Annotated in this window: 56 protein-coding genes and 1 tRNA gene (1 of these 57 running past the window's edge); 28 read left to right on the top strand and 29 right to left on the bottom strand. The window is 33.3% G+C overall.

The window, feature by feature from the left end; genetic code table 11:
* Nucleotides 1-257, top strand: partial view of a PhnA domain-containing protein gene (locus RMO53_RS10755; protein ID WP_310380457.1) — the end only. 304 nt of this gene lie to the left of the window's left edge; the window shows 257 of its 561 coding nt (coding positions 305-561); the start codon falls outside the window, past its left edge; the stop codon is at nucleotides 255-257.
* Between the two features lie 288 nt (nucleotides 258-545).
* Here RMO53_RS10755 and RMO53_RS10750 read toward each other — a convergent pair whose 3' ends face one another.
* Both RMO53_RS10750 and RMO53_RS10745 read right to left on the bottom strand, forming a co-directional pair.
* Nucleotides 546-1,892 (bottom strand): DEAD/DEAH box helicase, encoded by a 1,347-nt coding sequence (locus RMO53_RS10750; RefSeq protein WP_310380454.1) that lies wholly within the window; start codon nucleotides 1,890-1,892, stop codon nucleotides 546-548.
* A 61-nt stretch (nucleotides 1,893-1,953) separates the two neighbouring features.
* Nucleotides 1,954-2,556 (bottom strand): NUDIX domain-containing protein, encoded by a 603-nt coding sequence (locus RMO53_RS10745; RefSeq protein ID WP_310380452.1) that lies wholly within the window; start codon nucleotides 2,554-2,556, stop codon nucleotides 1,954-1,956.
* A gap of 7 nt (nucleotides 2,557-2,563) precedes the next feature.
* Between RMO53_RS10745 and pyrE the strand changes: the two genes are divergently transcribed.
* Entirely contained in the window at nucleotides 2,564-3,211 is a 648-nt protein-coding gene (gene pyrE, locus RMO53_RS10740; RefSeq protein WP_310380450.1) for an orotate phosphoribosyltransferase, read from the top strand.
* Nucleotides 3,212-3,252: 41 nt separating this feature from the next.
* Complete coding sequence (locus RMO53_RS10735) at nucleotides 3,253-3,645, top strand: SRPBCC family protein (protein ID WP_310380448.1); 393 nt, start codon at nucleotides 3,253-3,255, stop codon at nucleotides 3,643-3,645.
* A 46-nt stretch (nucleotides 3,646-3,691) separates the two neighbouring features.
* Here RMO53_RS10735 and RMO53_RS10730 read toward each other — a convergent pair whose 3' ends face one another.
* On the bottom strand, nucleotides 3,692-4,420 hold the full coding sequence (locus RMO53_RS10730; protein ID WP_310380446.1) for a biotin--[acetyl-CoA-carboxylase] ligase: 729 nt from the start codon (nucleotides 4,418-4,420) through the stop codon (nucleotides 3,692-3,694).
* Nucleotides 4,421-4,515: 95 nt separating this feature from the next.
* Between RMO53_RS10730 and rsfS the strand changes: the two genes are divergently transcribed.
* From rsfS to RMO53_RS10695, 7 genes are all read left to right on the top strand, one after another.
* The gene (rsfS, locus tag RMO53_RS10725; RefSeq protein ID WP_310380445.1) at nucleotides 4,516-4,887 is read left to right on the top strand and encodes a ribosome silencing factor; all 372 of its coding nucleotides are present in this window, start codon (nucleotides 4,516-4,518) and stop codon (nucleotides 4,885-4,887) included.
* A gap of 14 nt (nucleotides 4,888-4,901) precedes the next feature.
* Nucleotides 4,902-6,824, top strand: a complete 1,923-nt coding sequence (gene ftsH, locus RMO53_RS10720) for an ATP-dependent zinc metalloprotease FtsH (protein ID WP_310380443.1) — start codon at nucleotides 4,902-4,904, stop codon at nucleotides 6,822-6,824.
* A gap of 111 nt (nucleotides 6,825-6,935) precedes the next feature.
* On the top strand, nucleotides 6,936-7,532 hold the full coding sequence (locus tag RMO53_RS10715) for a lactate utilization protein B/C (protein WP_310380442.1): 597 nt from the start codon (nucleotides 6,936-6,938) through the stop codon (nucleotides 7,530-7,532).
* A 1-nt stretch (nucleotide 7,533) separates the two neighbouring features.
* Nucleotides 7,534-8,388, top strand: coding sequence for a phosphatidate cytidylyltransferase (locus tag RMO53_RS10710; RefSeq protein ID WP_310380440.1), 855 nt, complete (start codon nucleotides 7,534-7,536; stop codon nucleotides 8,386-8,388).
* Nucleotides 8,378-9,028: a phosphatidylserine decarboxylase family protein gene (locus RMO53_RS10705; protein ID WP_310380439.1), complete on the top strand. Its 651-nt coding sequence runs from the start codon at nucleotides 8,378-8,380 to the stop codon at nucleotides 9,026-9,028. Before RMO53_RS10710 ends, RMO53_RS10705 begins: the two co-directional genes overlap by 11 nt.
* Nucleotides 9,029-9,030: 2 nt before the next feature.
* On the top strand, nucleotides 9,031-9,321 hold the full coding sequence (locus tag RMO53_RS10700; protein ID WP_310380437.1) for an acyl-CoA-binding protein: 291 nt from the start codon (nucleotides 9,031-9,033) through the stop codon (nucleotides 9,319-9,321).
* Entirely contained in the window at nucleotides 9,308-10,081 is a 774-nt protein-coding gene (locus RMO53_RS10695; RefSeq protein WP_310380435.1) for a superoxide dismutase, read from the top strand. Before RMO53_RS10700 ends, RMO53_RS10695 begins: the two co-directional genes overlap by 14 nt.
* A 2-nt stretch (nucleotides 10,082-10,083) precedes the next feature.
* Here RMO53_RS10695 and RMO53_RS10690 read toward each other — a convergent pair whose 3' ends face one another.
* Nucleotides 10,084-11,952, bottom strand: a complete 1,869-nt coding sequence (locus RMO53_RS10690; RefSeq protein ID WP_310380433.1) for an alpha-amylase family protein — start codon at nucleotides 11,950-11,952, stop codon at nucleotides 10,084-10,086.
* 336 nt (nucleotides 11,953-12,288) lie between these two features.
* On the opposite strand from RMO53_RS10690, the gene RMO53_RS10685 reads away from it, so the two are divergent.
* The 4 genes from RMO53_RS10685 to aroE all read left to right on the top strand — a co-directional run bounded on the left by RMO53_RS10685 (nucleotide 12,289) and on the right by aroE (nucleotide 17,548).
* Nucleotides 12,289-13,863, top strand: coding sequence for an OstA-like protein (locus tag RMO53_RS10685; protein ID WP_310380431.1), 1,575 nt, complete (start codon nucleotides 12,289-12,291; stop codon nucleotides 13,861-13,863).
* 175 nt (nucleotides 13,864-14,038) lie between these two features.
* Nucleotides 14,039-15,214 (top strand): aspartate aminotransferase family protein, encoded by a 1,176-nt coding sequence (locus tag RMO53_RS10680; RefSeq protein WP_310380429.1) that lies wholly within the window; start codon nucleotides 14,039-14,041, stop codon nucleotides 15,212-15,214.
* Between the two features lie 181 nt (nucleotides 15,215-15,395).
* A complete protein-coding gene (locus RMO53_RS10675) occupies nucleotides 15,396-16,793 on the top strand; it encodes a tetratricopeptide repeat protein (RefSeq protein WP_310380428.1) in 1,398 nt (465 codons plus the stop codon).
* Nucleotides 16,793-17,548 (top strand): shikimate dehydrogenase, encoded by a 756-nt coding sequence (gene aroE, locus RMO53_RS10670; protein WP_310380426.1) that lies wholly within the window; start codon nucleotides 16,793-16,795, stop codon nucleotides 17,546-17,548. Before RMO53_RS10675 ends, aroE begins: the two co-directional genes overlap by 1 nt.
* Before the next feature lie 28 nt (nucleotides 17,549-17,576).
* On the opposite strand, the gene RMO53_RS10665 is transcribed toward aroE, so the two are convergent.
* Nucleotides 17,577-18,488 carry a TIGR01777 family oxidoreductase gene (locus RMO53_RS10665; RefSeq protein ID WP_310380423.1) on the bottom strand — a complete coding sequence of 304 codons (912 nt, stop codon included), beginning with the start codon at nucleotides 18,486-18,488 and terminating at the stop codon, nucleotides 17,577-17,579.
* Between the two features lie 122 nt (nucleotides 18,489-18,610).
* On the opposite strand from RMO53_RS10665, the gene RMO53_RS10660 reads away from it, so the two are divergent.
* The 5 genes from RMO53_RS10660 to RMO53_RS10640 are packed head-to-tail and all read left to right on the top strand — an operon-like array spanning nucleotide 18,611 to nucleotide 23,368.
* On the top strand, nucleotides 18,611-19,273 hold the full coding sequence (locus RMO53_RS10660) for a TetR family transcriptional regulator C-terminal domain-containing protein (RefSeq protein ID WP_310380421.1): 663 nt from the start codon (nucleotides 18,611-18,613) through the stop codon (nucleotides 19,271-19,273).
* Complete coding sequence (locus RMO53_RS10655) at nucleotides 19,270-20,580, top strand: AarF/UbiB family protein (protein ID WP_310380420.1); 1,311 nt, start codon at nucleotides 19,270-19,272, stop codon at nucleotides 20,578-20,580. The genes RMO53_RS10660 and RMO53_RS10655 overlap by 4 nt, the downstream gene beginning before the upstream one ends.
* 19 nt (nucleotides 20,581-20,599) lie before the next feature.
* Nucleotides 20,600-21,283, top strand: a complete 684-nt coding sequence (locus RMO53_RS10650) for an SDR family oxidoreductase (protein WP_310380419.1) — start codon at nucleotides 20,600-20,602, stop codon at nucleotides 21,281-21,283.
* Nucleotides 21,284-21,312: 29 nt separating this feature from the next.
* Nucleotides 21,313-21,924, top strand: a complete 612-nt coding sequence (gene folE / locus RMO53_RS10645; RefSeq protein ID WP_310380418.1) for a GTP cyclohydrolase I FolE — start codon at nucleotides 21,313-21,315, stop codon at nucleotides 21,922-21,924.
* 22 nt (nucleotides 21,925-21,946) lie between these two features.
* Complete coding sequence (locus RMO53_RS10640; protein ID WP_310380416.1) at nucleotides 21,947-23,368, top strand: SDR family oxidoreductase; 1,422 nt, start codon at nucleotides 21,947-21,949, stop codon at nucleotides 23,366-23,368.
* Nucleotides 23,369-23,370: 2 nt separating this feature from the next.
* Here RMO53_RS10640 and RMO53_RS10635 read toward each other — a convergent pair whose 3' ends face one another.
* The 7 genes from RMO53_RS10635 to RMO53_RS10605 are packed head-to-tail and all read right to left on the bottom strand — an operon-like array spanning nucleotide 23,371 to nucleotide 29,551.
* On the bottom strand, nucleotides 23,371-24,666 hold the full coding sequence (locus RMO53_RS10635; RefSeq protein WP_310380414.1) for a deoxyribodipyrimidine photo-lyase: 1,296 nt from the start codon (nucleotides 24,664-24,666) through the stop codon (nucleotides 23,371-23,373).
* Nucleotides 24,666-25,127 carry an SRPBCC family protein gene (locus tag RMO53_RS10630; RefSeq protein ID WP_310380412.1) on the bottom strand — a complete coding sequence of 154 codons (462 nt, stop codon included), beginning with the start codon at nucleotides 25,125-25,127 and terminating at the stop codon, nucleotides 24,666-24,668. The genes RMO53_RS10635 and RMO53_RS10630 overlap by 1 nt, the downstream gene beginning before the upstream one ends.
* A 4-nt stretch (nucleotides 25,128-25,131) precedes the next feature.
* On the bottom strand, nucleotides 25,132-25,806 hold the full coding sequence (locus tag RMO53_RS10625; protein ID WP_310380410.1) for a lycopene cyclase domain-containing protein: 675 nt from the start codon (nucleotides 25,804-25,806) through the stop codon (nucleotides 25,132-25,134).
* Nucleotides 25,807-26,247, bottom strand: a complete 441-nt coding sequence (locus RMO53_RS10620) for a sterol desaturase family protein (protein WP_310380408.1) — start codon at nucleotides 26,245-26,247, stop codon at nucleotides 25,807-25,809. It abuts the gene before it with no gap.
* A gap of 35 nt (nucleotides 26,248-26,282) precedes the next feature.
* A complete protein-coding gene (locus RMO53_RS10615; RefSeq protein WP_310380407.1) occupies nucleotides 26,283-27,122 on the bottom strand; it encodes a phytoene/squalene synthase family protein in 840 nt (279 codons plus the stop codon).
* Between the two features lie 2 nt (nucleotides 27,123-27,124).
* On the bottom strand, nucleotides 27,125-28,588 hold the full coding sequence (locus tag RMO53_RS10610) for a phytoene desaturase family protein (protein ID WP_310380405.1): 1,464 nt from the start codon (nucleotides 28,586-28,588) through the stop codon (nucleotides 27,125-27,127).
* A gap of 54 nt (nucleotides 28,589-28,642) precedes the next feature.
* Nucleotides 28,643-29,551 carry a MerR family transcriptional regulator gene (locus RMO53_RS10605; RefSeq protein WP_310380403.1) on the bottom strand — a complete coding sequence of 303 codons (909 nt, stop codon included), beginning with the start codon at nucleotides 29,549-29,551 and terminating at the stop codon, nucleotides 28,643-28,645.
* A gap of 259 nt (nucleotides 29,552-29,810) precedes the next feature.
* On the opposite strand from RMO53_RS10605, the gene RMO53_RS10600 reads away from it, so the two are divergent.
* Nucleotides 29,811-30,704, top strand: coding sequence for a dienelactone hydrolase family protein (locus RMO53_RS10600; protein WP_310380401.1), 894 nt, complete (start codon nucleotides 29,811-29,813; stop codon nucleotides 30,702-30,704).
* Between the two features lie 49 nt (nucleotides 30,705-30,753).
* On the opposite strand, the gene carB is transcribed toward RMO53_RS10600, so the two are convergent.
* Together carB and rpmH are read right to left on the bottom strand one after the other, a co-directional pair.
* Nucleotides 30,754-33,606: a carbamoyl-phosphate synthase large subunit gene (carB, locus tag RMO53_RS10595; RefSeq protein ID WP_310380400.1), complete on the bottom strand. Its 2,853-nt coding sequence runs from the start codon at nucleotides 33,604-33,606 to the stop codon at nucleotides 30,754-30,756.
* A gap of 103 nt (nucleotides 33,607-33,709) precedes the next feature.
* Nucleotides 33,710-33,871, bottom strand: coding sequence for a 50S ribosomal protein L34 (rpmH, locus tag RMO53_RS10590; protein ID WP_007136275.1), 162 nt, complete (start codon nucleotides 33,869-33,871; stop codon nucleotides 33,710-33,712).
* 162 nt (nucleotides 33,872-34,033) lie between these two features.
* Here rpmH and RMO53_RS10585 point away from each other — a divergent pair, with 162 nt between their 5' ends.
* Nucleotides 34,034-34,549 carry a DUF2892 domain-containing protein gene (locus RMO53_RS10585; protein WP_310380397.1) on the top strand — a complete coding sequence of 172 codons (516 nt, stop codon included), beginning with the start codon at nucleotides 34,034-34,036 and terminating at the stop codon, nucleotides 34,547-34,549.
* A gap of 51 nt (nucleotides 34,550-34,600) precedes the next feature.
* Here RMO53_RS10585 and RMO53_RS10580 read toward each other — a convergent pair whose 3' ends face one another.
* Complete coding sequence (locus RMO53_RS10580; RefSeq protein WP_310380395.1) at nucleotides 34,601-35,257, bottom strand: alpha/beta hydrolase; 657 nt, start codon at nucleotides 35,255-35,257, stop codon at nucleotides 34,601-34,603.
* A gap of 303 nt (nucleotides 35,258-35,560) precedes the next feature.
* Here RMO53_RS10580 and RMO53_RS10575 point away from each other — a divergent pair, with 303 nt between their 5' ends.
* Complete coding sequence (locus RMO53_RS10575; protein WP_409024830.1) at nucleotides 35,561-35,845, top strand: GNAT family N-acetyltransferase; 285 nt, start codon at nucleotides 35,561-35,563, stop codon at nucleotides 35,843-35,845.
* 5 nt (nucleotides 35,846-35,850) lie between these two features.
* On the opposite strand, the gene RMO53_RS10570 is transcribed toward RMO53_RS10575, so the two are convergent.
* From RMO53_RS10570 to RMO53_RS10515, 12 genes are all read right to left on the bottom strand, one after another.
* Entirely contained in the window at nucleotides 35,851-37,485 is a 1,635-nt protein-coding gene (locus RMO53_RS10570; RefSeq protein WP_310380392.1) for an ABC-F family ATP-binding cassette domain-containing protein, read from the bottom strand.
* A 128-nt stretch (nucleotides 37,486-37,613) separates the two neighbouring features.
* Nucleotides 37,614-37,910 carry a type II toxin-antitoxin system RelE/ParE family toxin gene (locus RMO53_RS10565; RefSeq protein WP_310380390.1) on the bottom strand — a complete coding sequence of 99 codons (297 nt, stop codon included), beginning with the start codon at nucleotides 37,908-37,910 and terminating at the stop codon, nucleotides 37,614-37,616.
* Nucleotide 37,911: 1 nt separating this feature from the next.
* A complete protein-coding gene (locus RMO53_RS10560; RefSeq protein WP_310380387.1) occupies nucleotides 37,912-38,157 on the bottom strand; it encodes a hypothetical protein in 246 nt (81 codons plus the stop codon).
* A 34-nt stretch (nucleotides 38,158-38,191) separates the two neighbouring features.
* Nucleotides 38,192-38,410: a putative signal transducing protein gene (locus RMO53_RS10555; protein WP_310380385.1), complete on the bottom strand. Its 219-nt coding sequence runs from the start codon at nucleotides 38,408-38,410 to the stop codon at nucleotides 38,192-38,194.
* Between the two features lie 38 nt (nucleotides 38,411-38,448).
* Nucleotides 38,449-39,093 (bottom strand): DEAD/DEAH box helicase, encoded by a 645-nt coding sequence (locus tag RMO53_RS10550; protein WP_310380383.1) that lies wholly within the window; start codon nucleotides 39,091-39,093, stop codon nucleotides 38,449-38,451.
* Between the two features lie 87 nt (nucleotides 39,094-39,180).
* Complete coding sequence (locus RMO53_RS10545; protein ID WP_310380381.1) at nucleotides 39,181-40,344, bottom strand: sigma-54 dependent transcriptional regulator; 1,164 nt, start codon at nucleotides 40,342-40,344, stop codon at nucleotides 39,181-39,183.
* Between the two features lie 66 nt (nucleotides 40,345-40,410).
* Entirely contained in the window at nucleotides 40,411-40,860 is a 450-nt protein-coding gene (locus RMO53_RS10540; RefSeq protein WP_310380379.1) for a hypothetical protein, read from the bottom strand.
* 29 nt (nucleotides 40,861-40,889) lie between these two features.
* Nucleotides 40,890-42,206 (bottom strand): ABC transporter permease, encoded by a 1,317-nt coding sequence (locus tag RMO53_RS10535; protein WP_310380378.1) that lies wholly within the window; start codon nucleotides 42,204-42,206, stop codon nucleotides 40,890-40,892.
* 85 nt (nucleotides 42,207-42,291) lie between these two features.
* Nucleotides 42,292-43,212 carry an ATP-binding cassette domain-containing protein gene (locus RMO53_RS10530; RefSeq protein ID WP_310380376.1) on the bottom strand — a complete coding sequence of 307 codons (921 nt, stop codon included), beginning with the start codon at nucleotides 43,210-43,212 and terminating at the stop codon, nucleotides 42,292-42,294.
* A 143-nt stretch (nucleotides 43,213-43,355) separates the two neighbouring features.
* Nucleotides 43,356-44,474, bottom strand: coding sequence for a molecular chaperone DnaJ (dnaJ, locus tag RMO53_RS10525; RefSeq protein ID WP_310380374.1), 1,119 nt, complete (start codon nucleotides 44,472-44,474; stop codon nucleotides 43,356-43,358).
* A gap of 48 nt (nucleotides 44,475-44,522) precedes the next feature.
* Nucleotides 44,523-45,101, bottom strand: a complete 579-nt coding sequence (locus tag RMO53_RS10520) for a nucleotide exchange factor GrpE (RefSeq protein WP_310380372.1) — start codon at nucleotides 45,099-45,101, stop codon at nucleotides 44,523-44,525.
* 322 nt (nucleotides 45,102-45,423) lie between these two features.
* Nucleotides 45,424-45,876, bottom strand: coding sequence for a DUF4442 domain-containing protein (locus RMO53_RS10515; RefSeq protein WP_310380370.1), 453 nt, complete (start codon nucleotides 45,874-45,876; stop codon nucleotides 45,424-45,426).
* Between the two features lie 230 nt (nucleotides 45,877-46,106).
* Here RMO53_RS10515 and RMO53_RS10510 point away from each other — a divergent pair, with 230 nt between their 5' ends.
* The 5 genes from RMO53_RS10510 (at nucleotide 46,107) to RMO53_RS10490 (ending at nucleotide 50,523) form a co-directional block, all read left to right on the top strand.
* Nucleotides 46,107-46,562: a DUF4870 domain-containing protein gene (locus tag RMO53_RS10510; protein ID WP_310380368.1), complete on the top strand. Its 456-nt coding sequence runs from the start codon at nucleotides 46,107-46,109 to the stop codon at nucleotides 46,560-46,562.
* 221 nt (nucleotides 46,563-46,783) lie between these two features.
* Complete coding sequence (locus RMO53_RS10505; protein WP_310380367.1) at nucleotides 46,784-47,116, top strand: PadR family transcriptional regulator; 333 nt, start codon at nucleotides 46,784-46,786, stop codon at nucleotides 47,114-47,116.
* Nucleotides 47,117-47,118: 2 nt separating this feature from the next.
* On the top strand, nucleotides 47,119-48,849 hold the full coding sequence (locus RMO53_RS10500) for a PspC domain-containing protein (protein WP_310380365.1): 1,731 nt from the start codon (nucleotides 47,119-47,121) through the stop codon (nucleotides 48,847-48,849).
* 2 nt (nucleotides 48,850-48,851) lie between these two features.
* Complete coding sequence (locus RMO53_RS10495; protein WP_310380363.1) at nucleotides 48,852-49,604, top strand: head GIN domain-containing protein; 753 nt, start codon at nucleotides 48,852-48,854, stop codon at nucleotides 49,602-49,604.
* 82 nt (nucleotides 49,605-49,686) lie between these two features.
* Entirely contained in the window at nucleotides 49,687-50,523 is an 837-nt protein-coding gene (locus RMO53_RS10490) for a GIN domain-containing protein (protein ID WP_310380361.1), read from the top strand.
* A 59-nt stretch (nucleotides 50,524-50,582) separates the two neighbouring features.
* On the opposite strand, the gene trxB is transcribed toward RMO53_RS10490, so the two are convergent.
* Nucleotides 50,583-51,530, bottom strand: a complete 948-nt coding sequence (gene trxB / locus RMO53_RS10485; RefSeq protein WP_310380359.1) for a thioredoxin-disulfide reductase — start codon at nucleotides 51,528-51,530, stop codon at nucleotides 50,583-50,585.
* Nucleotides 51,531-51,689: 159 nt separating this feature from the next.
* On the opposite strand from trxB, the gene RMO53_RS10480 reads away from it, so the two are divergent.
* Nucleotides 51,690-51,764: transfer RNA gene (locus RMO53_RS10480), tRNA-Pro, on the top strand.
* Between the two features lie 252 nt (nucleotides 51,765-52,016).
* On the opposite strand, the gene RMO53_RS10475 is transcribed toward RMO53_RS10480, so the two are convergent.
* Nucleotides 52,017-57,671, bottom strand: a 5,655-nt coding sequence (locus RMO53_RS10475; protein ID WP_310380357.1) for a T9SS sorting signal type C domain-containing protein, incomplete at its 5' end; no start/stop codon positions are given.

Raw genomic sequence — 57,671 nt, 5'->3', positions numbered from 1 at the left:
CTTGGGCGCAAGCTACTGGCGAAGGCGAAGACGATGAAAACAAAGTAATACATCGCGACAGCAATGGAGTGATTCTTGCCATTGGAGATTCAGTAGTCTTGATCAAAGACTTGAAAGTAAAAGGTTCGAGTATGGTGGCCAAACAAGGAACTGCAGTTCGTAACATTAGATTAGACCACGAAAACGCTGAATATATTGAAGGCAGAGTTGATGGTCAAACGATTGTAATTATTACACAATACGTGAAGAAAATATAGTGGGAAGTTAGATGTCAAAAGTTAGAAGTAAAAAATGAAAACGTCTCAGGAAATGAAGACGTTTTCATTTTATATTGAGCTGTTTAACATTCTAAATCTGAAATCTGACCCAAGCGACAGCGAACTAAATATAATTAAGTTAAGGGATTTTGTCGATGATTTTGTCATTCTGACGAAGGAAGAATCTCAACAAACGTGAGCAACTAACAAGAGATTCTTCCTTCGTCAGGATGACAAATAAAACTTAACTTAACGACAGCGATAGCGAACGGGCGAAGCAAATCAGAACTACTCCTCCTCTTTCTTAATCACTTTTCTAGCAACTTCAATTTTAAACTTCTTCCCTTTCATTTTTTCGTCCTTGATATTATGAAGTAAGTCTTTGACTTTATTAAATTTTACGGCAGCGAAGGATATAAAATCCTTCACTTCGATTAATCCCAGATCGCCTTTTTCGAGTTTTCCCTTTTGGGAGAAGAAACCCACGATATCAATTTTGTTCAATTTATTTTTCTTTCCACCACTGATGTAAATGGTTTGAAATTCGGGTGGTTTTGGTAAAGTTGAGCTATTTCCTACTTTGAGAATTTGCATTCCATAATCGACGTAATCGAGTTTTTTCTCGCTGTCGTTTACAATAAGATAAGCCGTTCCTGATGCTAACATCCGAGCCGTTCTCCCGTTTCGATGCGTAAATTCATCTTCTTTTAAAGGTAAATGATAATGAATGACGTGTTTCATTTCGGGAATATCGAGTCCACGTGCTGCTAAATCGGTGGTGATTAAATAGCTCACGCTTCCGTTTCGGAATTGAATTAAAGCGCGTTCTCGCTCGTCCTGATCCATTCCGCCGTGATAATACGTGGCATAAATCCCTTTTTCGTTCAACACATCGCTGATTCTTTCGGCAGCATCACGATGGTTGCAAAACACTAATGCCGATTGTGATTTAAAAGAACAAATCAGATTGAACAAACTCCCAATTTTGTCTTTTTCTTTCGAAACGACCATTTTCATTGAAAGATTAGTTGCTTCTTCCTGATTTGGAATAAAATCCAAAATCGTTGGGTTGATAACTCTGGTGTATTTAGGGATTTCGATATCTGAAGTTGCAGAAACTAAAACACGTTTATTTAGTTTTGACAATTTTCCAATAATAAATGACATTTGTTCGTGAAAACCCAACTGCAAAGACTTGTCAAATTCATCGAGAATCAAGGTTTCAATTTTGTCCAATCGAAAAGTGCCTCTATCGATGTGATCGGCGATTCGTCCGGGAGTTCCAATAAGAACTGCTGGAGGATTACTTAAATTCTTGATTTCGGTTTCAATGGAATGTCCGCCGTAGCAAACATTTACTTTATAATCGGTTCCCATTTTTTTCCAAACTTGCTCAATTTGCAAACCCAATTCACGTGATGGAACCAGAATCAAACATTGAACAGAAAGTATTTCGGGTTTCAACATTTCGAAAATGGGCAACAAGAAAGCGAGTGTTTTTCCAGAACCTGTAGGCGAAAGTAGTAAAATATTGTTGTCGCTCAAAATAGCTTCTTGAGCTGCGACCTGCATTTCGTTTAGTGTTGAAATGCCTAAATTGAGAAGTATATTGTTGGAATGGTGCTTTTTATTCATTTTGCAAAGGTAAAATGAATTATGAGTTATGAGTTATGAATTTTGAAATAAAAAAAAACTCTTATTTTAGAATTCTTTCTTCTTCAAACAATAGTTTAATGTTTTCGTATGAATTTTTCAAAGCGCCTTTCATTTCGCTTGGATTGAGCCAAACCGCTTTTTCAATGCCCTCATCAATTTGTCCTACTGGAATTCCATCAAAATCTGAAGTCATTTCGAACCAATGCGTGATTTTTAGTTTATAAACACCATTTCTTTTGAAAACATGATAGGTTTTTTGAAGTTTTCGTGTAATTTTTAATTTATTAACACCCGTTTCCTCTTCTACTTCGCGCATTGCAGTATCCTCAATATCTTCGCCTTTTTCAGTTCCTCCTTTGGGTAAATCCCATTTTCCACTTCTAAAAATAAATAATACTTCTCCTTTCTTGTTAAAAACTAATCCACCACCAGCTTTAGAAACGGGGATTTTAGATTTCAAAGTTTTCATAATTTCCTTTTCGTCAGGATGATATAAATAAGCTTTTTGAATTTTATTTTGAAAAATTTTAACAATAAGTTGCTCTATATCAACACTTTCTAGTAAAAACAATTGAAAATCGGTCTCCTTCGAGATTTGATTTGTTAAAAAAAGTGGTCTGTCGTTCACAAAAACTTTATACATTTGTACTATGATTTTTAACAAAGATACTGCCGAAAAAACAGCCGAATTGCTTTTACAAATAAATGCAATTAAATTGAATCCAAAAAATCCTTTTACATGGGCTTCTGGATGGAATTCTCCAATTTACTGTGACAACCGATTAATACTCTCATTTCCAGCCATTAGAAATTATGTTCGAGATGAATTTTCTAAAAACATTGAAAAACAGTTTGGAAAACCAGATGTGATTGCTGGTGTTGCTACAGGAGCAATTGGAATAGGAATCCTAGTTGCTGAAAGTTTAGGATTGCCGTTTGTTTATGTGCGTCCTGAAACAAAAAAACACGGTAGAATGAACCAAGTGGAAGGTTTTTTACAACGAGGACAAAATGTAATTGTCGTTGAAGACTTGATAAGCACAGGAAACAGTAGTTTGCTAGCCGTTGAAGCCTTGCGTGAAGCTGGAGCAAATATTAAAGGAATGGCTGCAATATTTACCTACGGTTTTGATGTTGCGCAAGAGAACTTTGCAGCTGCAAATATTGATTTGTACACTTTAAGTAATTATCAAAATTTATTGAATTTGGCTGTAGCCAAAAAATACATTACGGAACCAGAAGAAGAAATTTTGAGAGAATGGAATAGAAATCCTTCGACATGGAATGTTCCGGTTTAAGAATGTTTTATTGAAAATAATTAAACATAATAATTCCAAGAATGAATTTAGAAAGTCCTAAAGTTACAGTCGAAAAATCGGCACAAGAATTATTCGATTTATTAAGCGATGTACGAAATTTTGAAAAATTAATGCCAGAAAACATAGCAAAATTTGAAGTTATTGGCGACGATGCTTTTATTTTTGGATTGAAAGGTATGCCCGAAATAAAGTTAAAAATGAAAGAAAAAATGGCACCAAATAAAATTATTCTGGGTGCTGCAAGTGATAAACTTCCATTTACTTTAATTGCAAATATTGATGCTGTTGCAGACAATTCTTGCGAGGTAAAACTAGACTTTGAAGGCGAATTTAATGCTATGATGGCCATGATGATAAAAGGTCCAATTTCAAAATTCATAGAAACTCTAGTTGGCAATATGGGGAAATTATAAGAAATTGATATCCTGAATTTGTCATTCTGAGGAACGAAGAATCTCTTCAATACAACATTTGAATTTCTTTGATATCAAACTCAGACTCAATATCATCTTCCAATAAAATTTGAAGTTTCCCCACAGGCGAAATACCTTGAATTATTCCCATAAACTTATTATTATTTTGATCTAAAAATGGCATTGGAATCCCTTTTTTGAATAACTTACTGGTATAATTTGTTATGAAAACTGCTGATTTTCTATCCCAATTCTGAATATTACTTTTCAACTCATGCATTATTTCAAAAAGAATTTCTTCTTTATCAAAACTTGAATTACAAATTAGTGCTAACGAGGAAGCTTTGGGCAAACTTTCAAAATTTGTTTGATTGACATTCAAACCTAAACCTACAATCGAAATAATAGTTCCGTCGCTTTTTATTGTATTTTCTATTAAAACACCTCCTATTTTTTTATGGTCTGACATTATGTCGTTTGGCCATTTTATACTTAATTTTGGAATATTAAAGCCTTCTAAAACCTTAATTACACTTAACGAAACTACTATAGTGAGATTATATATTTGCGAAGTATTTAACAAAAAAGTTTTAACTAAAATACTCATAGTTAGATTTTTACCCTGTTCAGAAGCCCAAACTGAACCCATTTGACCTTTGCCATTTGTTTGATTTTCTGCGGTGACTACAGTAAAATTTTCTAATACATCTCTATTTGATAATTCTTTTAGAAAATCATTTGTTGAATCTATGGCATCGAGTTTGATTAAGTTCATTTGAAATTATTTGTGAAACAAAATTTAATATTATGTTAAGGTTCAAAAATAATCACAAAAAAGGGTAACTTTACAAACTTATATAAAAATAATTCATGGCGAAAAAGATTATAAATAATGATGTTTTATTAGCAAACATCATAAAAGGAATTGAAGAAGTAAAAGGAAATGATATTGATATTCTAGATTTAAGAGATATTGACACTGCAGTTTGTGACTATTTCATTATTTGCAACGGAAATTCTAATACCCAAGTTAACGCCATCGTAAACTCAGTACAAAAATCAGTTTCAAAAGAATTAAAAGACAAGCCTTGGCATGTTGAAGGAAGTGATAATGCGGAGTGGGTTCTTATGGATTATGTGCATATTGTAGTTCATGTTTTTCAGAAACACATTCGTGAATATTATAATATTGAGAGCCTTTGGGGAGACGCAAAAATTACAACAATCGCAAACAAATATTAAAGTAACACACTACAATGGCTATAAATAACAATCCAAATCAGAATAAATTTAAAATTAGTCCTTGGCTAATTCCCACTGCAATAATTTTAGTTTTCGTATTCATAAGTTTTATTACCGGTGGTTCAAGTTTATCTGAACCAGCTCAGCTTAAATCATCTGATATAGATGCTCTTTTATCAAAAGGACAAATTGAAAATGTAATTATTTTTAATAAAACAGATGCCGAAATCTATTTGAATTCGGCAGCATTGAAAGATCCTGCAAATAAAAAAGTGGCAAAAGATGTTTTAGACAGACCTAATAAAGGACCACATTATATTACAAAATTTGGTGATCTTAAATCTTTTCAAGAAAAATTAGACCTGGCAAAAGCAAGTAAAAAAATAAAAGATTATGATTTTAAAGATGCTAGTAACTGGACTGATATTTTTATTAGTTTACTTCCCGTAATTATAATTATTGGAGTTTGGATATTTATCATGAAACGAATGTCTGGCGGTGGCGGTGGCGGTGGTCAAATTTTTAATATTGGAAAATCAAAAGCCAAACTTTTTGACGAAAAAACAGATGTTAAAACCACTTTCAAAGATGTTGCTGGACTAGAAGGAGCTAAAGAAGAAATTCAAGAAATTGTAGAATTCCTTAAAAATCCCGAAAAATATACGAATCTAGGTGGAAAAATTCCAAAAGGCGCATTACTTGTTGGACCTCCAGGAACAGGAAAAACATTATTAGCTAAAGCAGTAGCAGGCGAAGCTCAGGTTCCATTTTTCTCTTTATCGGGATCAGATTTTGTTGAAATGTTTGTAGGAGTTGGTGCTTCGAGAGTTCGAGATTTGTTTAAACAAGCCAAAGAAAAATCACCAGCAATCATATTTATTGATGAAATTGATGCAGTTGGTAGAGCCAGAGGAAAAAACAATATGTCTGGTGGAAACGATGAACGTGAAAACACTTTGAACCAGCTACTAACAGAAATGGACGGTTTTGGAACCAATTCAAATGTAATTGTCCTAGCAGCTACAAACAGAGCGGATGTCCTTGACAAAGCTTTGATGCGTGCGGGTCGATTTGATAGACAAATTTTTGTAGACTTACCAGACATAAGAGAAAGAGCAGAAATATTCAAAGTTCACCTTGAACCCTTAAAAAAAATCGAAGGTCTTGATACCGATTTCCTAGCGAAACAAACTCCAGGTTTTTCAGGAGCAGATATTGCTAATGTATGCAACGAAGCCGCTTTGATAGCCGCTCGAAATAATAAAACAGCCGTAGACAAACAGGATTTTCTTGATGCTGTGGATCGAATTGTAGGTGGACTAGAAAAGAAAAATAAAATTGTAACTCCAGACGAAAAAAAGGCAATTGCGATTCACGAAGCCGGACATGCAACAGTAAGTTGGATGTTAGAACATGCAGCACCTTTAATAAAAGTTACTATTGTTCCTCGTGGTCAAAGTTTAGGTGCAGCTTGGTATTTACCAGAAGAAAGACTTATTGTGCGTACAGACCAAATGCTAGACGAAATGTGTGCAACTATGGGCGGTAGAGCTGCAGAAAAAGTAACTTTCGATAGAATTTCAACCGGTGCATTAAGTGATTTAGAAAAAGTTACTAGACAAGCTAGAGCAATGGTAACCATTTATGGATTGAATGAAAAAATAGGAAATGTAACTTATTATGATTCTACAGGTCAAAACGAATACAGCTTTTCGAAACCCTATTCAGAAGAAACTGCCAAAATTATTGATAAGGAAATCTCAACATTAATTGAAAATCAATACCAACGTGCAATTCAAATACTAGAAGAAAATAAAGATAAACTAAATCAACTTGCTGATATACTTATCGAGAAAGAAGTAATTTTTAAAGATGATTTAGAGGCTATATTTGGTAAAAGAACATTTGACAAAAATCTTGAAGAAGTGGTATCTTAATAAACTTTTTCTGTAAATAAATTAAAAATCTTAATTCAAAACAGTTTTTGAATTAAGATTTTTTTATCTTTGGACGTTTTCATATAACATATATAATAGCCCCGCAAAAATATGAGTCTTTTTAGAAAAATTTTTGGTTCAAATAATCCTGATTCTGAAGCAGAAAAAGAATTTAGTAAATTCTCACCGGATATCAACGCTCCTCTCGACGAGCAATTTATTTATAATTTTAAAAAAAACGGTGGAAAATTTTTATATTGTGAAAATACAGCCGAAATAAAAGAACAATTCGAGAATATTCTTGAAGAAAATGATTGGTTCGAAAGTGACGTTTTATGCTACGAATCAGAATTTTTCAGTTTACTTGACGAGAACAAACTGAATTATGTTGCTGCTACAAACCCAAAATTCTTATTAGCAAATTGTGAAAATTTAATCGCTGATGAAGGTTCAATATTATTTTCATCAAAACAAATTAAACAAAACAAACCTAATGAATTGCCTAGTAACATTATTATAAAAGCAAACACAAGTCAATTAATAGCTTCAAAAAGCGATGGTTTAAGCGTCATTAAAAAAAAATACATAAAAGATTATCCTACAAATATCACTACTATAAAATATTTTGAAAAAGCAGAAGAAGAAGATTTTACCCAATACGGAAGTTCCGCTAAAAATCTATACTTATTGCTTTTAGAAGATTTGTAAAATGAATGAAACACTCAAGAGAACAATATCTGGTGCCATTTATGTAATTTTATTACTATCCCTGATTTTATATTCTACCGAAAGTTTTTTTGTTTTATTTGGTGTTTTTCTACTTATAGCTGTCTTTGAATTTTGCAATTTAATCCAACTGAATAAAATTTATGCCCTAATTATTTCAAGCATAATCTATTTTATTTTTTACAAAACAAATTTCAAGCAAAATGAATTATTTACGAATGAAACAGGGCATAATTTAACACTTGCCGCACTTATAATAACCCTAATTGTTTCTATAAAATGCCTCTTATTCTTATTTGAACAAAAGAATACTGCTCCAAATTTGTTTTCAAAATATGTTTATTTAATAGGTTATATCATACTTCCATTCGTTTTTATTACAAAAATTCCATTTGGTGAAAAAGGGTATAATCCAAAAATCATTATCAGTATTTTCATACTTATTTGGACAAACGACACCTTTGCATTTATTGTTGGAAAATCAATTGGAAAAAATAAATTATTCGAAAAGGTTTCACCAAAAAAAACAATAGAAGGATTTATAGGTGGAGTACTATTTGCAGTGATTGCTAGTTATATTATTTCAAGATATTATTTTGAACCCAAAGAATATTATTTTAAAAAATCAGTAGTAATCTGGATGACAATTGCAATAATTGTGGGAGTTTTTGGCACAATTGGAGATTTAGTTGAATCCAAATTTAAACGAATTGCTGGGGTAAAAGATAGTGGAAACATTATGCCTGGCCATGGAGGCATACTAGATCGACTAGATAGTGTTATATTTGTAGCACCAGTTATATTTTTATTTTATCAAATTTTAAACTATGTTTCATAAAGAAGGAGCTCAATCCATTTTAATAGGTACTGTTTTTACAGCTATTGTACTTTTATTATCCGATAAATTTATTGAAACCTATTGGATTCAAAAATCAATTCAAATAGCCACATTTGGATTATTGATTATCATTTTACAATTTTTTAGAAATCCAAAAAGAGACGTCATAGTTAACGAAAACCAAATTCTTGCTCCAGTAGACGGAAAAGTCGTTGTAATAGAAGAGGTTTATGAAGGTGAATTTTTTAAAGACAAACGCATACAAGTTTCTATTTTTATGTCGCCCTTAAATGTTCATGTTACACGTTATGGACTAAGCGGAATTGTGAAATTTAGCAAATACCATCCCGGTAAATTTTTAGTTGCTTGGCATCCAAAAGCAAGTGAAGAAAATGAAAGAACAACCATTGTAGTTGAAAATCAAAACTTTGGAGCTATCTTATACCGACAAATCGCTGGTGCTTTGGCTCGTAGAATTGTAAATTATGCCCAAGAAGGAATGCAAGTTATTCAAGGTGAAGATGCCGGATTTATAAAATTTGGTTCTCGAGTAGATTTATTTTTACCCATTGGAACAAACGTAAATGTTGCGCTCAATCAAAAAGCCATTGGAGGAAAAACAATTATTGCAACTAAATAATAATGTTCGAAAAAGATTTAGATACACAATTTCAGGAAGCTGTAGGAATTGCTTCTAATATGACTCAAGCATCCTTACCTCAAGATGTGCAACTCCGACTTTATGCATTATACAAACAAGCAACTTATGGTTCGTTAAATTACAATCATTCTGAAAGTTTTGATTTGAGAAATGCGTTTAAAACCAATGCTTGGATACAAATAAGTCATTTAACAATTGATGAATCCAAACAGCAATATATAGATATTATTAATTCTATTTTGAATATAAAAAATGACAATGAAAAAACTTAATATCCTACTAATCAATTTATTATTAGTTGTTTTTTTAACTTCTTGCAACAAAAAAAAACTTACCGAATACAACGTAGAAGTTCCACTACCCGAAGTTCAAGAAAAAGCTGTTATGGGAATTCCTGATGATGTTACAGCTAATGATGGTTCCTTCCAGTTAGAAAAGCTAACGTATTCGTATGATGCATTGGCGCCAAATATTTCAGGTTCAACAATGGAAAGTCATTACTCTAAACATTATTTGACTTATACCAATAATCTAAACAAAGCTTTAGTAGGAACTCCGTTAGAGAATCTAACAATAGAAGAAGTTTTGGAAAAATTAGACACCAGTATTCCAGAAATTAGAAATAATGCTGGTGGATATTATAACCACACCTTGTTTTTTAAATGCATTGCTCCAAATTCTGGAGGAGAACCTAAAAATATATTGGCCGAAGAACTAATCAAAAAATTTGGGTCTTTTGACAATTTTACCACAGCATTTAAAGACGAAGCCACAAAACAATTTGGTTCTAGTTGGGTTTGGCTCGTTGTAGATAAATCAGGGAATCTCCAAATTACAAGTACCCAAAATCAAGACAATCCTTTGATGCGAAATGCACTCATTCAAGGAACTCCAATTCTGGCTTTAGACCTCTGGGAACATGCCTATTACTTGGACTACCAATACAAACGAAAAAATTATGTTGATGCTTTTTTTAATGTAATTAATTGGAAAAAAGTAGGCGAAAATTATGAGGAAGCGGTGAAGAAGTGATTCTATAAGCCATAAATAAACGATTCAGATGGAGCAATACTAATTTGTGCTTTTCCTTCACCATTTTCAACTCTTAATTGCACACTATTATTGTGATACAATTGATCCGTAATCGTATAAGTTCCATCTTTTAAATTCCATTTTTGAATAATATCTGCAGGGATTTTCAATTCAAAATTACTTGTGGTTTGCCAAGAAAAATTAGTCACTACAATCAACTTTTGAGAATCAGACCAACGCGTGTAAGCATAAATTCCAGCATCAAAACCTTGCGTTGATTGACGATTTATAGTTTGAATTTCTTGAAATTGTCCCATCAATGCAGAACTATTTATAGAAAAATTAAGCAATCTTTTATAAAAATCGCGCAAATCTTTTTCGACTGGAGAAAGTTGACCACCATCAAATTTTCCGTCGTTCATCCAGCGTTGGTGATTGGGTACGCCAACATAATCAAAAATTGAAGTTCTGGAATGTGTCCCAAAACCACCATTTTCATTACCAGCTTCACCCACTTCTTGTCCAAAATAAACCATTGTTGGCGCAGTGCTTATCGTTGTCGAAACTACCATTAAGGGTTTTCCTTTTTGTGCACTTCCTGTAAATTCGGGGCTTGCCAAACGTTGTTCGTCGTGATTGTCCAAGAAATGTAACATGTGATGCTCAATATCTGCCATTTTATGTTGAATATCCGAAAGTCCGTCAGGAGTTGTTTTTCCTTGAATTACAGCTTTCAAATGGTCATACGTTTCGACTTTATCATACAAATAATCCATTTTTCCGAACCGAATATAATTTCGATATTCATTTGGATTATATACTTCTGCCATTAAAAAAGCATCCGGATTCTTCACTTTTATCGAAGAATTCATGTAACTCCAGAATTCATAAGGCACCATTTCGGCCATATCGTATCTAAATCCATCAACCCCTTTTGCTGTCCAATACAAGGCAATATCACGAAATTTTTTCCAAGAACTCGGAACATTTTTATCTGCCCAAAAATCGAAATGTTCTTGGCAATTTTTTGCCTCAAAACCGGCTGGAAGTTCTGGAAAATCTTTTGAGCCGTCAGGCCTAATTCCGTAATTTACTTTTACGGTTTCGTACCAATCGTTTTTATCTGGTTTCGCTAAACGCGAACCGTTACCTGTCCATTTTGCTGGAAATTCTTCGAATTTTCCGTCTGAAAGTGGATTGTTTTCCCCGTTTAATGGTTTCTCGGTATTGGGGATTTCAAAACGAGTATTCGGAATATAATAAAAGTTATTATCGCGTTTGTATTCCACCGAAACATCATCATCAGCACCAAAATCTCTTACACCATTGGGATTGCTTTTTCCTTCGTATTTTCGAGCAATATGGTTGGGAACTATATCAATAATCACTTTCAAACCCGCTTTGTGCGTTCGAGCAATCAAGTCTTCAAATTCCTGCAAACGGTTCACGGGATTAACCGCTAAATCTGGGTTTACATTATAATAATCTTTCACTGCATAAGGTGATCCTGCGCGTCCTTTTACTACTTCTGGATCGTCATTTGAAATACCAATCGAAGTATAATCTCGAATTAAAGCATGATGTGGAACTCCGGTGTACCATATATAATTTATGCCTAAGTCTTTTATTTCATTAAGCGCTTTGTCCGTAAAATCATTGAACTTCCCTACTCCATTTTCCTCAATCGTTCCCCAAGGTTTGTTTGTGGTATTTTTGTTGCCAAATAATCGTGTAAAAACCTGATATACAACTACTTTTTTTTCTGATCCAATTTCTTTATTCTCTGCGTTCATTTTTATTGCTGAAGTTTTACAGGCTGTTGCCAAAAGCAGTATGCTTATTCCTGCAACAATAGTTATTTTTTTTATCATACAAAATTATTTTAACTGATTTTTATTGGTTTTTTATACAATTCTAGCCTTCAGGATTAATCAATATTTAAATTTAATGTTTTTTTTCTATCAATATGAAACTCATCCGAAAATAAAATCTAACCTACAAACTACAACGAGACACTAACCGGTTTTGTTGATAACTTTAATATGCATTTTAAACTATTTCAAATACTTAATTCGACATTTATAAATAAATCATAATATAGATTTGAATTGTTCCCTTTTTCATAAATTTGGCAAAAATTAAATCAATTGAAAAAATCGCTTTTTTTTATAAGTTGTTGTTTGTTACTTTTAAGTTTCCAAAATTTATTGGCTCAACCAACTAAAAAAATCATTGTAGAACATTCTGATTATTTTGATGTGAACCAAATTGAAGCTCCAGATGCTGCATTGCTCACAGGAAATGTACGTGTCAATCACGATGGAGTGATTATGACTTGTAATAAAGCTTACTATTTCCAAAAAGAAAATTACATTAAAGCCTTTGGAAACGTACAACTGGTTCAAGGCGACACTTTATATCTCAACAGTAAATATGCAGAATACAACGGCAATGTAAGACAAGCATTTGCCACTGGAGATGCAATTATGCGTTCGCCTGAATCGACTTTGGTTACAGATACCATCAACTTTGACCGAAACACGCAGGAAGTATTTTATAATTCTCAAGGAACGATTACCAATAAAGAAAATATCCTCAAAAGCAAATCTGGAAAATATTATGTTGCCGAGAAAAAATTTAGATTTCTTACGGCAGTTACGATTACAAATCCAACTTATGTAATCAAATCTAATCACTTGGATTATTACAGTAATTCTGGACATTCCTATCTCTTTGGACCATCGACAATTACAAGTAAAGCCAATTACATTTATACTGAAAAAGGGTTTTATGACACCAAAAAAAATCTAGCTCATTTTCTTCGAAAATCCTACATTAAATACAACGATCGCTTAATCGAAGGCGATAGTTTATATTATGATCGAAATCGAGAATTTGCATCGGCTACGCGAAACGTAAAAATAACCGATTCGATAAACAGAGGAATTGTCAAAGGACATTATGCAGAGATTTACAAACTTAAAGATTCCATGTTTGTAACCAAAAGAGCTGTAGCAATAAATTTTGTCGAAAATGACTCCGTTTATATTCATGGAAAAAAATTGATGGTAACTGGCAAGGAAGGCAATAGAATAATTCGTGCCTTTAAAAATGTTCGGTTTTATAAAACTGATTTGAGTGGTAAATGTGATTCTATACATTCGAGTTCAAAGTTAGGTTTGACAAAATTGATAGGAAATCCGATACTTTGGAACGCCGAAAACCAGATTACCGGAGACATTATGCATCTAATAGGCAATAATACCACTCGAAAACTAGATTCACTCAAAGTACTCAACAATACGTTTCTGGTCTCGAAAGACACATTGGGAACTGGTTTTAATCAGGTAAAAGGAATGAATCTTTACGGCAAATTTATTGATAGTAAACTTCACGATGTTGATATTGTAAAAAACACTGAAGTGGTTTATTATATGCGAAATGATACTCAAGAACTCATAGGAATTAACAAAAACGTAAGTAGTAAAATCAATATTATTTTTGATAAAAACGCCATAGAAACTATTACCTTTTTCCAGCAAGTTGACGGCGATATTTATCCCGAAGCTGAACTTCCTGAAAATGCCAGAAAACTTCGTGGATTAGTCTGGCGTGGTGAAGAACGAATAAAATCTAAAGACGATATTTTTCCGCCCGAAGAAAATGAAGAAAACGAGAAAATAATCGAAGAAAGTAAAAAGCAAAATGCCAAAGAAAATGTCCCAATGAAAATTAGGAAAGAAACTTTGAATTACGATAAGAAGAAGAAAAAGAAAATTTAAATCCCGAAGCTTCGGGAGCAGATTTCAGGTCGCATTGTCATTCTGACGCAGGAAGAATCGCAACAAAATTGATTACCAAAATGAGATTCTTCCTTCGTCAGACCCGAGAGCAAAGCTCGAACAGGCGAAGCATTGACAAATTTCATGATAAAAATAATAAATCAACAAATAATCCTTGAACCACGATTTTATAAAATACCAAGCACAAACTTCTCCTTATCCATTGGGCATGGAAGTTTCGCATGCCATGGGTTCCTATATTTTTGATACTAACAACAAGAAATATTTAGATTTTGTAGCTGGCGTTTCGGCGTGTACTTTGGGACACCAAAACAAGAGAGTTAACGATGCTATAAAAAATCAATTGGACAAATATTCGCACGTGATGGTTTATGGCGAATATTCGCAAAGTCCAGCTGTGGAATATTGCAAACTACTGGCTTCACTCCTACCCAAACCATTAGAAAAAACCTATCTCGTCAACTCAGGTACCGAAGCCATTGAAGGAGCGTTAAAACTCGCCCGAAGAGCAACTGGTCGCAGCCAATTAATTTCTTGCCACAATGCCTATCATGGAAATACTCTGGGATCGTTGAGCGTGATGGGATTTGAAGAACGCAAACAAATTTTTCGTCCGTTGATTCCCGATGTTGATTTTATAACTTTCAATAACGAAGCCGATATACAAAAAATAACCACCAAAACTGCTGGGATTCTTCTAGAAACCATTCAAGGTGGCGCAGGATTTATTGAACCATATAATAATTTTCTAAAAAAAGTTCGTCAACGTTGTGATGAAGTTGGTGCAATGATGATTCTCGACGAAATTCAACCGGGTTTTGGTAGAACGGGAACACTTTTTGGATTCGAAAACTATGATGTTATTCCAGATATTCTCGTTATGGGTAAAGGAATGGGTGGCGGAATGCCTGTTGGCGCATTCACAGCATCGACAGCACACATGGATTTACTGAGCGACAACCCAAAGTTGGGACACATCACCACATTTGGTGGTCATCCTGTCATTGCGTCAGCCTGTTTGGCAACTTTGCAAGAAATTACTGAAACAAATCTAATGTCTCAAGCCATAGAGAAAGAAAAACTCATCAGATCGCTTTTGGTACATCCTTTGATTAAAGAAATTCGAGGAAAAGGATTAATGCTTGCTGCAATGACCGAAAATGCCGAGATAACGAACCAAGTAATTCTCAAATGTCAAGACAAAGGACTTATTTTATTTTGGTTATTATTCGAAAGTTGTGCCATTAGAATTACGCCGCCATTAACCATTTCTGAAGATGAAATTCGAGAAGGTTGTGCGATACTGATCGAAGTGATGGATGGAATTTAGATTGCAGATTTTGAAAAATTTTTATTACTATTGTCATTGAAATTGAAATTGCCATTGAAATTGCCATCGAAATTGCCATTGTAAACTTGTTAATTAAATTGTTCACAACAATTCCTATTTTTTCTCACAATAACAATAAGGTTGCCTAAATTTATTTTGGGCAAACTCAAAAAAACTACACATGCAATTAAGCGAAGAAGAAGAGGAATACAACTTATCCTTATCTAAATTTGAGTCAATGTTGAAGACCAACAAAGTGCTCTTTTTTGACTCCGAGGAATTTGAAGAAATAATTCTTCATTATCTCGATATAGGTAAAGCGTCATTAGCAAAAAAAGCATTAAAACTCGGATTAGAACAGCACCCAAAATCAACAGGTTTAAAACTAGTTCATGTTGAAATGCTTGTTTACGACGACAAACTAGATGTGGCAGAAAAACTACTAAACGAGTTGTACGCTATAGAACCTACAAATGAAGAAATCTATATTCAAAAAGCCAATATTTACTCCAAAAGAGACAACCACGAGAAGGCAGTTGAATTACTTCAAATTGCACTTCAATATACCGATGATTTTGCAGATGTCTATAATTTAATCGGGATGGAATACTTGTTTATGGACAATCTAGAGATGGCAAAAGAGAGTTTCATAAAATGTTTAGAAGAAGATTATGAAGATCAATCAGCATTATATAATGTAGTTTATTGTTTTGAATTTTTAGACCAAAATCAAGAAGCTATTACCTATCTCAATAAATATATCGATAAAAATCCATACAGCGAAATCGCCTGGCATCAACTAGGAAGGTTACATTATGGAGTGAAGGAATATGAAAGTTCCATTCGCGCTTTTGATTATGCTACTTTAATTGATGATGAATTTCTGGGTGCATTTATGGAAAGAGCCAAAGCATTTGAGCGATTAAAAAAATACGAAGAAGCTATTCAGAGTTACAACAGGACTATTGAATTAGACGATGCCACTTCTTATGCTTTACTTCGAATAGGAAAATGTTATGAAAAATTAGGAAATAAAGTTCAAGCCTTAAAATATTTTAATAAAACGGTTCACGAAGATCCTCTTTTAGACAAAGGTTGGATTGCAATAACGGATTTTTATGTACGTCAAAAAAAGTTTCAAAAAGCATTATTCTTTGTAAACAAAGCATTGGCGATAGACAATCAAAATCGCATGTATTGGAAACGTTTTGCATCAATTAATAAACAAATGAATCTGTTTGAGGAAGCTGAATTTGGCTATAGAAAAGCAGTTGAATTTGGTGATTATCAATTAGATACTTGGCTATTTTGGACTGATATTCTTCAGTTTTTAGGCGAATTTGATAGTGCCATTCAAACTTTACTACAAGCTTCGGAATATTTTCCAGAAGAAAACGAAGTGGAATATCGATTGGCAGGTTTGTACTTCATGTTGCAAGAAAACACAAAAGCAAAATTTCATTTAAGCAATGCCTTGCGTTTGAATTTCGAGAATTATATCATTTTAGAAGATTTGTTTCCAGTAGTTTGGACCCGCAAAATGGTACAGAATTACATTGCGAAACAAACGAAATTATAATGGAAGAATTTATAAAAAAACGTTTTGGATTGTTGGGTCGCAACATTAATTATTCTTTTTCGAAAGGCTATTTTACAGAAAAATTTAGTAACGAAAATTTTATTGGCTGTACCTATGAAAATTTTGACATTCAAGAAATCAATTCTTTTCCAGAGTTAATAATAAACAATCCTGACCTCAAAGGATTGAATGTTACTATTCCATATAAGGAAATCGTAATCCCTTTTTTAGACAAACTATCAAAAAAAGCAGCAATAATAGGTGCCGTAAATACTATAAAAATTACCAGAAAAGGAAAGTTAAAAGGGTACAATACTGATTATTATGGTTTTTTGAAATCTTTAAAACCTTTATTAAAACCTCACCATAAAAAAGCTTTGATACTTGGAACTGGTGGCGCATCGAAAGGTGTTGCTTTTGCACTAGATGAATTAAATATTTTGTATACTTTTGTTTCTCGAGAAGCCAAAGAAGGGATTATAGATTATGACCGAGTTAATGCTACAACTTTTGATAATTATCAAATCATAATTAATGCTACACCTGTTGGAACAAGCCCAAAAATTGAGGCTTTCCCGCTAATTCCTTATGAATATTTCACAACGAAACACATTGCTTATGACTTAATTTACAATCCAGCAGAAACCCTATTTCTAAAAAAAGCAAAGGAACACGGAGCAGTAACAAAAAACGGCTTAGACATGCTTATTTTTCAAGCAGAGAAAGCATGGAAAATTTGGAATAAGGACAGGTGATTTAATAGGAGAAAATAAAAATATAGGTTTATAACAAACAATCCTTTAGTGCTTTTTCTAGTACAACAAATTGAAATTTAAAACCTGTTTTTTCTATTTTATCTGATGAAACTCTTCTGCCTTTTAGCACCATCAAGGACATTTCACCTAATATCGTTTGTATAATAAATTCAGGAATATTGGGCAACCACATTGAATAACCATACACACCAGCCAGTGTTTTAGAAAAAATTGTATTTGTAGTTCCATCATTAATAGCTGCGTTGTAGGAACCTTTCATTTCAATATCTTCAATTGCTTTGAGATAAATCGCACACAAATCAGTTATATGAATCCAAGGCATAAACTGATTTCCTGAACCCAAAGCCGAACCCAATTTGTATTTAAAAATTGGCGATATCACCTTTAAAAAACCTTCGTTTTTGCCTAAAACTAAACCGGTGCGTATTTTTACCGTGCGTATTTTTAAAGATTCAATTTGGTCTGCTGCTGCTTCCCATTTTTGACAAGTTATTCCTAAAAAATCATTAATCAACGGCTCACTTTCGGTACAAATTTCTGAACCGTTTATTGCTCCATAAATCCCAATTCCAGAAGCAGATATAAAAGCATCAAGCTGTTTATTATTTTTTTTTAAAACTTCATAAATTAAACGTGTGGATTGAACTCTGCTTTCAAGAATTTCAGTTTTTCGTTTTGTAGTCCAACGCTTTTCGGCAATATTCTCACCCGCTAAATGTATAATAAAATTCGCATTTAAAACAGCCTCTTCATCAATAATAAAACGAGTAATGTCCCAATGATAATAGGAAATATCTGTAGTATTTTGTTTTTTGGTTCTGCTCAAAATCGAAACGGAATATCCAGCTTCAATTAACAAAGAAGTTAACTGTTTTCCAACAAAACCAGAGCCTCCACTTATTAATACATTTTTTTTCATAGCAGTACAAATATACTATTTATTGATAGTTTAAAAACATTTAAATAATATTTTGTTTAACTTTTTTGTTATTTAGTTAAACATTATGTATCTTTATAGTCTAATTCAATAAAAAATTAAAAATGGCAACTAAAAAATCATTAGTAACAAGAGAGAAAATAGTTTCTATGTACATGGATTCTACTTTAGAACACAATGCAAAACCTGTAAGTGTGTATCATTTTGCAAAAGATAATAATTTTACGGAAGCGGAATTTTATCAATTTTTTGGCAATTTAGAAATAATAGAAAAAGTAATATTTGATATGTTTTTCAATAAAACAATTGAACTATTAGAAAAAAACTCAGACTACAAAAGTTACGATATGAAAAATAAAATCATAAGCTTTTATTTTACATTTTTCGAACTACTCACAGCAAACCGAAGTTATGTTGTAATGACCTTGAAGCAGCACCAAAATCAATTGAAAAATATGATGATTCTTAAAGATTTTAGAAAAAAATTCAAGAATTATGCAGCTGATATTATCACTGACGATTTTAGAACAAAGCAAGAACGATTCCAAGAATTTCAAGAAAAAACAACCACAGAATCTTTCTGGTTTCAGTTTTTGTTGACCCTAAAATTTTGGTTAGATGATGAATCCGCTTCATTTGAAAAAACAGACCTCTATATTGAAAAATCGGTAAAAGCAACTTTCGAGTTGATGAACATTACTCCTATTGATAGTTTAATCGATTTTGGAAAATTCATATTCAAAGAAAAAATATACAGCAAATCATGAAAACTATAGACTATATCCCAACTTCAAAAATTGAAAGAGCCAGCAAATTAGTTCAAACTGGCGCTAAAGTTGGCGTAAACTATTTGAAATACTACGGCAATAAAATGGTGAATCCAACAATGACTCGTGATCAACTTAATGAGGATAACGCCGAAGATATCTATGACGGTTTGAAAAGCCTGAAAGGAAGTGCGCTTAAAGTTGCGCAAATGTTGAGCATGGACAAGAGTTTTTTGCCACAAGCTTATGTAGAAAAATTTTCGTTGTCCCAATTCTCAGTTCCACCTCTTTCTGCTCCATTAGTTTTAAAAACGTTCAAAAATAATTTTGGCAAATTTCCGCTCGAAATTTTTGACGAATTCAACGCTAATTCGGTTAATGCAGCAAGTATTGGTCAAGTACATTTAGCGGTAAAAAACAATAAAAAACTTGCTGTGAAAATTCAATATCCCGGTGTAGCCAATAGTATTTCGTCCGATTTAGCTTTGGTAAAACCCATAGCCATCAGAATGTTTAACCTCCAGGGAAAAGATTCTGACAAATATTTCAAAGAAGTAGAAGACAAACTCATTGAAGAAACCAACTATTTATTAGAATTAAAACAGAGCCAAGAAGTAGTTGAAGCTTGCAAACAGATCGAAAATCTAGTCTTTCCTAATTATTATCCAGAATATTCATCAGAGAAAATCATCACGATGGATTGGATGAACGGAAATCATCTTTCGGAGTTTACCAATAAAAATACAAACCAAGAAACTGCCAACAAAATTGGTCAATCACTTTGGGATTTTTATATGTACCAAATTCATGTTTTGAGAAAAGTTCACGCGGATCCACATCCAGGAAATTTTTTGGTGAATCCCGAAAATCAATTAGTAGCTCTCGATTTTGGATGTATGAAACAAATCCCAAACGAATTTTATTTCCCTTATTTTGAGTTAGTCAACAAGGATGTCATAGACAATACTTTTCTTTTTCAAGAAATACTATTTGAATTAGAAATTCTTAGAGCGGATGATTCTGTAGAAGAAATAGAATATTTTAGTACAATGTTTTATGATTTATTGTCACTTTTTACAAAACCATTTCAATCAGAAACATTCGATTTTTCTGATGAAATCTTCTTTGAAAATATTGCCAAACTAGGAGAACGTTTTGCGAACGACACCAACCTTCGAAAAATGAATGGCAATCGTGGTTCAAAACATTTTATTTATATGAATAGAACATTTTTTGGACTTTATAATTTAATGTTCGATTTAAAAGCCAAAATTGAAGTAAACAACTATTTAGATATTAAAAAATAATTCAATAGTCATAAAAAGCATGAAAAATATAGTAATCATAGGCGGTAGTAAAGGTATAGGAAGTGCCATTTTATTGCAACAATTAGAATTCAACTCTGTTCATAACATCAGTCGAAACGCCCCAGATATTTCACATCCTAACCTAATTCATTATACTGCGGATGTCTTACAAGATCCGCTTCCAGAAATTGAAAACATTGACACTTTGATCTATTGTCCTGGTTCTATAAATCTCAAACCTATTGGGAGTTTGAGTATTGAAGATTTTAGGAACGATTTTGAGATAAATGTGATTGGAGCAGTAAAAACTATACAGAAATATTTACCTGTGTTAAAAAAAGGAAATAATCCATCAATCGTTTTATTTAGTACCGTTGCAGCAAAACTTGGAATGCCTTTTCACGCTAGTATCGCCACTGCAAAGGCTGGTATTGAAGGATTGGTAAAATCACTTGGAGCGGAATTGGCTTCGGTGGTGCGAATAAATGCAATTGCTCCAACCATTACCGAAACTTCGCTTGCTGCAGGAATTTTGCGAAACGACAGAATGAAAGAGAATATGGCAGAACGACATCCGATGAAAAATTATTTAAAACCTGAAGAAGTAGCAAGTATGGCAAATTACCTGATTTCCGACCAAGCCAAATCTATCTCGGGGCAAATTTTTGAGATGGATTATGGTATTGTAACATTTAAAATATAATTAAAAGCAAAGATTTTAAAATAAAAAAGATGATAAAAGAAATGAGAAGTTACGAAAGAATCGAACAATATGATGATGAAGTAACAGATATATTAGCAGATAATTACAAGGTAATAATAGAAAATTTAGGCGAAGATATTTATAGAGAAGGTCTAGAGAAAACACCTGAAAGAGTTGCTAAAGCCATGCAATTCTTGACGCATGGTTATGGATTAAATCCATTAGAAATAATGAAATCGGCATTGTTCACAGAAGATCACAAACAAATGATTGTGGTAAAAGACATTGAAGTTTATTCAATGTGTGAACATCACATGTTACCCTTTTTTGGCAAAGCACATGTGGCTTATATACCAAACGGAAAAATTGTAGGATTGAGTAAAATACCCAGAATTGTGGATGCTTTTGCACGAAGAATGCAAGTACAAGAAAGACTCACTGATCAAATTAAAGATTGCATTCAAGCAGCATTAAATCCACTTGGAGTAGCAGTTGTTATCGAAGCGCAACACATGTGCATGCAAATGCGTGGAATTCAAAAACAAAACTCAGTCACTACAACTTCATCGTTTACAGGCGCATTCGAAAAAGACAAAACTAGAAAAGAATTTATTAGCCTAGTTTCAAATAAATTGAGTTAATTTTTTTTAATAAAGTAAGACCATGAAAATTCTCTTAACAGGCGCAACAGGATATATAGGAAAACGGCTTTTACCAATTTTGGTTGCTCAAGGTCACCATGTAGTTTGTTGCGTAAGAGACAAAAACAGGTTTTATTGCCCTACAGAATTGAAAAAAAACGTAACCGTTATTGAGGTTGATTTTCTGAATATAGAAACGTTTTCGGTAATACCAAATGATATAAATGCTGCCTATTATTTAATGCATTCGATGTCTAGTTCGTCCAATAATTTTGATGAGTTAGAGCAAACTTCAGCAGAGAATTTTGTCGAAAGAATAAATCAAACTGCCACTAAACAAGTGATTTATTTAAGCGGAATAGTAAATGATAGATCTCTATCAAAACATTTATCATCTCGAAAAAATGTAGAAGAAATACTAAAAAACACGGGAGTTTTTACTCTAACAACATTAAGAGCAGGAATAATTGTAGGTTCGGGAAGTGCCTCTTTTGAAATTATCAGGGATTTAGTACATAAACTTCCCGTTATGATAACTCCAAAATGGCTGAATACAAAATGTCAACCTATAGCAATATCTGATGTGTTAGAATATTTATCAAAATCATTGCTAAACCCGTTGACTTATAATCAAAGTTTTGACATTGGTGGTATTGATGTACTGACTTACAAGGAAATGCTTTTGGGTTATGCAAAAGCTACAAATGTGAAAAGATGGATTATTACAATTCCAATTATGACACCAAAACTATCTTCCTATTGGTTGTATTTTGTGACTTCAACTTCGTATAAATTAGCAACTGCACTAGTCAGCAGCATGAAAGTAGAAGTTGTTTGTAAAGATACTAAAATCAATGAGCTGTTAAAGTTAAATCCCATGTCTTATGAACAAGCAATATCTAGAGCATTGATAAAAATAGATGAAGATGCAATTGCTTCGAGCTGGAAAGACTCTATGATTAGCGGACAATTTACAGGCTTAATCGCTGAATATATTAAAGTGCCTAAAAAAGATTGTTACATTGATAGACGTAAAAAAATAGTACAAAACAAGGAGTTTACTATAAACAAAATCTGGTCAATTGGCGGTGAAACTGGTTGGTATTACGGAGATTGGTTATGGCGTTTGCGTGGATTCATCGACAAATTATTTGGCGGTGTAGGTTCCAGACGAGGAAGAACAAACAAACATGATATACATTCAGGAGATGTTTTGGATTTTTGGCGGGTTTTGTATGCAGATAAGGAAGAAGGAAAATTAGTATTATTTGCAGAAATGAAATTGCCTGGAAAAGCTTGGCTCGAGTTTAAAATTATTAATGGTACTTTATATCAATCCGCTACATTTAAACCAAAAGGAATTTTGGGAAATCTATATTGGTATTCCGTTTTACCCTTTCACGGTTTTATTTTCAAAGGCATGCTCAATAAACTCATTGGGTAAAATTATTTTGCAATTCCGGCTTTGTAAGTTGCAATAGCTCTGTCACGAGCAAAAGCGTGTTCTACCATTGGCAAGCCATATCCTAAATCGAATTCTGGAATCCATTTTCGGATGTAAATTCCTTTTTCGTCGAATTTTTTGAGTTGTATCTCGGGATTAAAAACTCTAAAATAAGGTGCTGCATCGCAACCAGTTCCAGCTGCCCATTGCCAGTTTCCTACATTGGCAGATAATTCATAATCTAGTAATTTCTCGGCAAAATAAGCTTCTCCCCATTGCCATTGTATTAATAAATGTTTGCACAAAAAACTCGCCACAACCATTCGAACTCGATTGTGCATATAACCCGTTTCGTTAAGTTGACGCATTCCAGCATCGACCATTGGATATCCTGTAGTTCCGGAACACCAGCGCTGAAAATCGTCTACATTATTGTGCCATTGAATTCCGTCATAAGCAGACTTGAAATTATGGGTAACCACGTTTGGAAAACTAAAAAGAATTTGCATAAAAAATTCTCTCCAAATTAATTCACTCAAAAAAACATCATTTTTATGAGCTGCCCAATTGACTAATTTTCGAATACTAACCGTTCCAAAACGCAAATGTGGCGAAAGATATGAAGTACTATCAACGGCTGGAAAATCTCGAGTTTCATGGTAATTAGATACTTTGGTCAAATTATGCGGTTGTACTTTGATTGAATTTTCTTTAAATCCTATTTCGAGCAAAGTAGGGAAAGCGAAAGTATTTTTATAAAAATTAGAAAATAAACTTGTCGAATCATACTCTAAAACTGGTGCTAATGATTTGTATTTTTCTAACCATTTATTTTTAAAGGGTGTGTAAACGGTGTAAGGCAAACCATCGGCTTTTGTGATTTCAGTTTCTTCAAAGATTACTTGGTCTTTGTGTAAAAATGTTTTTGTTTTATTTATTTCCAATAATTCGCAAATCGCCAAATCTCTTTTGATAGCATAAGGTTCGTAATCTTTGTTGAAAAACACTTCCTTGACATCAAACTCATCGATAAGTCCTCGCCAAACCTCTTGAGTTCTCCCTTTTTTTATCAATAGCGAACTCGTGATTCTTTGAAGTTTAGCATTTATATCCGAAAGTGAATCGTGAATAAACCCAACTCTGGCATCATTTGAGGGTAAACTATCCAAAATATCCGTGTCGAAAATAAACAATGGAATCACTGGAAATTCTGATTTTAAAGCAAAGAATAAACCTACATTATCCTCTAACCGCAAATCTCTTCTGAACCAAAATAGGCTTACTTCTTGCTTTTTCATTATTTGGAATTAAACATTTCTTCTATTTTTACATGTCGGTAATCAAAAATTTCTTTTAACTTATTATCGACCACGAGCACATTTAATAATTGACCAAGAAAACCTAATGGCAAAGCATAATGAACGATATCAGTCATTTTTGTACCACTTTCTGTAGCTTCGAAAAAATGTTTATGGTGCCATAACGCGTAAGGTCCAAAACGCTGTTCGTCCACAAAATAACTATGGTCTTTTACAAAAGAAATTTCGGTCATCCAACTTAATTTTAAACCCAAAAGTGGCGAAACTTTATATTGAATAATTTGTCCAGCATACATAGGTTTATTGTCGAAATCCGTAATTTGAAACCCCATATCATCGGGAGTTATTTTTTGTAAATTCCGAGGATTCGAAAAAAAAGCCCAACATTCCTCGATTGGAGCATTAACAAATTGAACGGTTTCTTTTTTATATATTTTCATTACTTTATTTTTCTATTTTTTTTATTAAAACTAAACTCATCAATATCATTGAAAAAGCATAACCTATATCCTCGATTGGTATTGTTCCAAGTCTTATTCCTAAATTTTCATTGTTGTTGTAGGACACGACGGGTTCGTCTATAAAACTACCTGTTAAAATGCCGTTGACTAGGGCAAATGGAATTAAAATAATAAGAAACGAGATGAAATAGGTATTCAAAATAGAACGAGCTTTAAAAAAAGTATAGCTTAATACTAGCACTAAAAAACTATAATTTACAGCCGTATACCATTTATCATAATGAAACACAATTGTGGGTACAACCACTGCCATAATTATTCCATAAATAATTCGAACCGTCTTTTCTGATAGTGAAACCTTAGGACAAAAATAGTGAAAAGCAAAATGTATAAAAATACTGGAGTAAGGAATGCATATAAAAAACAACCATTCCTCGACGGGCAAATCAAAAAATTCTATACCCGAATGATATCTTGGATTAAAGCTCCAAACACCAATTTTGGTAAAAACTATATCCCAAATTATAAAGACTACTGCTGTTATTGCTATTGCAGAAAAAACCGCTTTCCAGCGATTTATATACCTCATTCTACTCTCAAAACTATACAGAAAAGGAATTAGGAGCGATCCAATATTCAGGATTAAATAGAGTGACATTTATATTTTGTAATATTTAAAAGGCACGAACAACATTCCAAAACATTCACCATCTTCCTTTCCTAAATGCTTGTGATGTACTTTATGGGCTTTTCGCAAACCTATTAAATACTTATTTTTTGTGTTTTTGAAAAGTTTAAATCTTTGATGAATTAACACATCATGAACTAGAAAATAACTCAAACCGTACGCAAAAATTCCTAAACCGATAAAGAATTTATAATCAAAACCTGCCTCAGCACCAAAATAAAATAATAGGATACTAGGAATGGCAAAAATCACAAAAAAAACATCATTACGTTCAAACACATTTGCATATTTAGGCTGATGATGATCCGCATGAAAATACCACATTAAACCGTGCATCAAGTACTTGTGAGTAAGCCAAGTGATGCATTCCATTATAAAAAAAGTGACAATAAAAATAAATAAAAAAGTCATTTCAGTTGAATTTTATAGTTAATTTTAGATACTATCTAAACTAATTTTAATTTGTAAGACACGAAAGATTTTGCTAATAATCGTGCTTTTGTATAATTTGAAACTCTAATTCTTTCGTTGCCTATTTTATGACAAGGTGTATTTTCAAGTTTTAATAATAATTTTTTGTAATAAATAAAAGCGGTATAAACACCAAATTTTGCTTCCAGAGGAAGATTTAAAATCCCTTGGTATGCAACTTCAAAGTCTTTTTCTATTTCTTTGATTATCAATTTTTTAGAGTTATCGTCAAATGAATTTAAGTCTACACCTGGAAAATAATTTCGATTCAAAACTAAATTATCATCCTTAAGATCACGCAAGAAATTCACTTTCTGAAAAGCCGACCCCAATCGCATAGCTTCATCTTTTAACTCATTATATTTTGTTTCATCCCCTTTTACAAAAACTTTCAAACACATCAGACCAACTACATCAGCAGAACCATAAATATACTCCTCATATTCTTGTTTATTGTTGTAGTCGAATTTTACCAAGTCTAGTTTCATGCTTTTTAAAAAAGCTTGTACTAAGTCGTCTTGAATATTATATTTAGTAACTGTATGTTGAAATGAGTTTAAAATTGGATTAAGACTAATTCCTGATTTTAAAGCTTTATAATATTCTATTTCAAAATCATTAATCAAATTTTCTTTGTCAAAATCATGAAAGGAATCTACAATTTCATCAGCAAATCTTACAAATCCATAAATACTATAAATTGCATCACGAATGCTTGGTGATAGCATTTTTACAGCTAGAGAAAACGAAGTACTGTAACTTTTTGTCACTAGCATACTACATTTAAAGGATACATCATCAAAAAGCTGTTTCATTATTATTTATTTATATTTTTTATTATTAAATCCGAAACTATTTTTCCTGAAATTATTGATGGCGGAACTCCTGGTCCAGGAACTGTTAATTGTCCTGTGAAAAATAAATTTTTAACTTTTTTGCTTATAATTTTTGGTCTCAAAAAAGCAGTTTGAGTTAATATGTTTGCTAATCCATAAGCATTGCCTTTGTATGAATTGTAATCCTTTACAAAATCATTCACACAAAAACTTTCTTTAAAGATAATATTTTCTGTAACTTTCTGGTTGGTTAATTTTTCAAATCTTTTAATTATATTTTGAAAATAAATTTCTCTAATTGCAGGAGTATCTTTGATTCCAGGAGCTATTGGTATTAAAAAGATTCCGGCTTCTTGCCCACTTGGAGCTACACTTATATCTGTGATACTTGGGAAACTAGCGTAAAAAAGTGGTTTGTCAGGCCAACTTGGATTGTCATAAATAGCTTTAGCATGAACATCAAAATCAGTATCAAAAAATAAAGTGTGGTGCGACACATTATTAATTTTTTTGTCAAAACCCACATAAAACAACAGTGATGATGGTGCAAATATTTTAGAATCCCAATATTTCTCAGTATAACCTCTATATTTTTCGTCTAATAAAGTTTCGGTGTGATGGTAATCGGCTCCACTTAAAACAAAATCAGAATCGATTGTTATTCCATTAGCAACAACACTTTTTACAACCCCGTTTTCGACGATAATTTTCTCAACATTTTGCTGGGTTTCTATTTTCACACCTAAATCTATTGCAAGAGTTTCCATAGCTTTTACTACTTCATACATTCCGCCTTTTGGATGCCAAGTTCCTAAACCAAAATCAGCATAATTCATAAAACTATAAAATGAAGGCGTATTTGATGGTTTTGCACCAAGAAATAAAACGGGAAATTCCATAATTTGTTGCAAACGATTGTTCTTTATTTTCTTTCGAACAGCCGTTCGAATACTTGAAAAAAACTGATTTACTTTTTGAATTGTTACTGGAGTAATCAATTCCGTGATGGAAATTCCTGGTCTATAAACTAAATCTTTGATAGCAACATCATAGTTGAATTTTGCATTTTCTAAAAAATGTTCTAAGTGTTTAGAACTTCCTGCTTCCTCTTTTTCAAAAATAGTAAGAATCTCCGCTAAATTATCTGGTATTTTAATGGAATCTAAATTATCAAAATAAACTTCATAGGCTGGATTTAGCTTGTCTAAAGTATAATAATCTGATGGTTTTTTATCAAAATCTGCAAAAAATTTCTCAAAAACATCAGGCATCCAATACCAAGTTGGACCTATATCAAAAGTAAAACCATCTTTCTTGAGTTGTCTGGCTCTACCACCTATTGTTGGATTTTTTTCAAGGATAGTGACATTAAAATTTTGTTTTGCTAGATAGCAAGAAGCTGCTAAAGCAGAAAACCCAGAACCTATAATCGTTATTTTTTTCATTTGTTTAACAAAAATACAAAATACTTAAACAGTATTATTAATTTTAACTTTAATTTATAATTCAAAAATTAAATTTGCTATAGAATTAATGATGGTGATTTTTGGAGATAAATTTTTATCCTCTATATATTCTGCCATTCTGCCTACGAACCAAATATTAGAATTTTCGTCTAAAACTTCTCTGGAAATTTGCTCGACATAATTATTAATATCGTCCTTAGTTGGCTGAACTGTTACGTAAGAGATGTAGGTAATGTTGTCAAAATATTTTTTCATATCCTTTAAACTATCAATCGGAACACTTTCGCCAAGATAAATTGTCTTGTAACCACGTGATAAAATTTCGTAATTTAAATACATCAAACCTAGTTCATGGATTTCATTGTCTGGAAGGTACAACACAAAAACTCTATCTTTTCTAATTGGTGCTAAAACTTGAACTTTTTCGGTATTAATGAGTAGTTTTTGTTTAATCAAATAAGAAATAAAATGCTCTTGTGCGGGAGTCACTGTGCCGGATTGCCATAAGAAACCTATTTCATTCATTAACGGAATAACTACTTCAAAGAAAACCTCTCCAAATGTTTTCTTAGAGAGTAAATCATCGTAAGTTTTAAAAAACAAAGCTTGATCGAAATTTATCATTGCCATTTTAAAAGCACTAATCGCATGGCTTTTAGAACTTTTTTCAGAAATAATTTCTTGAACTAATAGTGGAATTTTATTTTCATTATAGCTAGCAATTTTAGATATTTTATAGCCATGATCATGAAGTAATGTAATGTTCAAAAGCTTTTGTAAGCTAGGAAGATCGTATAATCGAATATTAGATTCGGTGCGCATTGGCTCCAAGATATTATACCTTTTTTCCCAAATTCTAATCGTGTGCGCTTTTATACCCGAGAGATTTTCGAGATCTTTTATGCTAAAAACACTTTTGACATTCTCATTATTGTTTAACATTAATTTGATTTTGATGAACAAATATAGTTTTATTTTTTTAAAAACGAATATTTTATTTAAAATCAATTGATAAAAATTCATTTAATCTATCTAGAAACAGTATTGTTCAAGAAATATTAGTATTTCGCGAAGATATTGGTTAAATTTTAGTGTAATAGGCTACTTATTCAAATTTGTTAAAAAATTTGCCTGAATTAATAATTTATAAATTCGTTTAAAAAACATTTTAATTCGTAAATTAGAGGCACAAAAAAATACTATGAAAAAACTAACCAAAGAAGATATCAGTCAAGAAGTATATGAATTATATGATGACTACGCACACAATAAAATTGAAAGAAGGCAATTCATCGAAAAATTATCCGTTTTTGCGGTAGGAAGTCTAACATTACCAACACTTCTCAGCTTTATGACACCTAATTATGTGGATTCCATTACTATAAAACCCGAAGATTCAAGGTTGAAATCAGGATTCATCACATACGAATCCCCTAAAGGTGGAGGTACTATAAAAGGACTATTATCCCAGCCTACTAAAACGAGAAGGAAACTACCGGGAATCATTGTCGTACACGAAAATCGGGGCCTGAATCCGTATATCGAAGATGTAGGAAGAAGAGGTGCATTAGAAGGTTTTATCACCTTGGCACCAGATGCCTTGTCGCCTCTTGGCGGTTATCCCGGAAACGATGATGCGGGAAGAGAATTACAAAAAAAACGAACTCCATCAGCAATGCTCGAAGACTTTATTGCCGCTTATGAATACCTAAAATCATACAAAGATTGCAATGGTTATGTAGGCGTGGTAGGATTTTGTTTTGGCGGTTGGATTTCGAATATGATGGCAGTAAAAATCCCCACTTTATCCGCAGCTGTCCCGTATTATGGAGGACAACCCGTTTCTGAAGAAGCCGAAAAAATAACCACACCGATTATGTTGCAATATGCTGGTTTAGACACCCGAGTTAATGAAGGTTGGCCGGCTTTTGAAGCTATCCTAAAAAAGAATAAAGTAGAACATACTGCTTATTTCTATGATGGGGTAAATCACGGTTTTCATAACAATACAACTCCACGATATGACGAAAAATCAGCCACTTTGTCTTGGACACGAACCATTGATTTTTTTAAGGAGAAATTGAAGAAGAAATAATCAACAAAAAAAGCCCCAACGGGGCTTTTTAAATATATAAACTCAAGTTTTATTTACTCAAATACATTTTTCTTCTACTGTACAATTCGTAGAATTGGTCGTCTTTTAAATCGTCTATAAACAAAATGCTTTCACCTGTCGATTTCATTTCTGGTCCCAACGCTTTGTTCACATTGTGAAACTTGCTGAAAGAAAAGACGGGTTGCTTAATCGCATACCCTTTTAATTGAGGATTAAAAGTAAAATCGGTTACTTTATTGTGACCCAACATTACTTTTGTAGCATAATTTACATAGGGTTCGTTATACGCTTTTGCAATAAATGGGACTGTTCGTGATGCTCTAGGATTGGCTTCAATGATATAAACAGTATCGTCCTTTATTGCAAACTGAATGTTGATTAATCCAACGGTTCGCAATGCCAAAGCAATTTTTTTGGTATGATCTTTAATTTGTTGCATCACAAATTCACCCAAGTTAAACGGTGGCAAAGTCGCGTTACTATCACCAGAGTGAACTCCGCAAGGTTCGATGTGTTCCATTATTCCAATTATGTACACGTTTTCACCATCGCAAATTGCATCGGCTTCGGCTTCAATAGCTCCATCAAGATAATGGTCTAATAGCAATTTGTTTCCTGGAATTTGTTTCAATAAATTGATAACATGTTCTTCTAATTCTTGTTTGTTGATCACGATTTTCATTCCTTGACCACCCAAAACATAGGAAGGACGAATCAATAAAGGAAAGTCCAAAGTATCTGCTAATGCTGCAGCTTCGTCAGCCGTTTCTGCAATTCCAAATTGTGGAAAAGGAATTTTCAATTCGGTTAAAAGTTCTGAGAAACGTCCTCTGTCTTCGGCTAAATCCAACGCGTCGAAACTTGTTCCAATAATTTTGATGCCGTATTTGGCTAATTTCTCCGCAATTTTCAAAGCGGTTTGCCCACCCAATTGCACGATAACGCCTTCCGGTTTTTCGTGTTGGATAATATCATAAATATGTTCCCAAAAAACGGGCTCGAAATACAATTTATCGGCCGTGTCAAAATCTGTCGAAACCGTTTCGGGATTACAGTTAATCATAATAGTTTCATAACCACATTCTTTGGTCGCCAAAACGCCGTGAACACAAGAATAATCAAATTCTATTCCTTGTCCAATTCTATTTGGACCTGAACCCAAAACAATTATTTTCTTTTTGTTGGTTACAATACTTTCATTGTGAACGTAGCGTTCGCCGTTTGCTTTTTCGATTTCGGCCTCAAAAGTCGAATAATAATATGGTGTTAAAGCCTTGAACTCTGCTGCGCAAGTATCAACTAATTTAAACACCCGATTGATATTCATTGACATACGTAAAGTATGTATTTGACTTTCTAAACAACCCAACATGTGCGCTATTTGTCTGTCAGCAAACCCTTTTTGTTTTGCTTCCAACAATAATTCTCGTGGTAAAGTTTCCAATTTAAAATTGGATATTTCTCTTTCCAAAGTATATAATTCCTCATATTGTTTCAGGAACCACATATCAATTTTTGTGATTTCGTGAATACGGCTCAACGGAATTCCCAGAGCAATAGCATCATAAATGACAAAAACACGATCCCAACTTGCATAAGTCAGTTTTTCGATAATTTGCTCGTAATTGGTGTATCCTTTTCCGTCTGCACCTAACCCATTTCTTTTAATTTCAAGAGATTGAGTGGCTTTGTGCAAGGCTTCTTGAAACGAACGTCCAATTCCCATTACTTCACCTACTGATTTCATTTGAAGTCCTAAAGTTCTGTCAGCACCTTCGAATTTATCGAAATTCCAACGTGGTATTTTTACAATTACATAATCCAAAGTCGGTTCGAAAAGCGCCGAAGTCGATTTGGTAATTTGGTTTTGCAATTCATCTAGATTATAACCCAAAGCTAGTTTTGAAGCAATTTTTGCAATTGGATAACCCGTTGCTTTTGATGCCAAAGCTGAGGATCTTGAAACACGAGGATTGATTTCAATGGCTACAATATCTTCTTTGTCGTCAGGTGAAACGGCAAACTGTACGTTACAACCACCAGCAAAATTCCCGATGCTTCGCATCATCAAGATGGCATAATCACGCATTCTTTGGAAAGTGGCATCAGACAAAGTCATTGCTGGTGCAACAGTAATGGAATCTCCTGTGTGAATCCCCATGGGATCCATATTTTCGATAGAACAAATAATGACTACATTATCGTTTTTATCTCTCAGAAGTTCTAATTCGTATTCTTTCCAACCCATCAAAGCCTTATCAATCAATACTTCGTGAATTGGCGAAGCTTCTAAACCTCTGGTCAAAAGCTCATTGAAATCTTCTTTTTTGTACACAATTGCAGCTCCAGTTCCACCCAAAGTAAACGAAGGACGAATCACTAACGGGAAACCAAATTCCTGTGCAATTTCTTTTCCTCGCAGGTACGAAGTACAAATTTCAGCTGGTGCCGAAGGCACATTAATTTTCTTTAATAATTGTTTGAATTGCTCTCTGTCTTCGGTGATGTTTATAGCATTCACGTCAACACCAATTAATCGTACACCGAAATCTTGCCAAATTCCTTTTTCATCAGCTTCTAGACACAAGTTCAAAGCAGTTTGACCACCCATTGTAGGCAAAACAGCATCAATTTGTGGATGTTCTTTAAGAATTTGAATAATAGATTTAGTAGTTAGCGGCAATAAATAAATATGATCCGCCATTGATGGATCGGTCATAATCGTAGCTGGATTCGAGTTGATTAAAATCACTTCGATTCCTTCTTCGCGAATAGAACGTGCGGATTGGGAACCTGCGTAATCAAATTCACAAGCTTGACCGATAACGATTGGACCTGAACCTATTATTAAAACCGATTTTATGGAGTTGTCTTTTGGCATTTTAAATTGAATTGTAATTAGTTATGATGTAATGTGTTGACAAGATATAAAAAAAGGCGTTACTAAAAAATAGTAACGCCTTGATATTGATTATTTCTAATCATTATTTTTTATGTCTTGGTTCGCAAGAAACTGTCAATTTGTGTCTTCCTTTTGCTCTACGACGAGCTAGGACTTTTCTTCCATTTGCAGAAGCCATTCTGTCCATAAATCCGTGCTTATTTCTTCTTTTTCTTTTCGATGGTTGAAACGTTCTTTTGCTCATTGCTTTGTATCTTTATAAAATGTATTTAATGTCTGATGGTTTTAAATAATTGTTATTCTAAAACCGAGTGCAAATATACAAAGACTTTTATTTCTGACAAGTGGTTTTAAACTTTTTTTTTTAATTCCTTTTACTATCTTTGAAGTCTTAAATATATAGCACATGTTTCATAAAATCATCAAACTTATTATTGCCGGACTTATCGTAGTTACAGGTATTTGGCAATTTACCGAAGGTAATATTGGAAATGGAATTTTCCTAATATTACTGTCTTCAATTCCTGTTTTTCTTTACTTTAAAAACGAATTTATTTTATTGGCCTTCTTGAAACTGCGAAAACAAGATTTTGAAGGCGCCAAAAAATGGTTGGCTTACATTAAAAATCCCGAAACAGCATTAGTAAGAAAACAACAAGGATACTATAATTATTTGCACGGAATCATGCTTTCGCAAACGAATATTAATCAGTCTGAAAAATATTTCAAAAAAGCGATTGAACTGGGATTGTCTATGAATATGGATTTGGCTGTAGCCAAATTGAATCTGGCTGGAGTTGCTATGACACGTCGCAGAAAATTAGAAGCAACTTCGCTATTGAACGAAGCCAAAAAATTAGACAAACAAAATATGCTGGCAGATCAAATTAAAATGATGAAAGAGCAAATGAAGAAAATTTAGCTTTTTCTCCCAAAACCCTGTCAGAGTTCAAAACTTTGACAGGGTTTAGTTTTATTCCAAAATAATTTTGGGTAAATTTTCGTTCAGCCACTTGTATTTTGCCAAAATCATAATGTGTGTTCCGCCTTTTACGACGATACAATTTTGTATGTATTTTATCGGAAAAACATCGTCGTCATCGCCGTGTATGTGAATTACTTTTTCATCAACAATGATTCTATCCCAAAGTATTATTTGCTCTACAGCCCAATCTAAATAGCGAATATCTCTAACAGATAAGAATTTTTCGTATAATTTTATTCTACTATTTATTTTTGATCCAAAAGAAAATTTAGCCAAATTTTCTATATTTAAAAGTAAACTCGTGGGAATGAGCTTGTAGGCTTTAGTGGTTTTGGCAATTTTCATTCTTCTCGGGAATTCAATGTTGCTTTTGACACTCGAAATAATAATTACTTTTCTAGTATCAATATGCTTCGCAATTTCTTGAACCAAGATTCCTCCAAAGGAAACGCCTATTAAAACTGGGCTTTTATGTTTTATTTTTTTTGAAATTCTCTCGGCGTACTCTGTTAAAGATTCATTATTGAGCGGGATTTCCCACTCTAATAATACCATTTCAAATAGTTCTGCAGGAAGTACAATTCGCTCAAAAATTTTAGAACTTGCAGCAAGTCCGGGCATAAAATAGACTGGAATTTTATTCATAATTTGAACTCATCATTTAAAAAACCAATTTTGAAATAAACAAATAATTTTTCTATAAAATTAAGTTATTAATTTGAAATCAAATTTATTCTAACTTTATTTAATTAATAATAGAGTACATCTAAAAGCCGTGATTAAATTCAAATCGTATTACTATGTGTATATTCCCTGACAAAGAATACTTTAGAGTCTGTTCAATGTTAAAAAATTTGATATTGAATCTCAAATCTATATCTTTGCACCTATTACTTCTCCAAAGAAAACCTGCGGAAATAAATTTAAATCATTATGGAAACCGCAATTATCGAAATCAAAGACAATACTTTTGCCAGACAATTTGAAACTATAACCGAAAAAGGGTTGGTTTCAGTTGAATATTCATTTCAAGAGAAAAAAATATTTCTAACCCGAATTAATACTCCAGATTGTTTTGATGATGAAGAATTTATATCGAATTTACTCAAAGAAATCATGTCTATTGCAATAGAAAGAAAACTAAAAGTAGTTCCTATTCTACCAAAAATAGTAGTTTTCTTTAAAAAAAATCCTGTTTACAAAGAGTTGCTTCCGCCTGGAATTCGAATTTAGAAAAACTATTTTTCTATTTCTCTCAAATTTTCCATTTTCTTGTTTGCCAAGAAACCAGTAATATCCTCAAAATGTTCTTTTACTCGCTTGTTACCAAATTCGAAAACTTTAGTAGCTAATCCGTCTAGGAAATCACGATCATGCGAAACTAAGATTAAAGTCCCATCAAAATCACGTAAGGCATCTTTAATAATGTCTTTGGTTTTCATATCTAAATGGTTTGATGGCTCATCTAGAATTAACAAATTTACAGGTTCTAACAATAATTTTATCATTGCCAATCGCGTTTTTTCACCTCCCGAAAGTACTTTAACTTTCTTGGTTACATCATCACCATGAAACATAAAAGCACCCAAAATATCCTTGATTTTAGTTCGAACATCACCCACGGCAATATCATCTATAGTTTCAAAAATTGTGGCATTCTCGTTTAATAATGAGGCTTGATTTTGGGCAAAATAACCTATTTGTGCATTGTGACCTATTTCTAAACTTCCGCCATCAATACCTATTTCTTTCATAATGGCTTTAATCATGGTCGATTTTCCTTCACCATTTTTCCCAACGAAAGCTACTTTTTCACCTCTTTCTATTACAATATTTGCGTCTTTAAAAACTACGTGATTCCCGTAGGATTTAGATAATTCTTTTACAATAACAGGATATTGTCCTGAACGAATTGCTGGTGGAAATTTTAATTTTAATGCCGAAGTATCAACTTCATCAACCTGAACAATAACGAGTTTTTCTAGCATTTTAACTCGAGACTGAACAGTATCTGTTTTTGAAAATGTTCCTTTGAAACGGTCAATAAAAACTCTGTTATCTGCAATCATGCGCTGTTGTTCGTCGTATGCTTTTTGTTGGTGCATGCGACGGTCTTTTCTGAGTTCTAGATAATGAGAATATTTGGCTTTATAATCGTAAATTCGTCCCATTGTTACTTCAATCGTACGATTGGTAATGTTATCGACAAAAGCTCTATCGTGTGAAATTATCACAACGGCTTTGGCAGAATTTATCAAGAAATCCTCTAACCATTGAATACTTTCGATATCCATGTGATTCGTTGGCTCATCTAGCAAAATCAAATCTGGTTTTTGCAAAAGGATTTTAGCGAGTTCAATTCTCATTCTCCAACCACCAGAAAACTCGGATGTTTGACGCTCAAAATCTTCGCGAACAAATCCTAAACCTATTAAAATTTTCTCCACTTCGGCTTCATAGTTGACTTCTTCGATAGCATAGAATTTCTCGCTTAAATCTGAAACTCGTTCTATTAATTTCATGTAGGCATCACTTTCATAATCAGTTCGAATGGTGAGTTGCTCATTGATTTGATCAATTTCGGCTTTCATACTGAAAATTTCTCCAAAAGCTTTGGATGTTTCTTCCATAACCGTTGCACCGTCTTTGGTTAATAAGTGCTGTGGTAAATAAGCAATAACGGCTTCTTTTGGTGCCGAAATATTCCCTGTTGACGGTTTGCTTTGCCCTGCAATTATTTTAAGAAGTGTTGATTTTCCTGCGCCATTCTTACCCATCAAGGCAATTTTATCATTTTCGTTTATAGCAAACGAAACGTCGCTAAATAAAGTGGTTCCGCCAAATTGAACGGAGATATCGTTGACTGTAATCATTTTCTGAAGTTAGATTAAACGTTAGAAGTTAGCCCTTCGACAAGCTCAGGGTGACAAACTGCTAAAAAATTAAAAGTGGCAAAGATAGTTTAAATAAGGAATTAAGCAATTTAAGAAATGTGGTTTTATTAACTACTTTTAGATGGATTTTGTCTACTATCAAAAATTTGAAGTATTCTGATTTCTGTTTTAGAATGAATTTTATAGATGATTTTATAATCTCTAATAATCATTCTTCGATAGGGTTCACCCAAAAATTCATCTAATTGATATTGCTCAACAAAATGAATATTTTTACTTTGAACAATAATATCCTTAATGACATTTTTTGCTCCTTGAATTGATTTTAATTTGATAAATTCAAAAATTAGTTTTAAATCAGTTTTGGCATGATTGTCCCAAAGTATACTATTTGGCTTTTGCATATTACCAATTCTCGATTTCTTTTTCTAAATCTTCAATAGTTGTATATTTTCCTGTTGAAATTCGCTCATCTGCTTCCTTAACCATAGTAATATATTCATCTTTATCAACAGGATAACCACTAATGGTATGGGCCACAACTTCTTTATCTAAAATTAATTTTAGAGCTATTATTTTTTTAAGTTTACTTTCATCATTAATATGAAGCAACCAATCCAACAATTCCATTTTTTTTGCAGCTATATCCATAATTAAAAGATTTTGAATATCAAATATACAAATTTTAAATACTCAACCTAAACTCTTCAATCACAGGATTTGCTTTTGCAAAATCAGTTTCTTGAATGAATATTTCTACAGCCAAATCAGAGTTGCCAAAACCGCCCAATCTTGCTGATTGTATGTTGTCTTTTAAAACTGTATTCACGCCAATTTCTTCTATTTTTTGTTGTAAGGCTTGCGCCAAAATTTCGCTACCCGAAAATACTTTCATTAATCCCATTGTAAAAAAGTTATTTGTTATACGTTATTTGTTATACGTTATTCGTTGTCAGTTTCTTCCTCAAATTCTTCTTCCTCAAAATCAAATTCCAAAGGTTCTACAAGCATTTTATCGGCAAGAATTTCTATTCTTTCGGTGAATACATCCGAGAAAATAATACGTTGCGTTTTGTTGATGCTATTTGAAATTCGCATAATTTTAGTTTCGTGTCGCAACTTCAAAATTGGATCGGCATCATCGAGGATAAACATTTTCAATCGGTTTACATTGAAACCTGCAGTGGTAAACATTTCGCTCAATTTATTTGGTGTGCCAATCAAAACATCGATTCCTGTAGAAATATAATTTTTGTCATATTCCATATCGCCTTTGTCATGAACACCATAAACACGCAAATCAGTATATTTTCCTAACTTTTCGAAAAGGTCTTCCATTTCCAAAACCTTGTTTTTATCCTCAACAATTATCAAAGCACGCGGTGACTCTTCGCCTTCGGCTTTTAATTGTTGTATTACATTCAACACAATTGTAGTTGATTTTCCGCTTCCATTTGGTCCAATAATAATACAATCGGCACCACTTTTCAGTGTCGAAAATGTTTCTTTTTGCATTTCATTGGCTTCGGTTAAACCGTTTTCGATGAGTGCTTGTTGCAGGTTTTCGTTTATTTTTTTTAGTTTCATTTATTTTATCTAAAGAATCTAAAAAATCTAAAAATCTAAAGAGTTATTTTTTGCTTCTTTAGATTTTTTAGCTTTTTTTGATAGTTTTTATTTACTGGCAAACAGCTGCACGTCACTTTCCGAGATTTCGTTTCCGCCCAAGATAATCAATCGTTCTACTACGTTTCTCAATTCACGGATATTTCCTGTCCAATCGTATTCTTGCAATAATTTAATTGCTTCTTTTGAAATTGACTTAGGTACATTACCTTGTTCAGTGGCTATTTTTTCGACAAAATGGGATATCAAAAGCGGAATATCGTCTCTCCTTTCGTTTAAAGAAGGTACTTTTATCAAGATAACGGCTAATCGATGGTATAAATCTTCCCGAAATCTACCTTCGGCAATTTCATTTTTTAAATCTTTGTTTGTTGCTGCCACCACGCGAACATTTACTTTTATGTCTTTGTCAGCACCAACTCGTTGAATCAAATTTTCTTGCAGTGCCCGTAAAACTTTGGCTTGAGCCGAAAGGCTCATATCGCCAATTTCATCCAAGAAAATAGTACCATTATCTGCTGCTTCAAATTTTCCTGCGCGATCTTTTACTGCCGATGTAAATGCGCCTTTTACGTGACCAAACAATTCACTTTCGATTAATTCACTTGGTATTGCGGCGCAGTTTACTTCAATAAGTGGGAAATTTGCGCGTTCGCTTTTTTCGTGTAATTGATGTGCAACCAATTCTTTTCCGGTTCCGTTTGCTCCTGTAATTAAAACCCGAGCTTCGGTTTGCGCCACTTTTTCAATCATTAATTTAATGTGATTGATTGCTTCGCTTTCGCCTATTATTTCGTAGTTCTTGCTTACTTTTTTCTTTAGAATTTTGTTCTCGACAACGAGCTGCTTTTTATCTAATGCGTTACGAACCGTATTTAAAAGTCGATTTAAATCTGGTGGTTTTGAAATGTAATCAAATGCTCCCAAACGCATGGTTTGAATGGCTGTTTCCATGTCGCCGTGACCTGAAATCATCACCATAGGGATTTCTGGTTTTATTTTCTTGACTGCTTCGAGCACTTCAACTCCGTCCATTTTTGGCATTTTGATGTCGCACAAAACCAGATCGTAGTCGTTGTTTTTGATTTTTTCGAGTCCTTGAATTCCATCTTCGGCATCTTCAACAATATAGGTATCGCTTTCTTCGGAGAGTATTTTTGTGAGTACTCTTCGGATTGCTGCTTCGTCTTCTATGATTAGTATTTTTGACATATTTTTTTTTGTTTAACCGCAAAGTTCGCAAAGTTTTTCGCAAAGCCCACAAAGTTTTTTTCTCAATTATTTTAACAGTGATTCTATTTTATTTTTTGACAATAGTTTCAATGCACTATTTTTTGTAAAACTCCAAATTATCAATAAATTCCCTTTAACAAAAAATTCTTCTGGATGATCATTTGTTGGTTTTTTACTTTGTCCCCATAGCAATCCTTTCAGAAAACTCTCTACCGTAAAATTTTCTTCAAATTCAAAATACATTATACTACCACTATCATTTGAACTTTGAAAATTCTGTACTTCTTTATTTTTAACTTTTCCAATAATCATGCTATACATATCTGGATTTTTATAAAAAAGCCGGGCTTGAATAGAAAAAGCATTATCATTTTCAGTTAACGTATATTCTTTTGGAATCTCATTATCTACAAGCTTCAACTTTTCGATATTTTGAGCAACTAAACTCGTTAGAGAAAAAAATAATAAACAGATAAAAACACTATGTTTTGACATTTTTTTGAGTTTTAATTTTAGAAAATCAATTAATATTTCAACCATTTATATAATTCTTTCCAAGTTGGTTTTTTGCCGTACATTAATATTCCTACTCGATAAATTTTTGCTGCAAACCAAACTACAAAAAAGAAGGTTGCAAAAAGCAAAGTAATTGAAATTGCCAGTTGCCACCATGGAACACCAAACGGAATCCGCATCAACATAACAATTGGCGACGTGAGCGGAATCATCGAAAATACGGTTGCTATGGTTCCATGTGGGTCATTAATAACCGTGAAAAAACCGATGTAAACTGCAAGAATTAATGGCATAATTATAGGCAAAAGAAATTGCTGAGAATCAGTTTCATTGTCTACCGCTGCGCCGATTGCTGCATAAAAAGAACTGTATAAAAAGTAACCGCCAATGAAATAAACCACAAAACTTATGAGTATGGTAGCGATGGGCAAATTCCATAATTCTTTGATATACATTTGGGCTGTACCTGCAAATTCTTGTTGTGCGGTTTGCATCATTTCGGGTGAAATTTTTGCTGTGGGTGTTGCATTTATTCCAAAAAATGCGGATGATGCGAACATTAATGACAATCCTATGATCGCCCAAATAAAGAATTGTAGTAATCCCGCGAGTGATGTTCCAATGATTTTTCCCATCATTAACTGAAATGGTTTTACAGAGGAAATTATAATTTCGATAATTCGATTTGTTTTTTCTTCGATGACGCTTCGCATGACCATATTGCCATAAATCACGATGAACATCATGATAAGATAACCAAATGCACCACCAATGGCAACTTTAATTTCGTTAAGACCTTTAAGGCTTTCTTCTCCTGATGCTTTGGAAAGACTGATATTGACTTTGGATTGAGCGTTTTTGATAGCCAGTGTGTCGAGTTTGGCTTTTTCGAAATTGTCTTTCGTCAACTTTTTTGCAATTACGTCTTGCACGTTTTCAATAAAAGAAATACTTGGACTTTCGTTTGAAATGAATTGAATTTTTGTTTCTAATTCCCGTTCATTGCTTACTTTGGGAATATAAAGTAAGCCTTCATAGCTTTCGTTTGTGATACTGTCTTTCAGATATTTCACATCAATTGACGATAAATCGTGATAAACATATTCACTATTATTGTTGTTCAATGCTTTGAATTCATTAGTAAATAATCCCGTCTGATCGTGAATAGCAACTCGTTTTGTATCTGCTTTCATGGAACTTAAATACCCGACAAAAGCAGCGATTCCTACAAATAGCAATGGACTTAAAAAAGTCATAACGATAAAGGATCTGTTGCGAACTTTTGCAATAAACTCTCTTTTTATTATTAATGATATTATAGACATTTAGATTATTAGTTTGTTAGAGATTTTAGATTATTAGAATTTTAGCCCTTTAGATTTTCTAAAAATATAAGAAGCCTGAGAAAGTCTATTTTGTTACTGTTTGTATGAAAATATCGTTAACGCTTGGTATTTTTTCTATAAAATGAGTTACTTGACCTCTTTGAGTTAAAACATGTAATAATTCATTTGGAGTGGCTGTTCCAATTTGAATTTCGAGTTTTATTTCGTTGTTTAATGATTTAAAATTGGTTTGGCTTACTTTAAATTTTTGGGTAATATCAAACATCAAGCCTTCGATATTGTCTGATAGAATTCCAACTTCAAAACTATTTTTTTTATGCTCTCTTTTCACATCGTCTAATTTTCCTTCGATGAGTTTGTTCGATTCATGAATAAGAGCAATATCGTCACATAATTCTTCGACACTTTCCATTCTATGTGTAGAGAAAATTATTGTGGAGCCTTGTTTTTTTAATTCGAGAATTTCGTCTTTGATTACATTTGCATTAACGGGATCAAATCCAGAAAAGGGTTCGTCAAAAATTAATAATTTTGGTTTGTGCAAAACGCAAACCACAAATTGAATTTTTTGTGCCATTCCTTTAGAAAGTTCTTGTATTTTCTTGTTCCACCAACCTTGAATTTCAAGTCTATCGAACCAATATTCCAATTGTATTTTAGCTTCGGCTTTTGAGAGTCCTTTCATTTGTGCGAGGTACAAACATTGTTCTCCCACTTTCATGGTTTTATACAAACCGCGTTCTTCTGGAAGATATCCTATGTGTTGAACGTGTTTTGGACTTAATTTTTCTCCGTCGAGAATAACTTCGCCACTATCTGGCATTGTGATTTGATTGATTATTCGAATTAACGATGTTTTTCCTGCACCATTTGGACCAAGAAGTCCATATATACTTCCTTTAGGTACAGAAAGTGAAACTCCATTTAGCGCAACATAGTCACCGTATTTCTTGACAACGTTTTTAACTTCGAGGATATTACCCATGTTTGTTTTGATTTATTTTGTCCCTTGAACTTTATTTTATAGGGTTTGTAAAAATAAGGAAATAGAGATAATAAGCTGTTAAATAAAACAAAAAAACCCACTCTTATTTTCGCAAGAATGGGTGTTTATATAAAATTTTAAATTTACGAAAACATATCTTTTACTTTCTCAAAAAATGATTTATCACTTTTCTCTGGATTTGGAATAAAATTCTCGTCCTCGATATTTTGTTCAAAAAATTGCTTTTGTGTTTTGTTTAGCGTTTTTGGAGTCCAAACATTTACATGGACTAATAAATCTCCGCTTCCGTAACCATTGATACTAGGAATTCCTTTTCCTTTTAATCGTAGTATTTTACCGGATTGAATACCTTCGTCCAATTTTATTCTTACTTTACCATTTATGGCCGAAATATCTTTAGAAATTCCGAGAACGGCTTCGGCAAAACTAATGTATAAGTCGTAATGCAAATTCTCACCTTCGCGTTTCAAAAATTCATGTTCTATTTCCTCAATAGCTACAATTAAATCTCCCGGAACGCTGTTTCCTGGTGCATCATTTCCTTTATTAGAGACTTTGAGTTGCATTCCGTCAACTACACCTGCAGGAATTTTTATAGAAACGGTTTCGTCCTCAAGAATCATTCCTTGAGAATCAGCTTCGGATGGTTTTCTATCTAAAATTTGTCCTGAACCTCCACAAGTTGGGCAAGTTGAAGCAGATTGCATTCTGCCTAAAATGGTGTTTGTAACCCGCATAACTTGTCCTTGACCGTTACAGGTAGAACAGGTTTTATAGGTTACTCCTTTTGCTTGAACTTTTCGTTTTACTTTAACTTTTTTCTCAACACCATTGGCAATTTCTTCCAATGTTAATTTTACTTTTATTCGAAGATTGCTCCCTTTTACGCGACGGTTTCCACCGCCACCACCAAATCCTCCACCGCCAAAAGAATTGCCAAAAATATCTCCAAACTGACTGAAAATATCTTCCATGTTCATTCCGCCTCCACTGAAACCTCCATGTCCACTACCACCATTTTCAAAAGCTTGATGACCAAATCGGTCGAATTGGGCTTTCTTTTGTGGATCGCTTAATACTTCATAAGCTTCGGCAGCTGCTTTGAAATTTTCTTCGGCAGCAGCGTTTCCTGGATTTTTATCAGGGTGAAATTCTAAAGCTTTTTTGCGATAGGCTTTTTTTATTTCAGCAGCATCAGCACTTTTTGTGATGCCTAATATTTCGTAAAAATCTTTTTTCATTTTATATTTTTGTATAATACAGAATTTAAGACGTGATAAATCGTGTCTCTACTGCCCGATTACCACTTTTGGAAAACGAATGATTTTGTCTCCTAGTTTATATCCTTTTTCAAGAACATCAACTATTTTCCCTTTCATCTTGTCTGACGCTGCTGGAATTTGTGTTATGGCTTCGGCAAAATCAGCATCAAAAACATCTCCTGCATTAACTTCGACTTGTTCTAAACCTTTAGCTATAAGTGTGTTTTTTAATTTATCGAATATAAGTTCAACACCTTTGGATAATAATTCATCTTCTGATTTATTGATCTCTACGATTGCTCTGTCAAAATCATCCAATACGGGAAGTAATGCAAGTAAAACTTCTTGATTTGCAGATTTGAATAACTCGATACGTTCTTTTGTAGTTCGACGTTTGTAGTTTTCGAATTCAGCAAATAGTCTCAAGTATTTATCTTTTTCTTTTGCTAAATCTTTTGTTAATTGCTCTTCTACACTTAATTCCTCAATAATGATTTGCTCTCCATTTGCATTATTTTCTAATGTAGCTTCATCTATTTCTTGATCGATTTCTGTATTTTCGGTAGTCATATTACTTGTGTTTTTAAAAATATTTTTAAACTTCATTTTTAATCTTTCATTTGGATTGCAAAAGTACTGCCAAAACTACTAAAATGTCAAATTGTCACCTTTTTAATTGTAGCCCAATAATTACTTAACAAAAAGGAGTTGAAAAAGGCTTATTTTTTTATTTAAAATTTAATATAATTTTAAGACTATCACGATTTAGTTTACATAAATTTGTAAAGGTTTGTTCTAGATTGCATTCAAGAAAAGTTTAAGTATAGCTTCTAGACATTTAAATAATTATTAATTCAGCATTATTTCATATTAAAAAAAAGAGCTTCGTCTAATAAACGAAGCTCTTTTTTTTATGTGTAAACCGTTTTTATTTTATTCTTACGCTCCATTGAAAATCCATTTCTGATACTTGCTCACCATTTTCGTTAGTTCCTACGGCTTTTGTCCAGAAGGTTTGTCCTTCCTTATTTTCGATTGATTTTTTAATTGCTTCTTGAATAAGGTGACCGTCGTTGCAAACAAAAGCGATTCTACCTGTAGCTTTTTTGGTGAAATTGCTTTTATTATTAGTTACTAACATTGATATGTTTTTACCGCTAGTGTTTATATGGCTCATCACCAATGCTCCTGTTGCAAATTCAGCAGCCATACCTTGAACTGCCCAATACATTGATTTAAATGGATTTTGATTGATCCATCGGTGTTTTACGGTTACTACGCATTTATTATCATCAATATACTTTACTCTCACACCACAAATAAATGCTGAAGGCAATTTAAAAAATAAGAGCTTATTGAGATGTGATTTTGTAAATTCCATTTTAAAGATTTTTTTTGTAAAAATAGCAAAAAAATAGCTTTAAAATATACTTCCGGATTTTTAAGAAAAATAAGGTGTGAACAGCCTATTTCATTGTATTCCTCCATTAAATTATTATTTTTTATCAATTTCAATATGTTAATATTTTGTTAATATATACTACTATGTGATACAAGATACTTGCTTTTAGATATATATTTGCATAAGAAATTACTATATACAATTACACTATGGAAACGAAAAGCGAAATCAACACAGCGACATTTATTCATTTGAGTTCATTACTCCAATATTGCATTCCTTTTGGGAATTACATTTTTCCAATATTGATTTGGACTTCAAAAAAAGAGACCTCAGAATTTGTAAATCATAATGGAAAACAAGTTTTAAACTTTCAATTGAGTTTATTACTCTATTCATTACTACTTGCAATGATTGCGATTCCTATTTTTATTGTTACAATATTCAATAACGTGCCTTTTAATGCGGTGATTCATGATAATGATTTTGTAATTAATAATTTGAATTTAGAGAACGTTACTGGTGTTTTAGTTGTTGGGATTACAGCAGTGATACTATTTATAAGTTTAAAAATTATTGAGTTCTTTCTTATAATATTCGCTTCAATAAAAACCTCAAACGGAGAAAAATACAACTATCCGCTGACGATACCTTTTATAAAATAATGGAGGTTAGCGTAATGCAGTTCTAGCCCAGATAGCAGTGGAAATCCTTTTTTGAGGCACGAAAAAAAGATTGAAACGAATAGCTGGAATTAGCTCCAAAAAAAAAAAAATTGCTTCGTGCCTCTCAATAACAAATCATCATCACCCGAGCCGGAGGCGAACTGGCGAAGCAATCAAAAAAGGAACAGTTTTATTAAATCAAAAAACAAAAAAAGAGAATTATGAACATTGAAAACACAAAAGCCCAGATGCGTAAAGGTGTTCTCGAGTATTGCATTTTATCGGTTCTAAAAGATAAAGAAGCATACACATCGGAAATATTAGACACTTTGAAAAGCGCTAAACTATTAGTTGTGGAGGGAACGGTTTATCCGCTTTTGACCCGATTAAAAAACGACGGATTACTCAACTACCGTTGGGAAGAATCCTTATCCGGTCCGCCAAGAAAATACTATGGATTGACTGAAATAGGACAAACATTTTTAAAGGAATTAAATAGCACGTGGACGGAATTGTCCGATGCAGTAAACATAATCACAAACCAAAAACAATAGTCATGAACAAAACAGTAAATATTAACTTAGGTGGAATGTTATTTCATATAGATGAAGATGCATACCAAAAAATGACACGCTATTTTGATGCGATAAAACGTTCATTATCGAGCTCAAATGGTCAAGAAGAAATCATAAAAGATATTGAAATTCGCGTTTCGGAATTGTTATTGGAAAAACAAAAAAGCGAAAAACATGTTGTAAATTTAAAAGATGTTGATGATGTGATAGCGGTTATGGGTCAGCCCGAAGATTATCGAATTGATGATGAAGGTTCTGAAGCTCAAGCAACCAGTTTTGCTTCGACCACAAGATCAAGAAAATTATTTAGAGATAAAGAAAACGGCATGATAGGTGGCGTAGTTGCTGGTCTTGGTCATTATTTTGGGGTTGATAAAGTTTGGCTTAGAATCTTGCTTTTAATTTCGATTTTTGCTTTTGGAACTGGAATTTTGGCCTATATCATTCTTTGGATTGTGATGCCCGAAGCGACAACAACCTCCGAAAAATTAGAGATGACTGGAGAACCTGTGACTATTTCGAATATCGAAAAAAAAGTAAGGGAAGAATTTGAAAATGTCTCTGAAAAACTTAAAAATGCCAATTTTGACGAAATGGGAAACCGAGTTAAAACGGGTGCCGAAAAATTAGGAAGTTCTTTTGGTGATTTTATAATGACCGTTTTGAAAATTTTTGCAAAATTTCTAGGTGTAATTTTAATAATTACCGGAATGGCTACCTTGATAGGATTGCTTGTAGGTGTTTTCACATTAGGTTCATCTGCCTTTGTTAGTTTACCTTGGCAAGGTTTTATTGATGCTGGTAATTTTACCGATTATCCAGTATGGTCGTTTGGATTATTGATGTTTTTTGCAGTAGGAATCCCGTTCTTTTTCTTGACACTTTTAGGATTCAAATTATTAACTCCAAATCTTAAATCTATTGGGAATATTGCAAAGTATACTTTATTAGCCATTTGGATTTTAGCGATAGCTGTATTAATTTCTATTGGAGTAAAACAAGCTTCGGAAATTGCTTATGAAGGAAAAACTGTTCAAAAAGTAGCAATCAATGTAAACCCTACCGATACTTTGCATGTGAAATTTAAATTCAATGATTATTACACCAAAGACATTAATGACAGAGAAGATTTTAGATTTGTTCAGGATTCAACAAACAATCAGTTGATTTATTCTAACAATATTTATCTAAAAGTTTTGCATACCGATGAATTCAAACCCTTTATGCAAATTGAAAAAATAGCCCATGGCAAAACGTTTCAAGATGCAAAACAAAGAGCTGAAAAAATAAGATATGCAGTAAAAATCGAAGGTAATAATTTGATTTTAGACAACTATTTATTGACCGATGTAACCAATAAATTTAGAGGTCAAGAAGTAGAAATTTACTTGTATCTTCCGGTTGGTACATTATTCAAAACAGACACCAGTGTTGAAGATTATGATCGATCTGATAATGATTACTTTAATTTACACTACAGCTCGGATCAATACATTTACAAAGTAGAGAGTGATAAAATTAAATGCTTGAATTGTCCTGCTGACGAAAATGAATTTGACGATAATAATATAACAATTAGCGCAAACACCACCGAAAACGATAGTGTTATAACTACAACTGTGAAAGTAAATGGCGAAGAAGTAACTGTAAATCAAACTGGTAAAAAAGGATTGTCAAAAAACAAAGACGGAGTAATTATTAAAACCAATTAATCATGATAAAAATAGTAACATTAATTACAAGATTTATTGTTGTTGCATTAACTGCCTTGTTGCTTGCCGCATGCAATCATAACTTTAGAGTAGATGGTTTTGGAAAATCAATAACAGGCAGCGGAAATATAACCACCGAAAACAGAACCATTCAAGGGGATTTTAAAAGTATATCCGTAAGTAATGCTATTGAGCTTATTGTTGAACAAGCAGATTTTACTGAAGTAATTGTAGAAGCTGACGATAATTTACAAAAAGGAATCATTACAAAAGTTGAAAACGGAGTGCTTATAATTGAGTCTAAATACAACAACTTTATCAATGTAAAATCTAGAAAAGTATTTGTAAAAATGCCCGTAATTGATGTCTTAGAAGCCTCAAGTGCAGCAACTATTAGAAGTGCAAATACTTTGAAAGGAGATAATATAAGTCTCAATTCCTCGAGTGCTTCATCGATAGTTGTAGCTTTAGAATCTGATTATTTAAATGTAGATTCCAGCAGCGGTAGCTCAATTACTTTAAATGGTTTAGCCCTGAAATTTAAAGCAAGTTCCTCGAGTGGAAGCTCTATTAATGCATTTGCATTATCGGCAAACGAAATCATTGCTGATGCCTCAAGCGGAAGTACTATCGAGATTAATCCGGTGGTAAGCTTAACCGCAGAAGCTTCAAGTGGTTCTAATATTAATTATAATTCAAATCCAAAAACTGTGCAAAAAAATGAGAGTTCTGGAGGAAGTGTTTCAAAAGAATAACGTCACCTTTTTGCCAAAAATCAAGAATCATCCCTAACTAAAGGGATGATTTTTTTATATTTGCAAATAACAAAATGAAAAAATGAAAAAAACCATACTTGTAACACTGCTGATTCTATTAACTGCAATCGCATTTGGGCAGAAAAAAGAAAAAATAAAAGGCTCAAAAACCGTAACCATTGAAAGAAAAAAAATTGCCGATTTTGATAGTATTGAGATTGGCAGTAATCTAGAAGTTTTTTTAGAAAAAGGAGAAGAAACTGAAATCAAGATTGAAGCCGATGATAATCTTCAAGGTATTATTTCGATAGATTTAAAAGCAAATACACTTCGAATAAATACTTCGAAAGAAGCCGTAAATTACAAAAAACTAATTGTAAGAATTACATATACTAGTGATTTAAAAATTGTGACTGCAAATAATGATGCTATAGTAAATGCCATTCAAGAAATTCAGTTGGAAGAAATTACTTTTAAATCATTTGACAATGCCAAACTTAATTTAAATGTAAATTCTAAAAATTTTATTTTGAATTCAAATGACAAATCAAAAACGGAACTCAATTTGAAATCAGAAAATACTACAATTGAATTGAGTAAAAATGCAAGTTTAAAAGCTTTAATTTCCAGCATTGATTTAAAAAGTGATTTGTATCAAAAATCAAGCGCCACAATCGAAGGTGACATTACCAATGCTGTAATAAGGTTAGACAACAACGCGGACTTCATTGGAAATAAATTAATTATAAAAAATGCAAATATAACCACCGAAGGGTATTCCAATTGCAAAATTAATGTTGACACAAACATCACTATTGATGCATCAGGAAACTCGGAAATTCAACTCTATGGAGATCAAAAAATAGAAATGAAAAATTTTACAGAAAATGCCACTTTAAAAAAGAAACCTACAAAATAATATCACAAAAAAAATCCTAACTAAACATTAGGCCTTTTTTATAGCAATTATTTTACTTATTAGTCTTTAGCTGCCAAATATCGTTCGGCATCAAGAGCGGCCATACAACCCGTTCCTGCAGCAGTTATGGCTTGACGATATACATGATCTGCTGCATCTCCAGACACAAAAACACCGGGAACATTAGTTTTTGAACTACCGGGAACATTAACAATATAACCCGTTTCGTCAAGTGTAAGATAATCTTTGAAAATATCCGTATTGGGTTTATGGCCAATTGCTACAAAGAAACCAGTCGCGGGAATATCAAACTCTTCACCTGTTGTTTTATTTTTTGCTCTTACACCAGTAACTACTTGGCTGTCTCCAAGAACTTCAACAGTGTCATGATTCATTAGAATCGTAATATTTTCGGTTTTACGAACCCGTGCTTCCATGATTTTCGAAGCTCTAAATTTCTCGCTACGAACTAGCATAGTTACTTTAGAACACAATTTTGATAAATAATGCGCTTCTTCACAAGCAGAATCTCCAGCGCCTACAATTACGACTTCTTGATTTCTATAGAAAAATCCGTCGCAAATGGCACAGGCAGAAACGCCACCTCCCATTTTTAGATAATGCTGTTCTGAATCGATTCCTAAATATTTAGCCGTTGCACCTGTCGAAATGATAACTGTTTCACAATGCAATTCTATAGTATCGTTTATCCACACTTTATGAATTGATCCCGAAAAATCAACTTTTGTCGCCCAACCATCACGAACATCAGTGCCAAAACGTTCTGCTTGTTCTTGTAAACCAACCATCATTTGTGGACCAGTTATTCCTTCAGGATTTCCAGGCCAATTTTCAACTTCATTTGTGGTTGTAAGTTGTCCACCAGGTTGCATTCCTTGGTATAAAACAGGATTCATATTTGCTCTTGCCGCATAAATTGCAGCAGTATATCCTGCAGGACCAGAACCTATGATAAGGCATTTTATTTTTTCGATAGAATCAGACATAATTATTTTAATTAATGTTTTTAATGATTGCAAATGTATGTTTTTATTAAAAAAATTAAGTTAAAAAAATATTACTTTTAACTATTCGATAATAATAGTATTCTATTTCAAAACATCACTTGTAAAACACAAAAATAGTATTATATTTGCATCCGCTTTCGGGGTGTAGCGTAGCTCGGTTATCGCGCCTGCTTTGGGAGCAGGAGGCCGCAGGTTCGAATCCTGCCACCCCGACAATTTTGTTGTCAATTTATATCAAAAGGCTGTAAATCGTATGATTTACAGCCTTTTTTTTTATTTCTAGTAGTTTACTTTATTTTAGAATTAAATTGAAAACAAATAAATTAAAATTCTTAAAAACTCAACTAGATGTTCTCACAGAACTATAAGTTTTTGATTTTTATTAAAACTATTACAAAATTAATGACAACAAAAAACCCTGTCTTTTAAAGGACAGGGTTTTCAGATTCTAACAAAAAGAAGCTTTTAGTTTATTACTTTTATGCTTACTTCCTGATCATCGTCAGATGTGATTTTAACAATCAGTACTTGTTTTGCAAATTTCGAACTATCAATAGTTGTTTCGGAGTTGTTTAAATTCTCCTTTTTAAATATTAATCGTCCATTAATGTCAAACAATTGTATTGTTTTCATCATTATACTTCCTGAATTAATATGAATTATTCCTTTGTTAGTATTAATGATTACACTTTCTTCAGAAAGAACTGGAGTTGTTGTACCCAAAGATTTTTGATATTTAAGTACAAATCTAGTATTAGTTGCCCCTATTTGGGCATCAAATGTATAAGGACCTGTTTTTAGATTCGTTTCAGCTCCTGTAACATTATCTTTTAATATAATGTCTTGGCTTCCTGCAAACAGACCGTCAACATGGTCAATAGCAATAGTGAAACTTCCGGCTATTGTAGTGCTAAAGCTCAAAGGTACTGAATCAGTTCCGTCGAATGGTAAAGCACGACCTTGAATTACATAATCTAAATTTTCAAGTACCGAGTTCAAAGCCATTGTACCATCATTAAAGTATTTCCCGTCAAATGCATCTATACCTTGAGTAGCACCCGCAGTATAATTGATTGCCATTTGTGAAAAGTCTCCAACAACACTTGTTGCGTTCAACCAAATTCTATTATTTTCGACTACATCTTGTTTAGTTTTAAAGAATTGTCCGGCATTATTTGCCAATCTTTGACCATTATTAAAGGTTAGAGCTGTTGCGGCACTACTAGCTTCTACGAAGAACCCTTGACCTGTTTGAATAACTCCTAGTGGATCATATGATTGCGCATTGTTGTTTGTAATGAATGTTCCGTTATTCCAAGTACAATATGCTCCACCGTTAACACCATTTCTTTTTCTCCAGAAATATAAAGTTCCTGTTATTTTAGAACTATTGTCTGAAACAAATTGTGTCATATTAATTGGTGAAGGATATGGATTACCCACTGCGTTGAAATTGAATCCTAAAGATCCTACCGTCATCGTATACGAAATAGAACCATTATTAGGAGTTCCTCTAAATACTCCAGGGTAAGCAGTATCCGTACTTGGACTAGCTGTATCAGGCATGCGAATCAAATATCCTTTTCCTGATGCAAAGTCTGTAGTTGAAGGACTTGGTACTGCATTGTACAAATTAGTTGTCGTGTTATAAGTATAAAAACGAGAAAGAATTGTTGCAGAAGAGAAAGCCAATAAATTCTGATTTGCCACTGGTGAAGACCATAATGTATAATCTAATTTTTTCAATAAAGAACTATTTCGATTTACTGTAATATCACCAAAATTAGCATTAACAGTTGTAGCTGCTCCTTGAATCAAATTAGCATTATTTTCAAATACAACGCCTGTTGCTCCAACATTATTTATTAACTCATTCACAACAGTCAAGTTTCCTGAAACAACAGTTAAAGTTCCCGGTGCATTTATCGTTAATTTCTTTGCAGTTATTGTACCGTTAAATGGAGCATTGAATGGAAATTCAATAATTGCCTCAATTGCTGCATTCGGTTCGCCGTTAGACCAACCTGTACTATACCATGTTGTAGTAGTAATTGGTGTAATAGTCAAATTCAATGTAGCAGTGTTACAACCAGAAACAAATGTTGTAGTTGTACTTGAAAAATAAGTAACACCGTTTGCTGGCCATGTGTAAGAACCTCCTAATTGTGTTTGTGTAACACTACCAGTAGTTGTTGATGGTGTAATCGTCAATACTAAAGTGGCCGTGTCAGGACAACCTGCAGCATTAGTAGTTACGTTAGTGTACGTTCCAGATACGGTGTAAGTAGTTCCATTTGCAGCCCAAGTATAGGTATCACATGCTGTAGCACTCATTGTTGATGAAGTACTGTTGTTGATAGTCAATACTAATGTAGCTGTGTCAGGACAACCTGCAGCATTCGTAGTTACGTTAGTGTACGTTCCAGATGCTGTGTAAGTAGTTCCGTTAGCTGACCAAGTATAGGCATCACATGCTGTAATTGTAGTTGTACTGTTAGTTAAAACATTCACAGTAAAATTACCTGCTGATGAACCTGTTCCAGTAGGAGATGTTACTACTACTAATCCAACTGTTGCCCCTGAAGGAAGAACTGCATTTATTGTAGCTGCATTAGCAACTACAAAACTTGTAACAGCAACACCGTTTACAGTAACCGCAGTTGCACCTGTAAAGTTAGTCCCTAAAATAATTAAAGTAGAACCCTCACAACCTTGAGCTATGGTATTAACACCATTGCTACTTAATTGAGTAATTATTGGAGAATCAAGACCATCTAAAATACCACCATCATCATTATCTCCGGGATTACCAGTAGAAATTGTTAAAGTCAACGTAGCTGTATTACAACCAGTAACTGATGTATAAATTCCAGATGAAGTATAAGTTTGTCCGTTTTCTGCCCATAAATAAGAACCTCCAACTTGAGTTTGCGTTACGCTACCTATTGTTGTTGCAGGTGTCAAAGTTAATGTTAATGTTGCAGTGTTGCATCCTACAATATGAGTATAAGTTCCAGATGAAGTGTAGCTTGCACCACTTGTAGCCCAAGTGTATGAAGTTCCACATGCTGATACTGACTCACTTCCTGTTGTAGTGTTTGGTGTTAATGTCAAGGCTAAAGTAGCCGTGTTACATCCTACTACATAAGTATAACTTCCTGATGCATTGTACGTTTGACTGTTTAATGCCCAAGTGTATGAAGTACCACATGCTGAAACTGTCTCACTTCCTGTAGTTGTATTTGGTGTTAATGTCAATGACAATGTAGCCGTGTTACAACCTACAACATGAGTATAACTTCCTGATGCATTATACGTTTGTCCGCTTAATGCCCAAGTATATGATGTTCCACATGTTGATACTGACTCGCTTCCTGTTGTCGTTGGCGTATCTATAGTTAAGTTCAAAGTAGCCGTATTACAACCTGAAACTATAGTAACTCCAGATTGAGCTGTAGTGTATGATACTCCATTAGCTGCCCAAACATAAGTAGCTCCAGCACAAATTGAAGTTGTTACACTTCCTGTAGTTGTATTTGGCGTTAATGTCAATGACAATGTAGCCGTATTACATCCTACAACATAATCATAATTTCCTGATGCATTGTATGTTTGACCATTTAATGCCCAAATGTATGAAGTACCACATGCTAAAACTGTCTCACTTCCTGTAGTTGTATTTGGTGTTAATGTCAATGACAATGTAGCCGTGTTACAACCTACAACATGAGTATAACTTCCTGATGCATTATACGTTTGTCCGCTTAATGCCCAAGTATATGATGTTCCGCATATTGATACTGACTCGCTTCCTGTTGTCGTTGGCGTATCTATAGTTAAGTTCAACGTAGCCGTATTACAACCTGAAACTACAGTAACTCCAGATTGAGCTGTAGTATAAGATAGTCCATTAGCTGGCCAAACATAAGTAGCTCCAGCACAAATAGAAGTTGTTACACTTCCTGTTGTAGTATTTGGAGTTAAGATTAAGGTTAATGTAGCGGTATTACATCCTACTACATGAGTATAACTTCCTGATCCATTGTACGTTTGACCACTTGTTGCCCAAGTATATGAAGTTCCACATGCTGAAACTGTCTCACTTCCTGTAGTTGTATTTGGTGTTAATGTCAATGACAATGTAGCCGTGTTACAACCTACAACATGAGTGTATGTTCCGGAAGCATTATAACTAGCGCCACTTGTTGCCCAAGTATATGTTGAACCACATACAGAAACTGATTCACTACCGGTTGTTGTTGAAGTATCAATTGTTAAGTTCAAAATAGCCGTATTACAACCTGAAACTACAGTAACTCCAGATTGAGCTGTAGTGTATGATACTCCATTAGCTGCCCAAACATAAGTAGCTCCAGCACAAATTGAAGTTGTTACACTTCCTGTAGTAGTATTTGCATTAACTGTAAAATTACCTGCGGAAGATCCTGTTCCGTCTGGAGTTGTTACCGCTACCAGTCCAGTAGTAGCTCCAGCTTGAAGTACTGCCGTTATTGAAGTAGCATTTGTAACTACAAAACTGGCAACAGCAACACCGTTAACGGTGACAGCAGTTGCGCCTGTAAAGTTTGTTCCTAGAATAATTAGTGTACTTCCTCCACAACCATCTGGAATGGTAGTACTACCATCACTGGTTAATTGAGTAATTGTTGGCGGAGATGCTGCTGGCGTATACACTAATTCTACTTTACCTGGAGTAGCATTCGTATATACTATAGCCCACCCTGATGGCAAAGGCGTTGTCAAAGAAGCAAAATTTCCTGTAAGTGTTCCTGTGGCATTTGTTTTTAGAATTTCTATAGTAACTGGTCCAGCTGGTGTATAAATACCCGTAATATCTAATGTTGCACCAGATATGTCGAACGAACCAAGAGCCGTTGTGCTTGTTACTTGGTCATAATCAATACCTGCCGCTGTGTTACCAGAAACTTGTAGTGCTAATTTTCCAAGAATCGTTGTAGCAGCTCTAGCAAAATTCGTAATTCCTTTACCTGTTGATCCTCCAGGATCTATAACACTTGTTGCATTAAGTGTTAATGTTGGTGAAGTTATAGCATTTAAACTTGTTCCTCCACCTTGCGCTGTACTAATGATTCCGGAGTTTGTAATTGTACCCGTTAAAGTATTTACTATTGACGCAACTGCAGTATAAGCTATTGTTGGATTTCCTGAACCACTCACAAGAGAAAGAGTTCCTGTGGCGGGAATTGTTGTAATTGGATTTGAATCAGCAAGTAGTTGTAATCCTGTTCCAGTAACTTTTGTAGTTCTTACAGTGTAAACATTTAAATTACCATCCGTATAGGTTGCTCCAGCGGTTACAGCTGCACCAATTAAAACTGTAAAGTTAGCAGGTGTTTTTGTAAAGTTAATACTCGCCGTACTACTATTTGTTATAGGTAAAAAACTACCTAATGAACTATTTGAATTTACAATTCCGTTATTGTTTAATGTAAAACCTTGTCCTATATTACCTAGAGTAGCTACAAGGTTCAAGCTGCCATTATTTGTAAAGGTGGTGAGCAAACGCTGACCAGCAGATGAACCCCAAATAGCATATCCTGATAAAGCTATAGTAGAGGAATTTTTTAATGTAAGTGTACCATTATTAGTAATAAAAACACCTGAAATATTTGAAAAATTACCTAATTGCGGAAAATATGCACCATTACCGCCGGTTGTAATACTAATTATATCTACATTAATAATACCATCGTTCACGATATTGATTTTCATATCTTGAAGATTGGCAGTTGAAGTTATAGACGCAGTTATTCCGCTTCTAAGGGTTTCGCCAAAAATATTTATGGTTCCATTATTAGTAAAATAAGTTGGATTACTTACACCTCCAGCAGCCACAGCATTTGCTATGTTTATACCATGATTTAAGCTACCCGCCAAACTGTTTAGCTCAAGGGTTGTACCAGCGTTTACAGTAACTCTATTTAAAGATCCTACTATAAGTATTCCTGCTCGTACTGGTGCTAGTGCTGTTCCTAGTTTAAATCCAGTTCCTCCAATGATTAATGGTGAAGGAAATGTTACCGGAACAGGTACAGCAGGTAGTGTAGCCGCAAGAGCTCCAGTTACCGCTACAGCTCT

It is taken from the genome of Flavobacterium sp., assembly GCF_031409475.1.
Lineage (GTDB): Bacteria > Bacteroidota > Bacteroidia > Flavobacteriales > Flavobacteriaceae > Flavobacterium.
The sequence above is the reverse complement of the archived record's forward strand: the minus strand, read 5'-3'. Positions and strand labels throughout refer to the sequence as shown.

Coding starts and splice junctions, on each gene's coding strand:
- RMO53_RS10695 (WP_310380435.1), top strand. CDS start 9,308: ATGAAAAAACTTAATATCCTACTAATCAATTTATTATTAGTTGTTTTT.
- RMO53_RS10495 (WP_310380363.1), top strand. CDS start 48,852: ATGATAAAAATAGTAACATTAATTACAAGATTTATTGTTGTTGCATTA.
- RMO53_RS10630 (WP_310380412.1), bottom strand. CDS start 25,127: ATGAAAATATATAAAAAAGAAACCGTTCAATTTGTTAATGCTCCAATC.
- RMO53_RS10750 (WP_310380454.1), bottom strand. CDS start 1,892: ATGAATAAAAAGCACCATTCCAACAATATACTTCTCAATTTAGGCATT.
- RMO53_RS10540 (WP_310380379.1), bottom strand. CDS start 40,860: ATGTCAAAACATAGTGTTTTTATCTGTTTATTATTTTTTTCTCTAACG.
- RMO53_RS10555 (WP_310380385.1), bottom strand. CDS start 38,410: ATGGGATTAATGAAAGTATTTTCGGGTAGCGAAATTTTGGCGCAAGCC.
- RMO53_RS10640 (WP_310380416.1), top strand. CDS start 21,947: ATGAAAATTCTCTTAACAGGCGCAACAGGATATATAGGAAAACGGCTT.
- RMO53_RS10560 (WP_310380387.1), bottom strand. CDS start 38,157: ATGGATATAGCTGCAAAAAAAATGGAATTGTTGGATTGGTTGCTTCAT.
- RMO53_RS10615 (WP_310380407.1), bottom strand. CDS start 27,122: ATGAAACAGCTTTTTGATGATGTATCCTTTAAATGTAGTATGCTAGTG.
- RMO53_RS10610 (WP_310380405.1), bottom strand. CDS start 28,588: ATGAAAAAAATAACGATTATAGGTTCTGGGTTTTCTGCTTTAGCAGCT.
- trxB (WP_310380359.1), bottom strand. CDS start 51,530: ATGTCTGATTCTATCGAAAAAATAAAATGCCTTATCATAGGTTCTGGT.
- folE (WP_310380418.1), top strand. CDS start 21,313: ATGATAAAAGAAATGAGAAGTTACGAAAGAATCGAACAATATGATGAT.
- RMO53_RS10625 (WP_310380410.1), bottom strand. CDS start 25,806: ATGTCACTCTATTTAATCCTGAATATTGGATCGCTCCTAATTCCTTTT.
- RMO53_RS10580 (WP_310380395.1), bottom strand. CDS start 35,257: ATGAATAAAATTCCAGTCTATTTTATGCCCGGACTTGCTGCAAGTTCT.
- rsfS (WP_310380445.1), top strand. CDS start 4,516: ATGGCGAAAAAGATTATAAATAATGATGTTTTATTAGCAAACATCATA.
- RMO53_RS10635 (WP_310380414.1), bottom strand. CDS start 24,666: ATGAAAAAGCAAGAAGTAAGCCTATTTTGGTTCAGAAGAGATTTGCGG.
- carB (WP_310380400.1), bottom strand. CDS start 33,606: ATGCCAAAAGACAACTCCATAAAATCGGTTTTAATAATAGGTTCAGGT.
- dnaJ (WP_310380374.1), bottom strand. CDS start 44,474: ATGAAAAAAGATTTTTACGAAATATTAGGCATCACAAAAAGTGCTGAT.
- RMO53_RS10535 (WP_310380378.1), bottom strand. CDS start 42,206: ATGTCTATAATATCATTAATAATAAAAAGAGAGTTTATTGCAAAAGTT.
- RMO53_RS10520 (WP_310380372.1), bottom strand. CDS start 45,101: ATGAAGTTTAAAAATATTTTTAAAAACACAAGTAATATGACTACCGAA.
- RMO53_RS10500 (WP_310380365.1), top strand. CDS start 47,119: ATGAACAAAACAGTAAATATTAACTTAGGTGGAATGTTATTTCATATA.
- RMO53_RS10510 (WP_310380368.1), top strand. CDS start 46,107: ATGGAAACGAAAAGCGAAATCAACACAGCGACATTTATTCATTTGAGT.
- RMO53_RS10705 (WP_310380439.1), top strand. CDS start 8,378: ATGTTTCATAAAGAAGGAGCTCAATCCATTTTAATAGGTACTGTTTTT.
- RMO53_RS10665 (WP_310380423.1), bottom strand. CDS start 18,488: ATGAAAAAAAATGTATTAATAAGTGGAGGCTCTGGTTTTGTTGGAAAA.
- RMO53_RS10585 (WP_310380397.1), top strand. CDS start 34,034: ATGTTTCATAAAATCATCAAACTTATTATTGCCGGACTTATCGTAGTT.
- rpmH (WP_007136275.1), bottom strand. CDS start 33,871: ATGAGCAAAAGAACGTTTCAACCATCGAAAAGAAAAAGAAGAAATAAG.
- aroE (WP_310380426.1), top strand. CDS start 16,793: ATGGAAGAATTTATAAAAAAACGTTTTGGATTGTTGGGTCGCAACATT.
- RMO53_RS10700 (WP_310380437.1), top strand. CDS start 9,031: ATGTTCGAAAAAGATTTAGATACACAATTTCAGGAAGCTGTAGGAATT.
- RMO53_RS10530 (WP_310380376.1), bottom strand. CDS start 43,212: ATGGGTAATATCCTCGAAGTTAAAAACGTTGTCAAGAAATACGGTGAC.
- RMO53_RS10570 (WP_310380392.1), bottom strand. CDS start 37,485: ATGATTACAGTCAACGATATCTCCGTTCAATTTGGCGGAACCACTTTA.
- RMO53_RS10745 (WP_310380452.1), bottom strand. CDS start 2,556: ATGTATAAAGTTTTTGTGAACGACAGACCACTTTTTTTAACAAATCAA.
- RMO53_RS10550 (WP_310380383.1), bottom strand. CDS start 39,093: ATGAAACTAAAAAAAATAAACGAAAACCTGCAACAAGCACTCATCGAA.
- RMO53_RS10565 (WP_310380390.1), bottom strand. CDS start 37,910: ATGCAAAAGCCAAATAGTATACTTTGGGACAATCATGCCAAAACTGAT.
- RMO53_RS10505 (WP_310380367.1), top strand. CDS start 46,784: ATGAACATTGAAAACACAAAAGCCCAGATGCGTAAAGGTGTTCTCGAG.
- RMO53_RS10620 (WP_310380408.1), bottom strand. CDS start 26,247: ATGACTTTTTTATTTATTTTTATTGTCACTTTTTTTATAATGGAATGC.
- RMO53_RS10600 (WP_310380401.1), top strand. CDS start 29,811: ATGAAAAAACTAACCAAAGAAGATATCAGTCAAGAAGTATATGAATTA.
- RMO53_RS10715 (WP_310380442.1), top strand. CDS start 6,936: ATGAGTCTTTTTAGAAAAATTTTTGGTTCAAATAATCCTGATTCTGAA.
- RMO53_RS10730 (WP_310380446.1), bottom strand. CDS start 4,420: ATGAACTTAATCAAACTCGATGCCATAGATTCAACAAATGATTTTCTA.
- RMO53_RS10490 (WP_310380361.1), top strand. CDS start 49,687: ATGAAAAAAACCATACTTGTAACACTGCTGATTCTATTAACTGCAATC.
- RMO53_RS10650 (WP_310380419.1), top strand. CDS start 20,600: ATGAAAAATATAGTAATCATAGGCGGTAGTAAAGGTATAGGAAGTGCC.
- pyrE (WP_310380450.1), top strand. CDS start 2,564: ATGATTTTTAACAAAGATACTGCCGAAAAAACAGCCGAATTGCTTTTA.
- RMO53_RS10515 (WP_310380370.1), bottom strand. CDS start 45,876: ATGGAATTTACAAAATCACATCTCAATAAGCTCTTATTTTTTAAATTG.
- RMO53_RS10735 (WP_310380448.1), top strand. CDS start 3,253: ATGAATTTAGAAAGTCCTAAAGTTACAGTCGAAAAATCGGCACAAGAA.
- RMO53_RS10690 (WP_310380433.1), bottom strand. CDS start 11,952: ATGATAAAAAAAATAACTATTGTTGCAGGAATAAGCATACTGCTTTTG.
- RMO53_RS10660 (WP_310380421.1), top strand. CDS start 18,611: ATGGCAACTAAAAAATCATTAGTAACAAGAGAGAAAATAGTTTCTATG.
- RMO53_RS10675 (WP_310380428.1), top strand. CDS start 15,396: ATGCAATTAAGCGAAGAAGAAGAGGAATACAACTTATCCTTATCTAAA.
- RMO53_RS10655 (WP_310380420.1), top strand. CDS start 19,270: ATGAAAACTATAGACTATATCCCAACTTCAAAAATTGAAAGAGCCAGC.
- ftsH (WP_310380443.1), top strand. CDS start 4,902: ATGGCTATAAATAACAATCCAAATCAGAATAAATTTAAAATTAGTCCT.
- RMO53_RS10710 (WP_310380440.1), top strand. CDS start 7,534: ATGAATGAAACACTCAAGAGAACAATATCTGGTGCCATTTATGTAATT.
- RMO53_RS10545 (WP_310380381.1), bottom strand. CDS start 40,344: ATGTCAAAAATACTAATCATAGAAGACGAAGCAGCAATCCGAAGAGTA.
- RMO53_RS10605 (WP_310380403.1), bottom strand. CDS start 29,551: ATGTTAAACAATAATGAGAATGTCAAAAGTGTTTTTAGCATAAAAGAT.